Genomic DNA, 57,671 nt, shown 5'->3' with positions numbered 1-57,671 from the left:
CTGCTAAACCAACACTTCCATAATAGGTCCAAGCTGTACAATAAACTGCTAAGGACAATGCATATACATACGGATTATTAACCCAAACACTTTTTGAGTTTTTCTCTGCCCAATATGCTACATAAAATATGACAGCTAAGTAAACTACTATTATTGTTATTACTAAAAAACTACTCATAAAAACGTTTTAAAATAATATAGGAAACAACAATAGACAGGATCCAAACAACAAAAATGTAAAAATACATTAAAGGAAACCCCATAATAGTATAACTACTTTCGAATAATAAAATAAATGGAATATTAAACAAACAAAGTAGTAAAAATGATAAGGTTATTAATTTTTGTTGATGGCGTTTTTTCATTTACAAAGTAATTGAACTAAATATGATAAAAACAGCACTAACTAAATTAGTGCTGCTTTTTTATTTACTAACTATTAACTAATGATCACTAGCTTCTCCTGCTCCTGAAGGAATTCTAATATCCTCTACAATATCTTGAACCTCTTGTGGCGGCGCCGGAGTAAATCTTGAAACAATAACTGAAATTACAAAGTTTACAACCATTGCAACTGTTCCAAATCCTTCTGGTGAAATTCCAAACCACCATTCGCTTGCTGGTGGTTTTGGACCTAACCAACCTAGCTTGTATTTGGCCATATAGAAAAACATTAAAGCCAAACCTACAATCATACCAGAAATAGCACCTTCTTTGTTCATTCGCTTATCAAAAATACCCATTACAATTGCTGGGAAAAATGATGCTGCTGCTAAACCAAATGCTAAAGCTACTACGGCGGCGACAAATCCGGGCGGATTAATTCCAAAATAACCTGCAATACAAACTGCTACAAAGGCACTAAAACGTGCGGCTATTAACTCTCCTTTTTCTGAAATATCTGGCTTAATAATTTTTTTGAATAAATCGTGCGATATGGACGAGGCAATTACAAGTAATAAACCAGCAGCAGTTGATAATGCGGCAGCTAAACCACCAGCTCCAACCAATGCAATTACCCAGTTTGGTAGTTGTGCAATTTCAGGATTTGCCAATACCATAATATCACGGTCAATTGTTAATTCATTGGTAGATTTATCTGCTACATATTGAACTACTCCATCTCCATTTTTATCATCAAATTTTAATAATCCTGTTTTTTCCCAATTACCAAACCATTCTGGCAATTCTTTATATTCAGCATTACTTACAGTTTCAATCAGTTTTGTTCTTGCAAATACAGCTACTGCAGGAACAGTTGTGTATAAAATTGCAATAAATAATAATGCCCAACCTGCAGAAACACGAGCATCTTTTACTTTAGGCACTGTAAAGAAACGTACAATTACGTGAGGTAAACCAGCGGTTCCAACCATTAATGCAACAGTAATTGCAAAAACATCAATCATACTTTTACTTCCTGATGTATATTCGTGAAACCCTAGTTCACGCTGCAAACCATCTAATTTATCGAGTAAATAAATTCCATCTTCACCTGCACCACCAAACCCTAATTGAGGAATTGGATTACCTGTCATTTGAAAAGAAATAAATATTGCTGGCACCATAAAGGCAAAAATCAATACACAATATTGAGCAACTTGTGTATATGTAATTCCTTTCATACCTCCTAATACAGCATAAAACAATACAATAGCCATACCAATGTATACTCCAGTATTAATATCTACTTCTAAATATCTAGAAAATACAATTCCAACTCCACGCATCTGCCCGGCTACATATGTAAACGAAACAATTAATGCCGCAATAACTGCTACAATACGTGCCGTATTTGAATAATACCTATCTCCAATAAAATCTGGTACTGTAAATTTTCCAAACTTTCTTAAATAAGGAGCTAATAGTAATGCTAAAAGCACATATCCTCCTGTCCATCCCATTAAATAAACAGATCCGTCGTATCCTGTAAAAGATACAATACCTGCTAGCGAGATAAATGATGCTGCCGACATCCAATCTGCAGCTGTAGCCATACCGTTCATAATTGGAGGTACTCCTCCACCGGCTACATAAAATTCTTTAGATGATCCTGCTCTTGCCCATATTGCAATTCCAATATAAAGTGCAAATGTTATTCCGACAAGTATCCAAGTCCAAGTTAATATTCCCATAATGTTTTTAAATTTTTAGTTAGTTAATTATTCGTCTACTCCATATTTTTTATCTAGTTTGTTCATTAATTTCACATAAACAAAAATTAGAACAACAAATACATACATAGATCCTTGCTGAGCAAACCAGAATCCAAGCTTAAAACCTCCCATTTTAATGGAGTTTAATTGATCAACTAATAAAATTCCAAACACATAGGAAACAAGAAACCAAATGGCTAGCAAAATTGCTAAGTACCCAAGGTTTTCTTTCCAGTATGCTTTCATACTTTCTTTTGACATAATTGGTTAAGTTTTTTAGTTATTATAGGTAAATCATTGCTTGAAGCGTAACAGTTCCTGTAGTGTTACTTCCAAACTTTTGATTTTTGTATTCTAAGGTTAATTTTGAATTGTGTCCACTCATAAACATATTAGTTCCTAAGCCAAACACATTACGGTTGTCATCTACAGCATCATAACTATTACTACCGTAAGAAACATAAGGTTGAAATCTTGTTTTTTTAGTATCTCCTGCAATTACATATCCAACATGTGTATACAACATGCTTCCCGTTCCGTAAGCGCTATACAAATAATTTTTACCGTAATCGTTAGATTGGTAGGTTGCATAAGCAGTAATTGCACTTCCATCCTCACCAAGTGGCGCATCATAAAAAGCATCAACAGCAATTATAGATACATCTTCTGCAACTAAATCTCCTGATGTGTTTGCTGAAACAGAACCACTAGGGTGGCTAAAGAAACCAGCACCAATATTAAACACTTTTTTTGTACCTAAATAAGTTCCAACTTTGTATGGTAATGTATTAGATTCTTGATCTAAAAAGTTATACTCAAAGTAACCTGCAAATGAGTGTCCAGCATCTTTAGAACCTAAAACTCGTTTACCTCCATAAACAGCAGCACCACCTAATTCAGGATCTCTTAAATCTAGTCCGTTTGTAGAAGCATCATTAATAGCAACTTGGTATTTAAACTTATTAAATTTACCTTTCATAAATACACCAATATGACGGCCAAATTGATCCGACAATCCTAATGTAGACCAAGATTGACGATTATTGTCAAGTGTCATTAAATTTAAAGTACTTTGATTGTTTAAACGAGAAATACCATTCCAATAGTGAAGCCCACCACCAACTGTATGGTTATCATTTAAATTCCATTGCCCCCAAATACTATGCAAAAATAAGTGATTACTATCGCTTTTCCCTACCGGACTAAGGTTCGAAGCATTTAAACTGTTTAAACCAAAATGGGTTACCAATAAGAATTTTTTGTTAATTTGAGATAATAGTAAAACACGAGCTCTTCTTACATTAAAACTTGTGCTGCTTTCTGTATCCGGAACATCATCATTATAAGTTGCTTGAAATTGTCCCCAAGATATTACTCTTAAGTATTTACTCCCGTCTTCATTAAATTTCACCTTAAAGCCACCATTATAATCAGGAGAACCTTGTGAAAAACAGATTTGAAATGATAGTAAAAATACACTGAATAGTAGTAAATTTATTTTTTTCATAAATTAAGTATTGTTAGTTAATTAAAGTAATTGCTAAACATTTGATTTTTAGCGATTACAATATGAAAATAAAATAAACAGTACTAAAATTTACTATACATAAGTGTAAAACAGTATACTTACTCTTTAAATCGCTCCCATTTTATAAGCATATATTTATCTCCTAACTCTGTTACAATAACCCCTGCTCCCTCCAAGTTATTCACTTCTGAAAAATACTTTGCTAACTCTACTGCGTTTAAAATTTTATATGTTGAATGATACTCAAAACTATACGGACGCTTAATATTGTATTTCTTCACCCAATTCATAATACTTACGTGAGATATTCCTAATATTCGTTCAATTTCTCGATAACTTAAACCTTCAAGATATAACTGCAAAGCTTTATTTACGTAGTAGGCATCTATTTGCTTTCCCATCTTATTTACCGTAAAATAGTAATTACATTTCTTACACTTATATCGCTGTCTTTTTTTCACCACACCACTCTTAACATACTGATTAGAACCACAGTTAGGACAAAACTCAATCATAATATATATTATTTTAGCATAAATATACCTATTTAGCAGTTTATATCAAATTTTATAGAAACTTAAATTCAAATCTCCTCTAAAATAACAAACAACTAAAATCTGCCGTTTTCAACTTTTTCAACAAAAAAAGATCTATCAATCTCTTAACAATTTCTTAATATTTAAGGCTTTATTCGTGAATTTAATTATTTTCATTGATTGTTTTAGTTTATTATCATAATTATAACGTTTTCGTACTTCTAAAGCAAACCACAAAGTTTTTTACCTATTTTTGTAACTATTCTATAATAATTAATTTTCCATATGATAAAACAAGGATTATACTTGCCGGAATTTGAGCATGCAAACTGTGGAGCTGGTTTCATTTGCAACTTAAAAGGACAGAAAACGAACCAAATTATACACGATGCTTTAGAGATTTTAGTAAAGCTAGAACATCGTGGTGGTGTTAGTTCTGACGGTAAAACTGGTGATGGAGCTGGACTTTTAATTGATATTCCTCATGAATATTTTTTAAGAGTTTGTGATTTCGATTTACCAGCTCAAAGAGACTACGCAGTTGGTATGGTGTTTTTTCCAAAACACGAAAACCAATACAGATTCTGTAAACAAGAATTTGAAAAAGAAATTAAAAACCAAGGTTTAAAAATATTAGGTTGGAGAACCGTTCCTGTTGATTCTACTCAACTAGGTGAAATTGCTTTAAACTCAGAACCTAATATTGAACAAGTTTTTATTAGCAAAGGCAGAATTAAAAAAGAAATAAACTTTAAAGCAAAATTATATGCAGCCCGTAAAATTACGGAACATACAATTGCTAATTCTAGAATGTCTGAAGCTTCTTATTTCTATGTTTCTAGTTTATCTAATACTACGTTAATATATAAAGGTATTATTATGCCTGAAGATATTGGTCCTTATTATACCGATCTTCAACAACCAGATTTAGTTACAAGACTTGCTTTGGTTCATCAACGTTTTTCAACCAACACAATGCCTTCTTGGGAACTTGCTCAGCCTTTTAGGTTTATGTGTCAGAATGGAGAAATTAACACTTTGCGTGGTAACGTTAGTAGAATGCGTGTACGTGAAGAAATTATGAAAAGTGATTTATTTGGTGACGACATCGATAAATTATTTCCAATAATATTACCAGGCAAATCAGATTCAGCCTCTATGGATATGGTTGTTGAATTATTAACTTTAAGTGGTAGATCTTTACCAGAAGTTATGATGATGTTAATTCCTGAAGCTTGGGAAAAACACAAAACTATGTCTCCAGAACGTAAAGCGTTTTACGAATACAATGCTTGTTTAATGGAAGCTTGGGATGGACCAGCATCTGTACCTTTTACAGATGGTGATTACATTGGAGCATTATTAGACCGTAACGGACTTAGACCTTCAAGATATACCGTAACAAAAAGTGGAAAATTAATTATGTCTTCTGAAATTGGTGTTGTTGATATTGCACCTGAAGATGTTGAAAAACACGGTAGATTAGAACCAGGAAAAATGTTCTTGGTAGATATGAATGAAGGTAGAATTATTAATGACGAAGAAATTAAAAATAAAATTGTTTCAGAAAGACCATATAAAGAATGGTTAGACGAAACACGCGTTCATTTAAAAGATGTAAAAAACACGAACAAACCTTGTCCAATTGAAACCTTAGACATAAAAACACGTTCTCGTTTATACAACTATACTATAGAAGATATTCAAGAGGTTATTACACCTATGGCCCAAAATGGAAAAGAAGCCTTAGGATCAATGGGTATTGACACTCCTTTAGCTGTATTGTCTGACAGACCTCAGCTAATTTCAAACTACTTTAAACAATTATTTGCCCAAGTAACAAACCCACCTTTAGATGGTATTCGAGAAGAAATTGTTACAGATATTAGTCTTGCCTTAGGAAAAGATCGTAACATATTTAGTATTTCTCAAAGACAATGTAAAAAACTAAGAATTCAAAATCCTGTTATTTCTAATAACGATTTAGAAAAAATTAGAAACATTAAAATTGGTAGAGACTTTAAGTCTATTACCATTCAAATGCTTTACAAAAAGGAAAGAGGTGTTAATGGTTTAGAAGATGCTTTAGAAAATATTATTAAACAAGTTTCAAAAGCAGTTGACAACAGAAACAACATAATAATTTTATCTGACAGAGGTGCCAACGAAGAAATGGCTCCAATACCAGCTTTATTAGCTTGTTCTTACGTTAATCACGAAATGAACAGACAACGTAAGCGTTCTTATTTCGATATAATTATAGAATCTGCAGAACCTCGTGAACCGCATCAATTCGCAACTTTATTTGGTTACGGAGCAAGTGCAATTAACCCTTATATGGTAAATGAAATTATTCGCCTACAAGTACAAGAAGGGTTTATTACAGGAATGGACGAGCAAAAAGCAGTTGACAACTTTAACAAAGCAATTGGAACTGGTTTATTAAAAATTATGAATAAGATTGGAATCTCTACACTTCACTCGTATAGAGGCTCTCAAATTTTTGAAATAGTAGGTTTCAACTCTAAATTTGTTGAAAAATATTTCCCTTACACTGCTTCTAGAATTGAAGGTGTTGGTTTATATGAAATAGAAAAAGAAATTTCAGCCCGTTATAATTATGCTTACCCAAAAACTTTAATCAAAAATAGATTAGGTTTAAATATTGGTGGACATTACCGTTGGAGACGTGGTGGAGAAAAACACATGTTTAACCCAACTACAGTAGCTAAACTACAACAAGCTGTTAGACTAAGCGATCAAGATAGTTATAATGTGTATGCTAAAACTATTAATGAACAAAATGAACGTTTAATGACAATTAGAGGTTTATTTGAGTTTAACAATTACGATCCAATTCCTATTGAAGAGGTTGAACCTTGGACCGAGATTGTAAAACGTTTCAAAACAGGTGCAATGTCTTACGGATCTATTTCTAGAGAAGCACATGAAAACTTAGCCATTGCTATGAACCGAATTGGAGGTAAATCTAATTCAGGTGAAGGTGGTGAAGATAGAAGACGTTTTCAAAAAGACATTAATGGAGATAGCAGAAACTCTGCAATTAAACAAGTAGCTTCTGGTCGTTTTGGAGTAACTTCACATTACTTAACAAATGCTGAAGAAATTCAAATTAAAATGGCACAAGGTGCTAAGCCTGGTGAAGGAGGACAACTACCTGGTGAAAAAGTATTACCGTGGATTGCTGAAGCAAGAAACTCAACTCCTTTTGTAGGATTGATTTCTCCACCTCCACATCACGACATCTACTCTATTGAAGATTTAGCACAACTAATTTTCGATTTAAAAAATGCTAATAGAGAAGCTAGAATTAATGTAAAATTAGTTTCTGAAGTTGGTGTTGGTACAATTGCAGCAGGTGTTTCTAAAGCAAAAGCAGATGTTGTATTAATTTCAGGTTATGATGGTGGTACAGGAGCATCTCCTTTAACATCCTTAAAGCACGCAGGTTTACCTTGGGAACTTGGTTTAGCTGAAGCACAACAAACTTTAGTAATGAACGATTTACGTTCTAGAATTGTTGTTGAATGTGATGGTCAATTAAAAACAGGACGTGATGTAGCAATTGCTGCTTTATTAGGAGCTGAAGAATTTGGTTTTGCAACCGCGCCATTAGTAGCTTCAGGATGTATTATGATGCGTAAATGTCATTTAAATACGTGCCCTGTAGGTATTGCAACACAAGATAAAGATTTACGTAAAAACTTTAAAGGTACGCCAGAACACGTAATTAACTTCTTCTATTATGTTGCTGAAGAATTAAGAGCAATTATGGCACAATTAGGGTTTAGAACTATGGATGAAATGGTTGGACAAACTCAAAAAATTGATTCAAACAAAGCCATTAAACATTACAAAGCAAAAGGTTTAGATTTATCTTCGATTTTACATAGACCAAAAGGCTACAGTAAAATGAGCTTACGTAACAACGAAAAACAAGATCATAATTTAGATAATGTAATTGATTTCCAAATTCTAAAAGATTCTCATAAAGCAATTTATAGAAAAGAACAAATGAATTTGAACTACCCTATTTGTAATATGGATCGTTCAACTGGAGCAATTATTAGTAATGAAATTTCAAAAATTTACGGTCACTTAGGTTTACCTGAAGATACTTTAAATATAAATTTCACTGGATCTGCAGGACAAAGTTTTGGAGCTTTTGGCGCACCAGGAATTACTTTTACAATAAGCGGTAACACAAACGATTATTTAGGAAAAGGATTATCTGGAGCTAAATTAATTATTAAAAAACCTTCAGAAGCAGATTTTGTTGCCGAAGAAAATATAATAGTTGGTAATGTTTGTTTATTTGGAGCAGTAAAAGGAGAAGCATTTATTAATGGGATAGCTGGTGAACGTTTTGCCGTAAGAAATTCAGGAGCAACTGCCGTTGTTGAAGGTGTTGGAGATCATTGTTGTGAGTATATGACAGGTGGCAAAGTAGTTGTTTTAGGTAGCACAGGAAGAAATTTTGCCGCTGGTATGAGTGGTGGAATTGCTTATGTATATGATCCAGAGCATAAATTTAAAAACGGATTATGTAACACCGAAACAATTGAATTTGAAGCCATAGAAACTGAAGAAGCTGCAGAGTTAAAAGCTTTAATTGAAAGACATGTATTATACACAGAAAGCAACAGAGGTAAAGAATTAATTAAAGATTGGACAAACAGTTTAAGCAACTTTGTAAAAGTAATGCCAATTGAATATAAACGTGCACTAAAACGTTTAGAGACAGAAGAAGAAATGTTTGAAGAATTAACAGCATAATAATTATGGGAAAAGTAACAGGATTTAAAGAATTCGAAAGAAAAGACGAAACATATAAGCCAGTTAAAGAACGTGTTACTCATTATAACGAGTTTACACAACCATTAAACAAGGCTGATATTACAGAACAAGGATCGAGATGTATGGATTGTGGAATTCCATTTTGCCATAGTGGTTGTCCACTTGGTAATCTAATTCCAGATTTTAATCATATGGTTCACCAAGGCGAATGGAAAAAAGCTTCTTGGATATTACACTCAACAAATAATTTTCCTGAGTTTACAGGTCGTTTATGCCCTGCTCCTTGTGAGCAAGCTTGTGTACTAGGTATAATTGATGAGCCAATTTCAATAGAAAATATTGAAAAAAACATTGTTGAAAGAGCCTTTAAAGAAGGTTGGATTGTACCACAAACACCAAATAAAAGAACAGGTAAAAAAATAGCAGTTGTAGGTTCTGGACCTGCAGGTTTAGCTGCTGCACAACAATTAAACAGAGCTGGACATACTGTAACAGTTTTTGAAAGAGATGATGAATTAGGAGGATTATTACGTTATGGTATTCCTAATTTTAAATTAGAAAAGAATATTATTGATCGTAGAATTGCCATTCTTGAAAAAGAAGGTATTAAATTTAAAACCAATGTAAATGTTGGTGTAAATTATTCGGTTGATAAATTGAAAAAATTCGATTCTATTGTTTTATGCGGTGGCGCAACTCAAAAAAGAGGTTTACCTATTGATGGTGCAGATAGTGCTGGCGTTGTACAAGCAATGGATTTTTTAACACAACAAACAAAAGTTGTTTTAGGTAAAGAAGTAAAAGATCAAGTTTTAGCTACAGATAAAAATGTAATTGTTATTGGTGGTGGAGATACAGGTTCTGATTGTGTTGGTACTTCTAACAGACATGGAGCTAAATCTGTAACTAATTTTGAAATTATGCCAAAACCTCCAGGACAAAGAAGCCCATCAACTCCTTGGCCATACTGGCCTTTACAGTTAAAAACATCTACTTCTCACAAAGAAGGTTGTGATAGAAACTGGTTAATTAACACAAAAGAGTTTATTACAAACGAAAAAGGTGAATTAACTGCATTAAAAACTGTAAATGTAGAATGGAAAATGGTTCCTGGTCAAAGACCTGAATTAATAGAAGTTGAAGGTACTGAGAAAACTTGGCCTTGTGACTTAGCTTTATTAGCTTTAGGTTTTACTGGACCAGAAGCTACTTTAAGTGAAAAATTAGGAATTGAAACCGACAACAGAAGCAACTACAAAGCAACTACTAAAGATTACCAAACAAACATACCACACATATTTACTGCTGGAGATATGCGTAGAGGACAAAGTTTAATTGTTTGGGCAATTTCTGAAGGAAGAGAAGCTGCTAGAAAAGTAGATGAATTCTTAATGGGCTACAGTAATTTACCAACTAAAGGTAATGGAGACTTACCGCCAATGTAGAATTTACTTAAAATACATAAAAACACCTTTCATTTACTTGGAAGGTGTTTTTTTTTGAATAAAACTTTCATCTTCAAAAATTGTAACTGATTTTAATCATTCTTTATTTGAAACAAGAAAACTATCTTAGCTTTTAAAATTCAATCAAACTTAATTAAAATGAAAAAAATATTATTAATACTAGCTATTACAATTGTTTCGTTTGCATGTAAAACCGAACAAAAAAAAGAAATTGAAAATACAACAACTAAAGAAGTTGTAGAAACTCCAACTATTGCATTAGGTGAATTTGACTCTAAAGCAGGAGATTATATAAATAAAGAAATTAAAGTTAACGGTATTGTAGATCACGTATGCAAACACGGTGGTAAAAAAATATTATTAGTTACTGATAATGGAGATGCTCATGTTTTTTCAGAAGAAAGATTTGACGAAGCTTTAAAAGGTAGTGAAATTACTGTTACAGGCGTTGTTTTAGAAGATAGAATTGACGAAGCTTATTTATTAAAATTGGAAGAAGACAATATTAAAAGTCATTCAGAAGGAAAATCTAACGAAGAGCAATTCAAAAATAAAAAGAACCACATTGCTGAATACAGAGCTAAAATGAAAAAAGATAGTGTAGATCATATTTCAAATTACTCAATCCAATACATTTCTCATAAAGAAATTAAATAAATAGTTTTTTCTCAATATGAAAATGAAAACGCTAAGAAAATGGAGCCGTATTCTACATAGAGATATTGGTTATTTTTTTATTGGAACTACATTAATTTATGCTATTTCTGGTATTGCATTAAATCACATGAGTGATTGGAACCCTAATTACTCTGTTAGTTTAAAAGAGTTTAATACTTCTATAAATTTAAACAACAACAGTAATACCAAAGAAAACGTACTATTGTTATTAGATAATATTGATAGCAGAAAAAATTACAAGAAACACTATTTTCCAAATGAAAATAAAATAAAAATATTTTTAAAAGGAGGTTCTTCTGTTGTTGTAAATATTAATAGCGGAAATGGAGTTACAGAATATTTAAAAAAACGCCCTTTATTTTTTGAAGTGAATTATCTACATTACAATCCAAATAATATTTGGAAATGGTTTTCAGATGCTTTTGCAGCAGCTTTAATTCTGTTTGCAATTACCTCATTTTTTATGGTAAAAGGTAAAAAAGGAATAACAGGTAGAGGCGGAATTTATACAGCATTAGGCTTTTTAATTCCAATACTTTTTTTAATACTATTTATGTAAAACAAAAAAGGCTTCAAATAATTTGAAGCCTTTTTTGTATATTTTTTATCTATTAATTCTTTAAATCTTTATACATTATATAGGTATCTACCAAGCCAAGTTTTGAATGCCTAAATCCTTTTGGTGTAATTCCAATTATTTCAAAACCATACTTTTTCCATAACTCAACTGCGCCAACATTTGTGCTTACAACAATGTTAAATTGAATGGCTTCAAAATTATCTTTTTTAGCTACTTCTAAAGAATGTTCACACAGTTTTCTACCAATTCCTTTGCCTTGAGCATTTGGACTAACCATATAACTACAATTAGCAATATGATTTCCTAAATCTATTTGATTGGGTTTAATAATATAAGTTCCTAGTATTTCTCCATCAGCTTCAATTACAAATGTTTTCATGTAATAAGCAAACCAATGCCTTTTAAAATCTTCTTTAGTTGTATTCGGATAAAAAACATACGTATCCCCAATTTTAATAACTTCAGAAAAAATTTTCCAAACATCATCAAAATCCAAATCAGTAGCTAACCTAATATTCAAATCTTAAGTTTTATTTATTCAGAATTGTAAAATCTGCCAACACCATTGCAGCTAAAGCTTCAACAATAGGCACAGCTCTTGGCACTACACAAGGATCGTGACGACCTTTCCCCATCATTTCAACAATATTACCATCCTTATCAATAGTTTGTTGTGGTTGCATTATTGTAGCTACAGGCTTAAATGCTACACGAAAATAAATATCCATTCCGTTACTTATTCCACCCTGAATTCCACCAGATAAATTAGATTTAGTAGAACCATCTTCATTAAAAATATCATTATGATCGCTACCTTTCATTTTAGCACCACAAAACCCACTTCCATATTCAAATCCTTTTACAGCATTAATCGAAAGCATTGCTTTACCCAACTGCGCGTGTAATTTATCAAAAATTGGTTCACCCAAACCTACAGGTACATTTTGAATAACACAAGTTACTGTACCTCCAATTGTATCTCCTTCTTTTCTAACGTTATCAATTTTAGCAATCATTTCTTCAGCAATAATAGGATCCGGACAACGAACAATATTATCTTCTGTTTTCGAAAAATCCAAATCTTGATATGGTTTCTCTAAAAATAAATCTCCTACTGAAGATGTGTAAGCATTAATTTTTATTGAAGGTATTGCTTGTTTTGCAACTGCACCACCAACAACCCAATTTGCAGTTTCACGAGCTGATGTTCTTCCTCCTCCTCTATAATCTCTATTACCATACTTTTTATCGTACGTGTAATCTGCGTGAGATGGACGATAAGAATCTTTAATATGTGAATAATCATTTGAACGTTGATGAACGTTTTCAATAATAAATCCTATTGAAGTTCCTGTAGTTTTACCTTCAAAAATACCAGATAAAAAGCGAACTGCATCTGGCTCTTTACGCTGTGTTACAATTTTAGATTGTCCAGGCTTTCTTCTATCCATTTCTTGCTGAATAGCAGCTAAATCTATTTCAATCCCTGCAGGACAACCATCAATAACACCACCAATAGCTTCACCATGTGATTCTCCAAACGTTGTTAAGGTAAATATTTTTCCAAATGTATTTGACATATCAAAAATTTAAGCGACAAATTTAAAAAAAGAATTTAACAGAAGGTTTATTTATTCCTTGAAATAAATTTAAAAAAACCAAAGTTTTATTGCCATAATTACAACCATAACTATCAAAAACTTACGAATAAGGCCATCACCCTTCTTTACAGACCATCTACTGGCAAACCAACCTCCGCCAGCATTCCCAATTGCTAAGGTTAAACCCATTTGCCAATTTATTTTATCATTATAAGCAAAAACAGCCACAGCAGCAATGGTATAAATTAAAGCCACAGTTACTTTTATAGCATTACTTTTTACTAAAGAGAAATTATTTACTGATGATAAGACTAATAACATTATAAAACCTACACCAGCTTGTATAAACCCTCCATAAACACCTACAAAGAAAAACAAAAATATACTTAACCATAAATGTTTACCCTTTGTACGCTCTATAGTGGACGAAATATTAATTTTAGAGCTAAAAACCATATACAATACAACTACAACCATAATAATGGCTAAAATCTTATTAAACGTCTCTCCTTTTATATCTACTGCTATTTGAGCCCCAACTATAGAGCCTAACAACGCAGATATACCTACATAAATACTAAATGGAAATGTAATAACACCTTTACTCTTAAAACCGGCTGTAGTAAATATATTTTGAAATAAAATGGCAATTCTATTAGTTCCATTTGCTACACTAGGTGGTAATCCCATAAAAATAAGGATAGGTAAAGTTAATAAAGAACCACCTCCTGCAAGTGTATTTATGGATCCTGCCACAAAACCGACCAAAACTAAAACAATTATTTCTACTATTGAATTCATCTAACTATTTGAAAAACAAATGTACTAGAAATTTAATTCAATTTTTTATAAAAAAAGTTCAAAAAAAGTTTGAGCAAAACAAAAAAGCGTTCTATATTTGCAACCGCTAAGGAGAATTGGCAGAGTGGTCGAATGCGGCAGTCTTGAAAACTGTTGAGGGTCACACCTCCGGGGGTTCGAATCCCTCATTCTCCGCAAAAAACCTCATAATCTTTTGATTATGAGGTTTTTACTTTTTTAGAAATGTTTTTTTAATTGTATTCACAGCTTCTTATTTTTTTAGGTTAAAAACCACAAAAAAACCTAACAAACTGATTTATTTAACATTAGATCATTATTCAACTAACTTTTAACCATACTTAACTTTAACCTGAACCAACTTCTACTTATTATAAAACTAAAAATTTATAAATTATTATATATAAAATAAGAAAAGCTCACTTAACGTAAAGTGAGCTTTTCTTTATATTTAAAATTTAATTTATTTACTATTTTAAAAAATCTTTTAAAATTTCTTTAAGAACCTCAATGTTCTTTTCTTCATCTCTTACAATATTACCATCATCATTATATTCAAATGAATAATAATGAACTTCTATAAGGTTTATATTTTTACGCAACAACACATCTCTTCTTCGTTGATCGTATAATTTTCTTTGCTTATCTCTAGAAACTCCACTAATAGTTCTATGTTTTGATTCTTCAACAGCTTCAACCGGCTTACCTCTATACTCTATTACAAGATTTAAACTATGATAGTAAGCATCTAAAGGGAGTTTAGTTCTAGTTATTTTATCTTTATGAAAATCGCCTAACAAAAATGGAAATGTATGCTGACGAGAAGCTTTCTCATTAAAAATAGCATCACATAAATTTAAAATATAATATTCGTCACTATTTTCTCTTTTTTTAACACCTAGGCTTCTTTTCGAATTTTCACTTAAAATTTCCTGAGATTTATACGCTGCTCCTTTTCGTACTATATACCAATAAACATTTTTTTCTTTTCGTTCTGCATGAATAAATGGTATTTTATCTAACGAGTTATCTTTATCTAAAGCTCTTAACACTTTTCTTAAAGGCAACCCCTTTTTATAATCTTTTACAAAAACACCCGCTTCAACTAAAGCTGGCATAATATCTTTTGCTGCAATCCAATCTTCTTTATGAGTTTTAAAGTATTCTTCAATTACTTTATTTATTTGTTTTATAGTATCCATAATTAATATGCTTATATTGAAATATATTATTTAAAAGAATTTGTATTCATTTTAAATTCAAACAGCAAAAATACATCAATTTTAATTGAAAAAGTGGTAGAAATTTAGAGTTGATACAAGACATTGTTATTAATATAACAATTACAACACGTTTGCGCACACGAACTTTTACTGTTTGTAATCGAAAAAAACAACTACTTAGTTTAACTTACATATATATTATTTAAATTTTTTTTAAAAAAATTCAATAAAAAAAAGACTTCGTCCCACTTTGCTAACATATTTCATATTTAACAAAGCAAATTCTAATAAAACCCGTAACCCCAACAAATACAAGGACTTTAACTTGTTTAGCACATATGTAATATCTATAAAAACATATGTTATCCTTTAAATGTTAAATAAATTTAACATTTGTATCATCTAAACTTAAAACAAAATAATATGAAATTCAATTTACTTGTTAATTGGAAACTCAAGACTAGTTTTTTAACCATTGCGTTATTAATTGGTCTTAGTTCATTACAAGCGCAAACAGTTACCGTAAAGGGTAATGTTACCGGAGACGGAATGCCTTTACCAGGTGTTGGTATCTTAGTTAAAGGAACCGCCAAAGGGGCTTCTACTGATTTTGATGGTAATTATGAAGTTAAAGCTAAATCTACCGATGTATTAGTATTCAGTTATATTGGTTTTGCTGCGCAAGAAATTAAAATTGGTGGTAGAACCACTATTAATGTTGTACTTAAATCTGATGTTGCTGCTTTAGAAGAAGTAGTTGTTGTTGGTTATGGTACTCAAAGAAAAAAAGAAGTTACCGGAGCTGTTGTAAAGGTAAAATCTGAAGATTTACAAAAAACAACAACTTCTGATATTGGTACAGCCTTACAAGGACAAATAGCCGGTGTAAACGTTGCCTCTAGTTCAGGTGCTCCTGGAGAAGAAGCAAACATTTTAATTCGTGGTTTTAGTTCTCTTATGGATGGGCAAAGTGGTCCGTTATATGTTGTTGATGGTATTCCTTTTGATTCTGATCCTCAATTAAGTATTAGCGAAATTGAAAGTATTGACGTACTAAAAGATGCGGCATCTGCTTCTATTTATGGTACTCGTGGTGCTGGTGGTGTAATTTTAATTACAACTAAGCAAGGTAAAGTTGGTCAAATGAAAATTTCTGTTGAATCTGAATATGGTATTCAACGAATTACTTCAGACTTTGATCAAATGAGTAAAGAAGAATATACTTACCTTCATATGCTAAGAGGAGCTATAAATACTGACAAACCTCAAGGTGGTGTAGAATCTGACATTACTAGAAATGCTAGTTATTTTACTAACAACACTAATATTGGTGATGTTTTATTAAATGACAACGCTCCTATTCAAAATCACCGTATTAATATAACTGGTGGTAAAGAAGGTTTAACATATAACTTTAATGCTAACTACTTTCAACAAGAAGGATCTTTTTACAACTCAGATTATAAAAGATTTAATGTACGTGCAAATACAATGTTTGTAAAAGGTAAATGGAAAATAAAAACTGCATTAACTTTTAAAAGAGATGACCAGTTAAAACCTTGGACTGGTATGATGAATAGAATTTATGAATATCAAGCATTTAAGCCTGCAATTAACTTAGATGATAATGTTCTTGAAAACATTTCTGAAATTAGTACAGATGATCCAACTAATGACTGGAAGTTAAACGAAGCAAGAAGTCTTGCAAATTCTTTAAGAACAATTAAAACAACTGATGAAAGAGCTGGAAATAGCCATGCTGGTAATATATCTCTTGATTTTGATGTTAACGATGATCTAAGACTTACTGGTAGATTTGGTATACAATATGATGATAAAAAATGGGTGAAGAAAATACCTAGATATGATATTTATAATACGGAAGGTGATTTAATTACAAATCCTGCAAATATTACATCACAAACTATTACAGATATAACTTCTCAAAAATTTACATCTGAGGTATTTGCAAACTATAACAAAACATTTGGATTGCATACTATAAATGCTTTAGTAATGACATCTTTTGAAGAATCTAAACAAGAACGCTACAGCTTAGAAGTTAGAAACAACTTAAACCCAGCAATTACTGTTTTAGATAATTACGAATTACTATGGGATATCGAATCAGGAGGTTATGATTTCACAAAAACGTTAATAGGTAACTTAGCTAGAATTCAATACAATTATGATGGTAAGTACTTATTAAGTGCAAGTGCACGTTACGATGGTTCTTCTCAGTTTGGAAAAGATAACCGATGGGGATTATTCCCTTCAGTTTCTGTTGGATGGAATGTTTCTGATGAAACTTTCTGGGAGCCTGTAAAAGATGTAATAAATTCATTAAAAATTAGAGCTAGTTACGGTACTACAGGTAATGATAGATTTAACCCATACAGTAACCAATCTGTAGTAGAACCAGGTGTTGACTACGTATTTGGTAGCAATAGTGCTTCTGACGACCTTAACAATGCAGGGTCTGAAACTGGAGCCTTAGGTACCATTCAACAAGAATTTGCAAATGCAGACTTAAAATGGGAAACTAATATTGAGCAAAATATTGGGTTTGATTTAGGATTGTTCAAAAATAAATTAACTTTTTCTGCCGATTTTTATAAAAATGAAAAGGAAGATTTATTATACCAAATTGTAAACCCTCCATCAACAGGTGTTTCTGGTTCTTACCGTAGCACAGTATTTAATGTTGGAAATATGGAAAACAAGGGTATGGAATTAGGTTTCAACTACAGACATAAAGTTAATAAAGACTTTAGATGGTCTATTGCAGGTACCTTTACTAAAAATGAAAATGAGGTTACTAAAACAGCTGAAAACAACCCAATTATCTATTTAGATAACGGATACCTTTCTACAAAAGGTTCTAAAGAAATTGTAACTGTTATTACTGAAGGTTATGAGGCTGCTGCATATTTTTTAAGAGAAACTGCAGGTGTTATTAAAACTGAAGAACAGTTAATTGCATACCAAAATATTGACCCAAGTGCAAAAATGGGTGAATTAATGTATGTAGATCAGTTAACTGAAGATACTGATGGTGATGGTATTGCTGATGCTGGAAATGGAGCTATAGATGATGGTGATAGAATTTATCAAGGTAGCGGTTCTCCAGATTTTGAAACTGGTATTAATATTTCAGCAAATTACAAAGACTTCGATTTTTCTATGCAATGGTATGGATCTTTTGGAGCTGAAATTATGAATGGTAGTAAAGCATATGCATACCAAGCTGGTGTACATAAAGACTTATTCTATTCTTGGACAGAACACAACCAAAATTCAGACATACCTTGGTATGATGGAAATGGAACAAGATCTTATAGAGGTGCATCAGATTATTTCTTAGAAAATGGAGATTTTGTTAGGTTAAGAAACGTATCTTTAGGATACACATTACCTAAAACTTCTAGCGAAAAATTAGGCCTAAGTAAATTAAGAATTTACATTCAAGCTCAAAATTTATTAACTATTACAGATTATACTGGATTTGACCCTGAAGTAGGTGGTAACGGATTAAGTACTCGTGGTATTGACCAAGGAAGATATCCAATATCTTCTCAAGTTAAAGCAGGTATACAACTTCAATTTTAATTTAAACTAACTGAAGATGAAAAATATACATAAAAAAACAACAAAATATAAATTAATGACACATAAGACATTTTTGAAAGGATTACTTCCTCTAATAGTGCTTGCTTTATCATTTCAAGCTTGTGTAGATGAGTTAGACCAAGTAAATCCAAATGCTTTAACACTTGATACATTTTGGCAAAATGCAGGTGATTTAAACGGAGGATTAAATGCTACCTATGCTTCTTTAAGAGATGAAAATATTTTAGGAATTAAATGGGAGTACAATCGTACTGATATTGCTGTTCCTTCAGTATTTAGAAATAAATCTACTGGAACTGCCATTTATGACCAAACATTTGATTTAACAACCAATGAAGTTCAAAACAAGTGGAATGCTTGTTTTAAAGGTATTTTTAGAGCAAATCAAGTTATTGATGCTTACTACAGATTAGAAGATACTTTTAACGGTGCTGATGCTGAACAATCTGGTATTTATATTCTTGCTCAAGCAAGAGCGCTAAGAGGTTATTTCTACTATGTTTTACACAATTCATTTAATAAAGGTTCTTTACCTATATTTGAAACTGTTCCTGTTGAAATAGCAGATTTTCAAAAAAGCTTTTCAACTTCTGAAGATGTAAAAGCATTTTATTTAGCTGATTTAGAATATGGTAAAGAAAATTTACCTGGTACCTATAACGCTTGGCAAAGTGAAGCTGGAAATGGAAACTTAGGTAGAATTACTGGTGGTTTCTGTGAAGGACTTATTGCTAAAACTTATATTAATGAGAATGATTTTGTTAATGCTGAAATTTACCTTAAAAATGTAATTGATAATTATGGTTATGAACTTGCAGATGATTTAGCTAAATGTTTTACTGGTATTGCTGAATTTAATAATGAATCTATTTTTGAAATTAACTATTCTTATGATGCTAACCCTTTAGGGCTAGACGAACAAAAATTATCTCAACAAATTTCACATCAATTAAATGATGGTAATCAAGTTCAATTTTCTTCTTGGTTAACTCTTAAATATAGAGCTGAAAAACCAGACCCTTTAAACCCTATTAACTTAGTTAATAGAAATATTTATGATACTTCTGGAAATTTAGACAGTATTCAAGAAAATGTTGTTAGAATGTACAGTTTACGTATGAATAACTCAATGACATCTGTAGATGATAGAGATGGTAGAATGTATGGTGTTGAAAATGCTGAATATGGTACAGAAAAATCTGCTGCTACTCACGGAAGACAAACTCCTAATTTTATCAAAAAGTTTACAGGTTGGAATACTGAAAATGGAGGTTTAGGTGAAGACGAAAGTGCTGACAAAGACAACAGATCAGATATTAACATACCAATTATGCGTTTAGGAGAAATTTACCTTTTATATGCAGAATGTATGATTGAAAAAGGTGATTTATCTGAAGCTTTAAGATATATAAACCGTATTAGAAAACGTTCTGGTCTTATTTTATTAGGAAAGTCTACAGAAACTAGTGCCGAATTTGTTGGTAGTACAACAACATATATGGATGATATTGATATGGATCCATCTAATGGTGAACAATCTGTAACTTTAGAAAACTTAGAAAACCACTTAAGGTTTACAGAAAAACCTTTAGAATTATCTTTAGAAGGTGATAGAGCTTATGACCTAAGACGTTGGGGTGTTTGGAAACAACAACTAGAAAACTTATCTACTTTCGAATACGATTCTTGGCACTTTAGAAATAACCGTATGGGTAAAAACCCAACAAGATGGAGATGTTTTATTATGCCTACAGGTGTTTTACCTACATATGATGATCCTAATCTTCCAGATTACGCATTTAGACAAGTTAAATCAACTCCTGAAGCGCATTTTATTAATGGAAACAGAAGAGCTAAAGAACCACATTTAAGAGATGCTTTAACAGGTTCTAAAAACTTTATTGAAGATATACATGCATACCTTCCTGTTCCTCAAGATGAGTTAAACTCTAACTTAAACTGGAATCAATAAATTTAAAGTTTAAGAGTATTTACTCTTAATGTTTAAACTAAAATATATAATTATGAAGAAACTAAAATATATAATTAAAACAATTTTTTCATTATCATTACTAGCCTTAATAATGGTTGGTTGTGATGATGATGATTATGACACGCCTCCATCATTTTCAGATTTATCTTTCACATTTACTACTGGTGCGTCTACTGATAAAGTATCTGAAGTTAATAGATACTATTCTTTTATGGATCTTTCTGCAGGTGCTCAAGAAAGATATTGGACTATACCATCGGAAAATGCATTCTTTTTAGAAGGTCCAGTACCTAATAACTTAGATAATCACGATGAGTATATTGTTAATCCTGGAACTTATATTTCAACAGATCAAACAATTCATGTTTTATGGAAAAAAGGAGATTCACTTAGTAAAGTAAAATACTATGGTACCTTTTTAGATTCAACATCATTTATTTTTCCAAATGACTATGTGGATGGAGATACAGTAAATGACACTATTAGAACAGTAAAAGTTGGTGACAAGTGGGTTGCAGACTATACATTTATAATTGACGTTTATGATACTGTAGTTGCTGTGCCACAAGTTAGATATATGGATGAGACTATTTTAGATCATAAAAATGTTGATGCTGTTACTTTAACTTTTGGAGATAAATTAATTTTTGAAGATTTAAGTGGTTTACAACCAGATAATATTGGTCGACCAGAAACAACTAAATGGCGCGTGCATACTACAGAAGTTGATTCAACAAATCAAAAAAACATCTATAATAAAACTTTAACAAGAGTAGAATTATTAGATAGAGTTATTGATACTATTACTTTTGATGAAATTGGAGACTACCAAGTAGAATTAAAAGCTACAAGAGAAAGAACTGAAAGATTAAAACTAAGTACAGATATTTATGATATACCTACTGTGTTTACGGTTTTACCTTTAGATGTTCCTTTAACTCAAGTTGGAGACATAATAGAATCTAATGCAGATGAAATTATGGTAAGTTTAAGTCATAAAATTCAAACTTACACTGAAAATGTTTCAGGTAATTTTGTTGTTGAAATTGATGGTGTTGCAAGTGCAATAGAATCCGTTAATAGAAACTCTAATGGAACAAAATTAATAATTACGTTAGAAACTCCATTAGTACCTGCCGATGCTTCAAAAACAATAACTGTTTCTTATGATGGTACAAACGCAGCTCTTTGGTCTTTTGACGAACGTTTATTAGAAGCTTTCGATAATATACCTGTAGAAGTATATGTACCAACACCTGTTGAACAACAAGGTGATGCTATAGAGTTAGAAGACCAAACAATTAAAATTGGTTTTGATACAGAATTAGACTCAAATTCATTTACAGACCCAATTACTGGTTTTGAAGTACTAGTAAACGGAACTCCTTTTGCTGTTGCATCTGTAAGTTTAGATGCTACTGACCCTAAAATGTTAAACATTACAATGGCTGAGCAAATTTATAGAACGGATGTTATAACTATTTCTAACGATGGTACAGGTTCTATTTATGGTTTAGGAGATGGAGCAATAACACCTTACACAAATGTACCTGTAACAATGTTTGAAGGAAACATGATTGTAGATAGTTCTTTTGAAGGTACTTTTGGAGATGTTTGGGTTGAAGGTGCTAGTGGTTCAGGAGCAGTAGTTGAGTTTAGTACTGAACAAGCTTATGATGGTTCACAAAGTGCTAAGTTAGAAGATTCTAAACCAAGGTTAGAAACTTCTAATGGGGTTTTAAATTACGAAGCTGGTGTTACATATCTAATTACTTATAGAAGGTATATAACTTCTGGATCAGATATAAGCAGTACTGCCGCAGATAAAATCTGGTACGATCTAAGTAAAAGTGTTGCACCAAAATGGGGAGCAAGTCCAGCTGTAGATACTTGGGAGTTAGTTAAAGTTGAAGTTACACCAACTGCAGATTCAATGGGTAAAAATTTAAGATTACAACCTATTCCTACATCAGGTGTTGATTTTGTAGTTTATTATGATGACTTCAGAATTTTCAAAAATGATGCAAGACCATAATTAATTTTATAAAACTTTAAAAGCCTACTTAAATTATTAAGTAGGCTTTTTTTTTAAACATATGTTATAAGCTAAAACACATATAAACAACACAGTAATTCTTAAACTTGGTAATTTTGATATATCTAATAAAAACTTAAACATTATGATTAAAAAATTACTTAAAAAAAAATTCTTAACCTTGTTTTTTACAAGTTTAACAACAATTATTTATTCGCAAGCACCAACTGTTACTTTTGAAAATTTCTCTAATGAAATTATAGCTTCATCCTCAACTATTCCTTCATCTGATGCCCTTGTTATTTCAATCGACAATATCCCCGACGATAACACAACAATAACGGCTAATATTAGAGTATTTAATACAGGCTCGACTTCTAATGCTAACAAATTATTGCAAACCTCTTTTAACATTGATGCAACAAATTCTACTCAAGGCTCTTTTTATACCTTTGTAGAAGCTGCAGGTACAAATGCAAGTACTATTAAAAGAACATATACATTTTCAGCTTTGGTTGAAAATACTGGAGGCAGCGGTACTGGAGGCTCTTATGTTATAGGTAATGAATATGATATTTTAGTAAGACTAGTAAATACTACTTCTGGAAATGTAGATACAAACAGTAACTCAATTATACCTGCTGAAACTATGACAGCGGTTGCTGATCCTGTTCTAACTGAAATTACTGAAATAAATTTTGATGAAGGTTACACAATAACCAACGAAACTAATGCTACTCATTCAATAACAACAAATCAATTAACTATTACAACAACAGCAGAAAAAGGTTCCGGAGTACATATTGATTTAGGAGGTACTTACAAATATATAGATGCAACAGCTAACGCTTATGTTACAATATTTTATAAAAATGCATCTACAAATGAACAATTTGGATTTTATACAAGTAGTAATGGTTTTTATAACAAACTTACTGGACTTACAAGTACTACAATTACACAATCAGGAAGTATAGATTTATCTCAAGGAGGTAGTAATGCGTGGACAGGAAATATAACTAACATGTCCTTACGCCCTCGAATCAATAACAATAACACTGCTGCTGGAAATTTTACTATAGACAAAATTGTTTTCCATCCTAGCGCAACATTAGGAATTAAAAATTACGGGGCTAAAAAAATAGCTGTGTACCCAAACCCAACTTCTGAATTTATTTCAATAGAAAATAGAGATAAAGACATTAAAACAGTGCATATTTATGATGTTACAGGTAAAGAAGTAAAAACTTTTAACAATCCAGTTAATATGAATGTTTCAAATCTATCAAAAGGTCTATACTTTTTAAAAACTGATACCGGAAGATTATCTAAATTTATAAAGGAATAATATTATTTCCACTAAATAAATAATTAAAGGGCTTGTAAATATTTGCAAGCTCTTTTTTATTAAATATGTATTTGTTTTATACTATACTAAGTATTAATAACATATTTTTTTCCTAAAATAAATCATATGTTCTAATAATTCAGTTTAAGAATAGCGATATTTATACTTTCAAAATTTCAATAAAATTAAAATGATAAATAGAATTTTTATTCTTTGCTTTTTATTAGCAATTGGAACTTCCTGTTCAGAAAAGGCAAAACCAGAAACACCAAAACAACCAAACATTATTTATATAATGTCTGATGATCATACCACACAAGGATTTGGTATTTACGGAAGTAGGTTAGCAAGTTTAAACCCTACTCCTACTTTAGACAAAATAGCTAACGAAGGTATTATTTTTGACAACTGTTTTGTAAATAACTCTATTTGTACACCTAGTAGAGCTGCAATTTTATCTGGACAACACAGTCAAGCCAATGGAGTATTAGATTTAGAAGGTGAATTACCTATGGATCACCAATACTTACCTATTGAAATGAAAAAATTAGGATACCAAACAGCTATGATTGGTAAATGGCATTTAAAACTAGAACCTAATTTTGATTATTACAATGTATTTACTAAACACGGTCAACAAGGTTCATATTTCGACCCTTATATGACACAAACAGGAATGCATTTTACTGAAGAAAAAGACCCTGCATATGAAGGAAAACAATACAAAGGACATAGTTCGGATATTGTAACAGATTTATCTATTGAATGGTTAGACAAGAAAAGAGACAAATCAAAACCTTTTGCTTTATTCTACCAATTTAAAGCTCCACACGATGATTTTGAATACGCTCCAAGATATAAAGATTATTTAGAAGACACATTTATTCCTGAGCCAGAAAGTTTGTACGACAATAAAAATAACGGTTCAATTGCTACAAGAGGTAAAAATGGAGAGTTATTATCTGTAATAGGCTCATCTGTTTCAAAAAGAAATACTATTAGACATAAAGGTATGAGAACTTGGAACAAAAGATCTGTTCGTAATTCTGATCCTGACTTTGACCCAACAACAAAAATAAATGATAAAATGACTGATGATGAATATACTTCAGCTACTTATCAAGAGTATTTAAAACGTTATTTACGTTGTGTAAAAGGTGTAGATGATAATGTTGCCAGAATGGTTGAATACTTAAAAGCTAACAACTTATACGATAATACAATTATAGTTTACACCGGAGATCAAGGATTTATGTTAGGTGAGCATGATTATGTAGATAAACGTTGGATGTATGAAGAAGCTTTAAGAATGCCTTTCTTTGTTCGTTACCCTGAAAAAATTAAAGCTGGACAAAGAACAGATGCCATTATTAATAATACTGACTTCGCTCCTACTTTAATTGAAATGGCAGGTGGAACACCTCCAAAAGAAATGCAAGGTCATAGTTTTAAACATATTCTAGAAACTGGACAAGAACCTGAAGGTTGGCAACAATCTACATATTACCGTTATTGGATGCATATGGCACACGCACATGCAAATCCGGCTCATTTTGGAATTAGAACAAAAGAATACAAACTAATTTTCTTCTACGGAAAATATTGGGTAGATACAGATAAACCTGGTGCTGAATGGAATAAAAAAAGTTGGGGTAATAGATTTACTTTACACACGCCAGCTGCTTGGGAGTTTTACGATTTAACTAAAGATCCTAAGGAAATGAACAATGCCTATAAAGATCCTGCTTATAAGGATATAATTGCAAACTTAAAAGAACAATTAGTAGCCAAACGTAAAGAACTTAATGAAGAAGATGGAGAGAAATTTCCACACATTCAAAAAGTAATTGATGAACATTGGAATGACTAATTTTCATTTAAAATAAAACTCAAAACGCCACACATATAAAAAAGTGTGGCGTTTTTTAATAAAACAAACCAAAATATAATGCGCTTTTTATCTTATTTATTCGTAATCTGTTTAGTTATATCTTCTTGTAATTCTCAAACAGAAAATAAACCTCCAAGGCAAGAAATTGATTTTAATTTTGATTGGAAATTTTTCAAAACAAAAATTCCTTTAGACATAAATAATCTAGAAGTTCAAAATGAATGGGAAGATGTAAAAATTCCTCATGATTGGGCTATTGAAACTCCATACAACCAAGGATATAAAGTAACAGACTCTACTCCTAGTTTAAGTTATATTGGTTGGTACAAAAAAGAGTTTAAACTACCAAAAAACCTTAAAGGAAAAAATATTAGAATAGATTTTGATGGTGTTTATAACAATGCGGAAGTTTATTTAAATGGAAATAAAATTACTGAAAGACCTTATGGGTTTAGTCCATTTAGTGCTGAAATTACAAATGAAATTAATTTAGGCAAGACAAATACATTAGTTGTAAAAGTAGATAGAACGGCTTTTTTAGATGGTAGATGGTATAATGGAGCTGGAATTTATAGAAAGGTAAAATTAGTAATTACAGAACCAATTCATATTAAAAAATGGGGAATTGGTATTACAACTCCAAAAATTTCAAAAGAAAGCGCTACAATTAATATTGATACAGAAATTATAAACCCGCTTCAAAAAGAAAATCTTTCTATTAAATATGAAATTAAAAATGCAGAAAACAATATAGTAAAAGAGCATATTGTTGAAGCTAAAAACACTACAACTTCAATAAATATTGAAAACCCAAAACTTTGGAATACAGAAAAACCAAACCTATATGTTTTAACAACTACTATTATTGATAAAAATGGAAAAGTTTGGGATGTTAAAGATGAAACTTTTGGTATTAGAAGTTTAAAATACACTGCAAGTGATGGTTTTTTCTTAAACGGAGAAAAAACATATTTTAAAGGTGTTTGTTTACATCATGATGCTGGTGGAATCGGAGTTGCTGTTCCAGATGATGTATGGCGTAGAAGATTAAACATTTTAAAAGAAGGTGGTGTAAATGCTATTAGAACTGCACACAATACTCCTTCAGAAAGCTTTTTAAAATTATGCGATGAACTTGGTTTTTTAGTTCAGGATGAAACATTTGATGAAATGGATTATCCAAAAGACAAACGTAAAAACTACAATTCGAAAGGTAAAGATCCATTAACTGAAGGCTATACCAATCATTTTCAAAAATGGGGAGAACAAGATTTAAAAGATATGTTGTTGCGTGACAGAAATCACCCTTCAATTGTAATGTGGAGTATTGGTAACGAAGTTGAATGGACATACCCTCGCTACGGAAAATCGAGCGGTTATTGGAATTCAAACAAAAAATATTATTATGATGAGCCTCCAATTACAATAGCACAAATGAAGGAGAACATGAAAAACAATCCTCCAAAAGAATTTGAATTAGCTAAAACAGCTCAAAAACTATCTAAATGGGTTAAAGAAATTGACACTACGCGTCCAGTTACAGCAAACCTAGTTATTCCAACGGTTAGCCATTTTTCTGGATATACAGATGCGTTGGATATTGTTGGGTATAGCTACCGAGCTTCCGTTTATGATTATGGACATAGAAATTATCCTGAAAAAATGATTTTAGGTACAGAAAACTGGGCAAATTGGGTAGAATGGAAATCTGTTTTAGACAATTCACATGTTCCTGGAATATTTTTATGGACAGGTATTTTTTATATGGGTGAAACTAGCGATATTAATGAAAGAGGTAGTGATAGCGGATTAATCGATTTTGCGGGATTCCCTACTCCACGTTGGCATATGTTTAAAACACTTTGGAATAATGCTCCCGAAATTTATGCAACTACTATAAAACTAGAAGACTCAGAATACATAAATAAAAATGGCAAAGCTGTTGAAAAATCTAAAGATCTTTGGAAAAAAAGACGCTGGGGATTTCAACCATTTAAAACACATTGGAATTATAATAAAGGTGAAAACATTGTTGTTGAAGTTTACACAAACTCTCCTACTGCAGAATTGTTTATTAATGAAAAATCGTTTGGTGTTAAAAAGTTAGCTTCAAACAATGACCATATTATTAAATGGATTGTTCCTTATACTAAAGGAACATTAAAAGTTGTTGGTGCAGATAAAAATTTAATATACGAAATTAAAACAGCTACAACTCCTTCTAAATTAAAAATTAAAACCGACAAAACGGAGCTTAAAGCCAATAGTTACGATGTAGCACATATCGAAGTTCAATTAACAGATAAAAATGGAATTCCTGTTCAACATATAAATCAAAATATTACTTTTAAAATTGAAGGTCCTGCAAAATTATTAACGGTAGACAATGGCAGCAATGCACAAAGAAGTAAGTTTAATTTAGATACTTGTATTACTGATGAAGGAAAACTATTGTTAATTATACAAAGTACAAAGCAACCTGGAGATGTAAACATAAAAATTACATCTAAAAACTGTAAAACTGAAATATTAAAGATCAAAACACATTAATTTAAATAAATAACTCAATATTATCCCTATTTATAATGAATTAAACATTTAATATATCTAAAAAATCATATGTATTAATGTAATTGACCTATTAGAACGAATTTAGCAACTATAAAAATCAACTAGAACCGTTTTAATTATGAAGTTAAACAAATTTTATTTATTAGCTTTTTTTGCTCTGTCAATATTAGTTGCTTGTGGAGAAAAAAAAGCTGATAAAAAAGTAGCTGAAGTACAACAACCTACGTACGAAGCAAATTGGGAATCAATAAAAAAGCATTATAAAGATCCTGCTTGGTTTAATAAAACCAAATTTGGAATTTTTATTCACTGGGGAGCTTATTCAGTTCCTGCATTTGGATCGGAATGGTATCCAAGAAAAATGTATATGGATACAGCTACATTTACAGCGCAATTAAAATTACAAAAAAAAGGACCTAACGAAGTTTATACACATCACAAGAAAAACTGGGGAGATCAAAAGAATTTTGGGTATAAAGATTTTATTCCAATGTTTAAAGCTGAAAAATTTGATGCTAACGAATGGATTGACCTATTTAAAAAATCTGGGGCTAAATATGTAATTCCTGTGGCTGACCACCACGATGGCTTTGCTATGTATAAATCTAATACTACTAGATGGAATGCTTATGATATGGGACCGAAACGTGATGTTTTAGGTGAATTATTTAAAGCTGGTAGAAAAAAAGGTATGATTATGGGAACATCGTCTCACTTTGCATTCAACTGGTCTTTCTACAATAAAAAAGATCATTTCGATACTACAGATCCTCAATATGCAGATTTATACTCTTCAAAAGGAAAAGATGTAACTGAACCTGTTTCTGAAGAATTCAAAAAAAGATGGTGGGAAAGAACTAAAGATGTAATTGACAACTATCAACCAGATATTTTATGGTTCGATTTTTATTTAGATATTCCAGATTATGCAGATATGAGACCTAAATTGGCTGCATACTATTATAATAAAGGTATAGAGTGGAATAAAGAAGTTGTACTACAAGATAAAAACTTTTCTCACGAAGCTTTTCCAGAAGGAACAGTAGTTTATGACTTAGAAAGAGGAAAACTACCAGGTATTAGAAAATTACCTTGGCAAACAGATACATCTATTGGTAAAAACTCTTGGAGTTATGTTACTAATTGGAAATCTAAAACGGCAAATCAAATTGTTGATGATTTAGTAGATATAGTTTCAAAAAATGGATGTTTATTACTAAATGTTGGACCTAAAGCAGACGGAACAATACCTGAAGAGCAAGAAAAAATATTATTGCAAATTGGAGATTGGCTAGCTGTAAATGGTGAAGCTATTTACGACACTAAATATTGGAAAACTTTTGGTGAAGGTCCAACTGAAGTAAAAAAAGGACACCACTCTGAAGGAAACAATAAAGACTTATCTTCTAAGGATATTAGATTTACTTCAAAAGGAAATAAACTATATGCAATTACATTAGCTTGGCCAGAAAATGGGGTTGTAAATATTACCTCTTTAGCTAAAAATTCAGAGCTAGGAAAAGATTTAAACATAAAAGATTTGAAAGTTTTGGGTAGTACTGAAACCATAAAATGGGAACAAACAAACGATGGTTTAAAAGTTACAATGCCAACCAAAAAACCATGTGAATACGCGTTTACAATAGCGTTAACTATGTAGAAAAATAAATTTTGATTGATTGAAAAGGGTGAGTTTACAGTTTTGTAGCTCACCTTTTTTTGTTTGTAACCTCCTATTTTATTGGGATTAAAGGTACTTTTTACATTTAATAATACAATCGATTGTAAAAAAATAAATTTTTGTTAAAAAAATCAAAAATATTTACTAATTTTCAATGTCCTTAAATAACAAATAACGTTCATTGACAACATACCATTATTAAAATTCGAAAATAACTATTCAAGTTAATTTAATTATTAACTCATAAAAATGCTCTTTAATAGTTGCCCAAAATAATTTATCAAATAAAAAGCTCAAGATAATTTTGATGAATTAAGAGGTAATTTTTATATACAATATATCTACAATTTAATATTATTTTGTAGATGATTTAAACGTAAAAGAACACAAATTATTAACCAAACTCAATTTAATTATGAAGAAAAAATTTTCAAAATTTTTAAGAAATGTTTCTTTTTTAGGAATATTTCTATCTTTAATGAGCGTTCAGCAGTTCTACGCTCAAAAAACTGTTACCGGTAAGGTTACAGATGAAACAAATCAGGGGATTCCTGGAGTGAATATACTTAAACAAGGTACTTCCTCAGGAGCTTCAACTGATTTTGATGGAAATTACAGTATCAAAGTAAATGATACTGATGTTTTAGTATTCTCTTTTGTAGGATACAAAACTAAAAGTGTTAAAGTTGGTGCTAACACTAAAATAAATGTAAAACTAGAACCAGATGTAGCTTCTCTTGACGAGGTTGTTGTAATTGGTTATGGTACAGCTAAAAAAAGTGATTTAACAGGATCTGTTGGAGTTATATCTTCAAAAGATTTATTGAAAGCTCCAATTACAAAAATTGGTGCAGGTTTACAAGGTAAAATTACAGGGGTAAACATTCAACAAACTACAGGTGCTCCAGGTCAAGGAATGAAAATACGTATTCGTGGTGGTAGTTCTATTAACTACTCTAACAACCCGTTATATGTAATTGATGGTTTTATTGGTGCTGACATTTCAACTATTAACCCTAACGACATTGCTACAATTAACTTTTTAAAAGATGCTTCTGCAACTGCAATTTATGGTTCTAGAGGGGCAAACGGTGTAGTTTTAATTACTACCAATGCTCCAAAATCTGGAAAATTAAAAGTTTCTTTTGAAACTAACTTTGGTTTTAGTAACGTTGTTAATAAATATGATTTGTTAAGCCCTCATGAGCAAGCTGAGTTAATGAATGAACAAAGAGCTTCTTTAGGAGAAAGTCCTTATTTTACTCAAACTCAAATTGATGGTTTTAGACAAAATGGAGGTACAGATTGGCAAGATTTAGTAACTCAAAATGGTTACAAGTACAACCATACTTTAAATGTTTCTGGAGGTAATGATAACCTTAAATATTTCTTTTCTGCTAACCATTTAGATGAAGAAGGAACTATTAAAAACACATTTTACAAAAGAACTTCTTTACGTTCTAACATAGCAGGTAATATTAGTGACCGTATTAGCTTTAAATTCAATACTTATGGAGTTCATACTGACTCTCAAGGTAATGGTGTTGGTACTGCTGGTACTGGTAATGTAATGGGTAACGCTGTTATTTATCCTCAAATGTGGGAATCTCGTGATGCAAACGGTGACTTTATTGATGGAAACACTAATGATAGTTATAATGGGGCTTTTCTTGTAGGTAGATTACCTAACCCAGAAATGGATGTACGTCAAAACCAAGAATCTTTAAGTGACCGTGTATTATCTAACATTGATATAAATGTTGAATTAACAGATAAACTTACAATGGTTTTAGGTGGTTCAGGAAGTTTAACTAACAATTATTCTGGTCAAAGAACTTTAGCTGATTTTATTGACATTACAAGAAGTAATATTACTGCACAACAAAGATATGTTAGAAATAACAGTTGGTTAGTAAACGGTAGACTTACTTATGAAAATGAATTTGGAGATCATAACCTTAAAGCATCTGCTATTTATGAATTTAGCAAGGCTACAGGTCGTAATTTAACAGCTGCTGTAGGAGAACTAAGTACTCTTGCAAACGAATGGTATTACCTAGGAAACGGTCAAGCTACTTCTACAACATCAAATTTTAACTTAGGAAAAATACGTTCTTATATGGCACGTGTAAACTATAGTTATAAAGACAAGTATTTATTAACTGCTTCAATGCGTGCAGATGGTTCATCAAGATTTCAACCAGATTACCGATGGGGTTACTTCCCTTCTGCTGCACTTGCATGGAAAATATCTGAGGAAGACTTCATAAAAAATACTGACTGGATTAGTAATTTAAAACTTAGAGTTGGTTACGGTGCAACAGGTAATACAGCAATAGGATATGGAGATACGCAACCTACATTTGCAGGAGACCCTACAGCAAGAAACTTTGGTTGGTATCCATTAGATAATGGAGTACCTGTACAAGGTGTTGTTCCTAATCAAACTTTAACAAGTGTAGATACAGAATGGGAAACTACAACTTCTTACAATGCAGGTTTAGACTTTGGTATTTTAGATAGTAAATTAACAGGTTCTATTGATGTTTATTCTAAAAAAACAACAGGTGTTATTATTCAACAATCTGTTGCTAGATACACTGGTTTAACAGGTATCCAAGACAATTTTGCTGATATTGATAATAACGGTATTGAAATTGGATTAAACTGGAACATTAAAAGTACAGATGATTTAAACTGGACTGCTTACGGAAACTTCTCTAGAAACAAAAACATTGTTCAAGATTTAGGTGGTGATGTAGATCAAATTTTTGTAGAGTCTGAAGAAGCAATCGGAATTTGGAGTTTAGTAGGTGGTAACAAAAAGTTTGTTGTTCAAAAAGGTGAATCTTTAGGTGCTCTTTATGGATTAAAAGCAATTGGTATATGGCAAGAAAATGAAGCTGCTGAAGCTGCTGCATTTAACTCTGGACCAGGAGAGGTTAGATATGAAGATCTTGATGGTGATGGTGCAATTTCTGCTGCAGATAGACAAATTGTTGGACAAACAGCTCCAGATTTTACTTATGGATTTGGTAGTAGTTTATCTTATAAAAACTGGGATTTCTCTGTACAATGTATTGGTACTGTAGGTAACGATATTTATAACTGGACAGATAATAGATTAAATTATGGTATATTAGATACTGATTACAGAAATAGATGGTCTCCAACAAATACTAGTTCTACGCAACAAGTAATGCCATATGGAACTGACTATTCTTTAACATATGTAGTAAGCCAATATATCGAAAAAGGTTCTTTCTTTAAAGTAAGTAATTTAACTGTTGGTTATAATATGCCACAATCAATTTTAGATGCTTTAAAAATTAGTAACCTTAGACTATACGCTAGTATGGACAATGTACTAACTATTACAGACTATTCAGGTTTAGATCCAGAAGGTTCAAGTACTCCTGCTAATAGTGATTCTCAAGCAGGTGTTGATGCGTTTTCGTATCCTTTAACTAGAACAGTATCTGCAGGTCTTAAATTAACATTTTAATAAAAAACTAATTAAAAATGAAAAAATTTATATCAATAAGTAAATTTCTTTTTATAGGTATGCTAGCTATAATGGTTAGCAACTGTGAAGATTTAGATGAAGGATCTGAAGGATTACAATCTTCAGGTACTTTTTACGCTGATGCTAACACTTTAGATGCCGGAGTTATAGGTATTTACGGTACATTGCGTAGAAACAATTGGGGATTAGATAACTACTCACATTATTGTGGTGCAGATGATTTAACTTCAAGATTAGGAAGTAACAAATGGGTTGTATTAGAATCTGATCAGTTTGCAAGAACAGCAGGTAACTCTTGGTCTACAAACGACTGGAATGGAAATTACAGCACTATATATGCAGCTAATTCATTTATACAAAATGCACATCCAGAAGGTGTTGATGAAGCTGTAATAAACGCTGCACAAGCAAACGCTTACTTTATAAGAGGTTTATGCTATTTTAGATTAGCAACTACTTTTGGAGATATTCCTATGCCACTTAGTCCAAGTCCAGATTTTGAAATGACTTTGACTCCAAAAAGAGAGGTACTAGAACAAGTAATTTCAGATTTTGAATTCGCTATACAATGGAGTGACAACGCAAGAGATACTGATCCTACAGTTAGCAATGGACGAGTAACTAAAACTGCTGCTAAAGCATTTTTAGCTAAAACTTATATGCAATTAACTGGATATCCATACAATGAAACTGACAAATGGGCTAACGTTAAATCTTTAACAAATGAAATTATTGGTGCTGGTGTTTATTCATTAATGGATGACTTTGCAAAAAACTTCCAAGATCCACATCAAGTGAATAAAGAAGTAATTCATGCACACGTTATGTCTAGAGAGTCTTGGCCAATTATTACTCAAAATAGAGTTTATGGGTTTAGATGGGCAAACTGGATGGATGCATATATGGAGTGGACTTATTACAATAATTTCCCTGATGGATACAGAAAAGAGTTTTCTACTAGTGTAGATCCTGAAACAAATCAATTTTTTGTTGAATTTGGAAACCCTATTGTAACTAAGTATACGTATGCTACAGGTGCACCTAATTCAACAGATCCTGTTGGAGAAGTAAAAGAGCATACTTGGCAAACATCTAACGATAGAATTGCAATGCGTTATGCAGAAGTTCTATTAATGTATGCAGAAGCTTGTGCTAATACTGGTGAATCTGCTGAAGCAATAGACAAATTGAATATGGTTAAACGTAGAGCATATGCTAAAGGATCTACTAAGCAAGCTGAAGTTGAAGCTTTAGCTGTAGAATTTTGGAAAACTCCAGATCCTATGGTAGATTATACTTCTACTGAATTAAATACTACAGAAAAATTAGTAGACGCAATTGTAAAAGAGCGTGCATACGAATTTTTAGGTGAAGTTGGTGGAAACAGATGGTTAGATTTAGTTAGATTAGATATGGTTGCAGAAGTAAATGCAAACCGTGACCCTAACGATGTACCACTTATTGGAAACCCAGCAGATAAAGAAACTTGGTGGACTCCAATACCTTCTGGTGACGTAGTATTAAATCCAAACCTAGGTAACTAGTAAATGATTTAAATAACATATAAACTTTTAATAGTTTATTATACAAAAAGGCTGATTTCAATTTCGAAATCAGCCTTTTTATTTTAACAAAAAATTGATTTAGGTAATAATTATGACAATTGTTATTAATTTTATATTTTAAATTTTAAATTTACTGAACATACTTAATTAAACACAATGAGTCAAATAATAACATTTGGAGAAGTATTAATGCGTTTATCTCCTGAAGGAAATAAAAAGTTTATTCAAGCTAGCTTATTAGAATTCTATTTTGGAGGAACCGAAGTAAATGTGGGCATATCAATTGCTAATTTTGGTGGTGAAGTAAAGCACATATCTTGCATATCCGAAGATTTTGTTGGTGATACAGCTATATCCTATCTTAGAAAATTTGGCGTAGATACTTCGGCCATTGTACGTTCAAAAAGACCTTTAGGTGTGTATTTTTTAGAAGTTGGAGCCGTTATGCGTCCAAGTTCTATTTCTTATAACAGGTCTCATTCTTCTTTTTCTGAAATTAAACCTTCAATGGTCGATTGGAATATCTCTTTAGATGGTGCTAAATGGTTCCATTGGACTGGTATTACTCCTGCCCTATGCCAAGGTGGTTACGAAACACTAAAAGAAGGATTAATTTTGGCTCGTAAAAAAGGTATGGAAGTATCAGCCGATCCAACTTATAGAAGTGGTTTGTGGCAATATGGAGGTAATCCTAAAGAAATTTTAGCTGATTTATTAAATTACTCAACTATTTTTATTGGTGGTGTTAATGAAATTAATGAAGTATTAGGTACTAATTTTACATATTCTGAAGAAGATTTTATTGAAGCCAGTAAACTATTAATGAAAGAATTCCCATCAATAACCAAAGTTTTCGATAAAATTAGAACTGCAGTTAATGCTTCTTGGCATAAAATTAGATCGAGAATGTGGAACGGAGTTGAATTTAGAGAAACTGAAGATTTGGATATTACACATATTGTAGATAGAATTGGAACTGGAGATGCTTACGCTGCGGGATTAATTTATGGCTTACAGCATTTTGACGATTATAAATCTATGCAGTTTGCGGCTGCCGCAAGCGCCCTAAAACACACTTATGAAGGTGATGTAAACTTTTCTAATGTAAACGAGGTAATGAACATACTTGAAGGAAATACTTCTGGTAGATTTAACAGATAATACCAATGACAAAATACTTTATTTTAGTTGCTACAATGTGCTTTACTCTTGTTGGAAATGCACAAAACAAAACGATTCCTCTTTGGAAAAAAAACATTCCAGACCAAAAAAAATCTTCAGAAAAAGAAATAATTGAAGAAACCAATATTATAAGAATTTCAAATGTTCAAAAACCAACAATTGATATTTACTTGGCTTCTAAAAAATTAAACACTAAAAAATCAGTATTAATCTGTCCTGGTGGCGGTTATGGAATTTTAGCTTGGAATCATGAAGGTACAAATTTTGCCAAATGGTTTGCTTCAAAAGGAATTAATGCATTTGTTTTAAAATATAGATTACCAGGTTCAAAATCGCTTACAAAACCTCATTTAGCACCATTACAAGATGCTCAAAGAGCAATTAGAATTATTAGAAAAAACGCTAAAAAATGGAAACTAGATGAGAATCAAATAGGTGTTATGGGATTTTCGGCTGGAGGACATTTAGCTTCAACTCTTGGTACTCATTACAATTTTGAAGCCTATAAAAAGCAAGATAAAATTGATAAACTAAGTGCTAAACCCAATTTTATGGGTTTAATATATCCTGTAATTTCAATGCAAGATGGTGTAACTCATAAAGGTTCAAAAAAGAATTTATTAGGAAAAACTCCATCCAAAAAAATGGTTGATTTGTTCTCAAATGAATTACAAATTACCGAAGAAACCTCACCAACATTCTTAGTGCATTCAACAAACGACAAAGCCGTTCCTGTAAAAAACACCATGTTATTTTTTGAAGCACTTCTGCAAAAAAATATTAAAACCGAAATGCATATTTATCCGCTTGGTGGGCACGGATATGCCTTTGCAAAAGATATGAAGCAGTTAGAGCAATGGCCTGAGTTATTCTACAATTGGCTTATGAATCTGGAATAAACACATTCGTTCTACATTCAGAAACATTTGTACATTCACTTACTTGCTAGTTGATATATTTTTGTAGTGTTCTAAAAAATGAACTTTTCAAAACTCAAAAAAACCAAGTAAAATGAATCGATTGTCCAACGTATCAACAAGTATTAGCTTATTAATAATTTCTTTCTTCTTAACTATTTCTTGTTCAAAAAAAGAGAATGAAATTCAAACTGCCAATATTAATTTTAATAAAAATTGGCAATTTACAAAGGGTGAAATTTCTGAATCTATTCAACCAAATTTTGATGATTCTAAATGGGAAACTATCAATGTTCCTCACGACTGGAGTATAAAAGGTCCTTTTTCAAAAGAGAATCCTTCATTTTCACGTGGTGGTTGGTTACCTACAGGAAAATGTACGTATAGAAAAACATTTACAGTACCTGCAAACGAAAAAGAAAACAAAGTTTTTGTTTATTTCGATGGTGCTTATAGAAATTCTATAGTTTATATAAACGGGCAAAAAGTTGGGTACAGACCTTTAGGTTATATTGGCTTTGAATATGATTTAACTGAACACATTAACTTTGATAAAGAAAATGTATTAACAGTAACTTTAGATAATTCAGAACAACCTGGTTCTCGTTGGTATACAGGAACAGGAATTTATAGAGATGTTACTTTAAAAATTAGAAATAAAACCTACATACCTAATTGGAGTTTATATGTTACAACTCCTAAAATTTCAAAAGAAAGCGCTACAATAAATGCGGCCTTCAATATTAAAACAGAATTTGATAAAGCCAGTAAAATAATTGCGAAAACAATTGTTTTAAAAGATGATTCTGAAATTGCTTCAAAAGAAAATACTGTTGAAATTTCAGCAACTAAGATTGAAAATTTAAATGTTTCAATTGATATACCAAATCCAAAATTATGGGCGCCAGAAACTCCAGAATTGTATACTGTAAAAGTTCAATTATTTAATAATGGTGAGTTAATTGGTGAAGAATCAACTAGAACAGGTATTAGAGAATTAGGTTATAGCAAAGACACTGGATTTTCAATAAACGGAGTTCAAACAAAATTAAAAGGTGTTTGTTTACATCACGCAGGTGGTCCAATTGGAGCTGCTATTTACAAAAGAACAATTCAACGTCAGCTAGAAATTTTACGCGAAATGGGTTGTAATGCCGTTCGTACTTCACATAATCCTTTTTCTACTGAATTTTTAGAAACTTGCGATGAAATGGGATTCTTAGTTATGAACGAAGTTTTTGATGAATGGGAAATAGTTAAAAACCCAACTACAGTACAAGAAGGAAAAAAAATTCGTATTCCGGTTAAATATTATGCCGATAAATTTAAAGAATGGGCTGATACTGATTTAACTGATTTTGTATTAAGAGATAGAAACCATCCATCGGTTGTAATGTGGAGTATTGGAAACGAAATTGACCAAATGAAAACCGATGAAGGAATTCCAATTGCAAATAGATTAATTGATATTATTCATAAACTTGATGACAGACCAGTAACAAACGGATTAATTGGTTACGGTTGGGATGCTTGGCCTAGTGAAGGAGCGGCACAAACTAGCGATATTAGAGGTTATAACTATATTAAAGAAAATGGCTTAGATCGAGAAGATAAAATTGCACCTAATTCAATGGGAGTGGTTACTGAATGTGCTTCAGCGCAATCATTCTACCCACGTAGCATTTATTTATATGGAAAAGAAAAAGAAGCTTGGTGGAATAAACTTGGTTATACTAGTACAGAAGCATATGAATGGGTTGAAAAACGCGAGTTAATTGGATATAGAGGTGTTCAAGCTTGGAAAGACATTAAAAATAGAGACGACATAATGGGACAATTTATTTGGACAGGTTGGGATTATTTAGGTGAAGTTATTCCTTTTGGATGGCCAGCACGATCATCGTCCTTTGCTCCTATTGATTTATGTGGTTTTCCAAAAGATGGATATTATTTTTATCAATCTCAATGGTCTAATAAACCAATGGTTCATATTTTCCCACATTGGAATTTAGAAGGTATGGAAGGAAAAGAAGTTACTGTTTTTGCTTACACAAATGGTGATGAAGTAGAATTATTTCAAGATGGAAAATCTTTAGGGAAACAAAAAAATAACCTAAATGATGTTGAATATCAAGAATGGAAAGTAATTTACAAACCAGGTTCTTTAAAAGCTGTTTCCTATAAAAATGGAAAAGAAATTGCAACTAAACAAGTAAACACAGCTGGTAAAGCTGCAAAAATTGAATTATTTGTTAGAAGAACGAACTTAAAAGCAGATGGTGAAGATTTAAGTTATGTTGAATGTACAATACTTGACAAAGATGGAAATGTAGTGCCAAAAGCAGATAATTTAATCAATTTTGAAGTTATTGGTGAAGCTAATTTAATAGCTGTTGGAAATGGAGATAATATGAATTTAGATTCTTTTCAAGCATCAAACAGAAAAGCATTTAATGGGAAAGCACTAGCTGTAATTCAAACTACTGAAAACGCTGGAAATATTGAATTTAAAGCTTCTGCTAAAGGTTTAGAAACTGCAACAATATCTCTAAAATCTAAACGATAAAATATAAGAGTTTTTGCGTCCTTAATTAAATTAATCAATACTTCTATTAAATAATCTAATTGTTATTATTAGTTATGTTTAATATAGGCAAATTGCATTATTTAAATTTAATAAGTTTTCAATAACTTAAAAAAATTACAAATGACTAAAAAGCTACTTTACATATTTTTAATAATTTCAATTTATCACTTTTCAACTTTTGCCCAAGACATTGTAGATATTAACTTAAATGTTAAACATTCAGTTGGTGGAGTTTCTGAATTAGATAGGTCGAAATATTTAATGCTACACGCAGGTGTAGATGACAACGAATGGCCAAATGAAGAGTTTAAAAGAGAATTTTTAGAAGACTTTGACACTTACCTAGGTAGAAACAATGGGTCCTTACCTTGGAATTTAACAATTTGTGAAGAAGATCCTAGTAAACCAGGTTGGCCGAGTGTAAGTTATTTACAAACTAAAGGAGCACAAGAAGTTAACAAATACAAAAACAATACAAGTGAACACAAATACGAAAACAGAATAAGTCGCTATATGATGGGTGGTCAGGAAGGAATGTACCCAAATGGCTCGCATGAAATTGGTCCAAACGGCGCTAAATGGACAATGATAAAAGACGACTACAAACCTATAGCTGAGTTTTATGCTAATTATTTCAAATACTTTTTTGGTACAGGCGGTATAAATGGGCAACCATTACCTACTTATATCGAGGTTATGAACGAGCCTTTTGTAAAAGCAAACAGCTTAGGTACAACAAGAACTAATTTATCTCAAATGCATAAAGTTGTTGCACAACGCATAAAAGAATTAAATCCAAATGCAAAAGTTGGTGGTTATAGTGCAGCACATCCTGCATATGAGGCTTCAAATTTTCAACACTGGGAAAAAAACTGGAAAACTTTTATTGATATTGCTGGAGAAGAAATGGACTTTTTCTCATTGCATTTATATGATAATGTACAAAAAAATGATGAAGGCCAATATAGAGCAGGTAGTAATGTAGAAGCTATTTTAGACATGGTTGAGCATTATGAATATTTAAAATTAGGAGAAGTTAAACCTTTTTGTATCTCAGAATATGGATGCTTAAACACCGAAGGAGAGTTATATACTAAAGAAAGAGATTGGCACAACTTACGTTCTTTTTCAACTATGATGATGCAACTTTTAGAAAGACCAGATGTTATTGATCAAGCATTACCGTTTATAATTTTAAAAGCAAATTGGTGGAAACCTTCAGGTAGTCAAGATCCTAATGCAAAATATGCGCATAGATTGTTTCGTCAAAAAAAAGAATTAGAAGGTGAAACTGGAGACGAATGGGTTTATACTGAAATTGTAAAATTTTATCAGCTTTGGAAAAATGTAAACGGAACAAGAGTTGACACAAAATCTAGTAATTTAGATACTCAAATAGACACGTATGTTAATGGTAATAAAGCTTATGTTATAATTAACAATATGCATCACGAAGCTAGAACTGTAGATTTAAGTTTAAAAGGCTTTGGAAGTGCAAAAATTCAAAATATTGTAAAAAAACATTTACATGCTGAAAATAGCGGAATACCCGCCTTAGATGAAGAAACATTTACTTCAAACATTACTAAAGTTAACATTGGTCGTGAAGCTACTATAATATTAGAATTCACTTTTGATAAAGAAATTACTATTTCAGATACTTCTAATGAAACTAAATATTTTGCTGATACTTATTATAAGCCAATTACAGCCAATCAGGCAATAAATTTCAATATTAACAATGTTGCCTTAGACACAAAAGGTGAAGCAATTTTACGTTTAGGAATTGGTAGAGACCACGGAAAATCTTTAAAACCAACCTTAAAAATTAATGGAACTACTGTTGAAGTACCTACTAATTGGAGAGGTAACGATCAAAGTGGTCGTGATCGCTTTTTTGGGGTTCTAGAAATTCCTGTTCCATATAACATACTACAAGCAAACAATACTGTTTCTGTTACTTTTAGCGATACAAATGGACATATTAGTAGCTTAACATTGCAAGTTTTTAACTTTAGTAAAGAAATTATTAGGAGCGAAGAAAAAATAGCTTCAAATAACTTTACCATTAAAACTACAAGCGAAACTTGTGATAATAAAAACAATGGAAAAATAGAAATCACCGCTTTAGAATCTTTTGATTATGTAGCAATTATTACTGAAACTAGTTCTACAAAAAACTTTACAGAAACTACTTCTTTTGAAAACCTTGCCGTTGGAACTTATGAACTTTGTATTACAATTCCAAGTAAACCAACTTACAAACAATGTTTCTCAATAAACATTAAAGAAGTTGAAACTTTAGGAGTTTCTTCAAAAGTAAATAGCTCGGCAAAAACTGCTACTTACAACTTAAAAGGTGGTACAAACTACACTATATTATTAAACAACAAAACGTATAAAACATCGAATTCTACTATTGAATTACCTTTAATTAATGGTTTAAATTCTGTTGAAATTAAAGCCGATAAAGAATGTCAAGGTGTTTACAAAAACAGTTTATTTATAGGTAGTGAAATAATAGCATATCCTAATCCGTTTAAAAACAACTTTACAATAGATTTAGGTATTGACACTAGTAAAACTGCAAGTATAGCTGTATACTCTAGTATTGGAAATTTAGTGTATTCTAAAAAATATACGGTAAACAACGGTAAAATAAATTTAGATTTAAACTCTTTAAATTCTAACGTTTATATGCTAGAAGTAAAAACTGAAAAATCTTCAAAAAAAATAAAAATAATTAAACAATAAAATGAAAAAAACATCACTATTAATCTTGTTTTTAGCAGCAATTCAATTTTGTTTTGCTCAAAACCCATTAGTAACACATATGTTTACAGCCGATCCTACGGCACGTGTTTTTGATGGTAAATTATATGTCTATCCATCAAGTGATACGTATCCTCCAGCTGGAAGAGAAAAAGAATTCCCACGTTTTTGTATGCCTGGTTATCACGCTTTTTCTTTAGAAAACGGATCAACTTGGAAAGATCACGGATGGATTTTAAAAGAGAATGATGTGCCTTGGGGAGACAAGGACACTTATGCAATGTGGGCTCCAGATTGTATTAAAAAAGGTGATACTTATTACTACTATTACCCAGCAAAACCAAAAGATGGCACTTCTTTTAGAAGAATTGGTGTAGGAACATCAAAAAATCCAACAGGACCTTTTAAGTGGGAAAAAAGTTATATAAAAGGTATAAGTGGAATTGACCCAGGCTTATTTGTTGATGATAACGACAAAGGTTACTTATATTTTGGTGGTGGAAAAGAGTTGTTTGTAGCTCCACTAAAAGATAATATGAAAGAAATTAGTGCAGAACCTATAAAAGTTGAAGGTTTACCTGCTGGTTACAAAGAAGGTTCTTTCGCCTTTAAAAAAGATGGTATTTACTACTTTACATTTGCACACGTTTTTCCAGATGAAGGTTATACTATTGGCTATGCAACAGCTAAAAATCCTCTAGGGCCTTTTACGTATCAAGGAAAAATTATGGACAATATTGGTAACGGAACCAACCATCATTCCATAGTAAAATATAATGATCAGTGGATCTTATTCTACCACTGGTGGGATATTAGTGGTTATAATAAATTACGTTCTATGCGTGCCGATTACATCACTTTCAAAAAAGATGGAACCATAAAAAAAGTAACTCCAACAATAAGAGGTATTGGAATACCAAAAATTGGAGATACTATTCAAATTGATAGATACAATGAAATTTCAAAAGCAAACATTGCTTTTGTAGGTGGAGAAAACGAACCAAACGGTTGGATGGTTTGTGATACTAAAATGATGGGATTTGTAAAATTCAATAAAGTTGATTTTGGAAATGGTGAGGCAACAAAAATTGAAGCTCGTGTAGCTAGTGGACAACGTACTGGAAGTTTTGAAATTCGTTTAGGAAACCCAAAAGGAAAACTTATTGCAACTTTCCCAATTGAATATACTGGAGGTTGGAGCTCTTGGAAAACTATTGAAGCTGATATTACTGAAAAAGTAACAGGAATTAAAAATATTGTAGTTGTTTTTAAATCTGATTGGGGTTCTGAAAAAGCTGTAAATTTGAATTGGTTAAAATTAAAATAATTTAAAAATGAAAAATATATTTAAAATATTATTACTGCTAGTAATTCCATTTATAGGGTTTTCTCAAAACAAACCGAATGTAATTGTAATTTTAGCTGATGATATAGGTACTGGAGATATTTCGCATTATAGAAAAATGCATTCGGATAATATTATTGTTGAAACTCCAACTATTGACAAGTTAGCAAAAGAAGGAACTATTTTTACAGACGCGCATTCACCTGCTGCTTTGTGTGCTCCTACTCGATATGCTATAATGACTGGAAACCACTGTTATAGAAGCTACGCTCCTTCTGGAGTTTGGGGTTGTTTTGAACGCTCGCCTATTGAACCAAACCAATTAACATTAGGTAAATTAATGAAACAAGCTGGTTATAAAACATCGTTTTTTGGTAAATGGGGCTATGGAATGGATTTCAAAAGAAAAAGTACTAACAAACTTTATAGAAACCCAAGAGTTGAACATGAAACTGATGTAGATATTACAAAAGTTATTGATAGAGGTCCTGTTCAAAATGGATTTGACTATAGTTATATGTATCCTGCCGGAATTCAGGCGGAACCATATGCTGCTTATGAAAATGGTGTTATGGACCCAATAAAAGAGGATTCAGAAATAATGCTAATTACTCAAAAATATGCTGACAAGCTTGGATTTAAACTTGATAAAAAAGAAGGTTTAGGAGATAGTAACTGGAATCCTTTTAATGCCGGAACTTTACTAATTAATAAAGCTGTTAATTTTATTGAAGAAAGTAGTAAAACCAAAGAACCTTTCTTTATGTATTATTGTTCTCAAGCTGTACATAAACCGCATACACCTTCAAAAAAATTGAATGGCACCAAAATAGCTGGCACAACTCCTTCTAGTCATTTAGATATGGTGAAGGAATTGGATGTACAACTAGAAATGATGGTTAAAACATTAAAAAAAGAAGGTGTTTATAACAATACATTAATCATTTTTACTTCAGATAATGGTGGTTTGTTAATTAAAAAAACAATGCAAGCTAAACATAAATCAAGTGATATTTATAGAGGTGGAAAAAATCAAATGTATGAAGGTGGAACAAGAGTGCCTTTTATTGCTTGGTGGCCTGGAAAGGTTAAAGCAAATACAGTTTCAGAAGAACCAATTATTGGAATTGATATTATGGCAACTTTAGCTAGTTTAACCAATCAAAAAATTGAAGGTAATAATGCAATGGATTCTTCAAACCTATTGCCTATTTTGTTAGGTGAAAAGAAAATTCAACCTCATCCATTTTTAATAACACAAAGTGGTACTGGTAAACAAGGTATGATAACAGAAGATGGTTGGAAACTAATTATTCAGTTTGATAAAAAGGATAAAACATTTAAAAAGAGAACTCCTTTTGCTTTATTTAATTTGAATGATAATATTTCAGAAAACGAAAGTAAAAACCTTATTAACAATCCAAAATACCAAACTAAGGTAAAAGAGCTTTTTGAAAAATATAACAAAACAAGAGATAGCAAAGTTAAAACCGGTAAAAGTTAACTGCACTTTGTTAACCTATAAAAAAAGCCTCTCAAATTTTGAGAGGCTTTTTTTATTACTCATATATCTACTATCTAACAATAACCTTACCTTCTAAGGTTGATGTTTTTTGACCTTTTTGACTTATAATTACTCTCGTATTGGCAACTTCGCCAATTTCAGCAAACTTTTTAGCATGCATTTGTATAATTGTTTTTTCAAAAGGTTTTAAAACTGTTATTACACCTTTTGCAAGACTTTGCCATTTCCCTTCTTTTTTATATTGAATTTCTACAGGAGTTTTAATAGAATTTACTTGACCAAAATTTTGAACTTCAAGGCTAACTTTTAAATTACGACCGTTTAACTCTAAAACGGGATATTTACTAGACAATGCTTGCTCTAAATAATTTATCTCAGGCAATTGTGCAAAGCCAAATAACAACTTTCCTTTTCTGGTTTTACCCAATAATTTTCCGGCAAAATTATCTTCAGTTAAGCCATTACCTTTTCCTTCAAAAGTTAAAATTAAATCATTCCCAGCTTTTTCTTTTTTAATAACTTTACTTCCACCTCCAAAATTAACTGTTTCTGAAGCTCCAAAACGTAACGATTTAAAATTTATATGCTTATGTGGATTAAAACCTTTTTCTGCTTGTACTTTTAAACGAATTTCTTGCGTATTTGCGGTTAATTTTTCAGTATTCAAAACAGTAATTAACTTTCCAATGGTTAAAGGAATTCCAATGTTTTTTGAACTGTGGTTATCACTTCCCCTATCTTGTTTTTTTATAGTGTCTGCAACTGCAAAATTAGCTTGTATTGCACGACCATATTTATCTTGAAACATTTTAATACGTTCAAACTTATACCAATCTTCTAATGTTTTATCTTCATACTTAACAATGCCTGGTAAATACGCCTCACCCGCATCTAATTTCCAATGAATTCCATCTTTTGAACGTAAATAATAAGCTATTCTACCCAGCCAATCGTTCACAATCATATGGTATTGAATGTTGGTTCTCCAAATTACTGGATCTTCATATCTACCATCATATGGTGGATAATTACTTTTATCGGTAACCATATAAAATGGCGGTAAGCCGCTTTCACTAAAAAACACTTCTCCTCCACGGCTTACCATTAAATACGATCCATCTTCACGTTGGGCAAATGTGTTGTTTGTAAGATGATCTAGAATTGGCTTTTCTCGTTGGTCATATTCAAATTTTGAATACTCCCAAGGCCCATTTAAACTTTTTGACAAATAATAACCTCCATTTACAGAAATTACATAACGGCCATCTTTAATTTTATAAATCTCCGGATTATGTCCTTTCCCAATGGTTTCTACATATTTAAAAGGTCCTAATAGATTATTACCTATTACGTGAGCTACTTCAGATTGTGGCCAAGCCATATGTCCTTTTTCTGAATCTTCTCTCCAACGACAAATATACTGATGGTATTTTCCTTCTTCATCTTGAATTATATTTCCTCCCCAATAAGACCAATCTTTTTCTTCAATTCCATTATCTACATATCTAGGAACTACTTGTTTAGCGCCCCAAGTATCTGATTTTTTTTCTCCAATAACTGGAATTGGTAAAAAACGATCTATAAATCTACTTCCTTCAACTAAACCATTCCATTCTTTTGGTCTAGCTCTTTTAACATCTTGAGCGTAAGTTTCACTTACAAAAAGGCAAATAACTAGTATGATTACCCTTGAAAATTGCTGTTTTTTTATCATTATAATATATATATGTTAAACGTTTTTTTTTAATATTTATTTAGAATGAAGATTATGTTTTCTACTACTAACATAAACTTTTAAGACATTTGAATTATTTCAAATAACCTCTATCTAATTCCTTTTTCAACATTAATTCCATTTCTGAAATAACTTTAGGATATTGATTATACAAATTTGTTCTTTGTTCTGGATCTTTATCTAAATCAAATAACAAACCTTTAGTTTTAAAATCTTTATATCCTCTTAATTTTTTATAATAATCTGGCATTTTAGAAACATTTCCTGTAGATTGATTAATGTATAACCATTTGCCATTTCTAACTGCAAATCCTTTTCTATTCGTATTATGAATTGTTGAAGTTCGTAAATGTTCTCCTTCTGATTTACCAGTAAGAATTGACAAGAAACTCTGACTGTCCATTGCGGCTTTTTCAGAAGTTTTTATGTTAGTAATATCTAATATAGTTGCCATAATATCAACTTGAGATATTAATTTATCTGAAACCGTTCCTGGCTTTATATTATTTGGCCATTTTACAATAAAAGGTATATGATGTCCGCCTTCCCAAATATCTCTCTTTAATCCTCTAAAATCTCCCATACTATAATGATCAAATTTTTGGGCTCTTTCAAAAGCAAATTGTTCAGGACCATTATCTGAACTAAAAATAACAATGGTATTTTCATCTAAACCTTTATCTTTTAAAGCTTTTAGTACTTGCCCTGCAACCCAATCTGTTTGAAACATAAAATCACCATAAGCACCAGCCTCTGATTTACCATCAAATTCATCATTTGGAATAATAGGTGCGTGAGGAGAAGGCAACGCTAAGTAAAGAAAAAATGGCTCATCTTCCTTTTGATTATGAATCCAAGAAACTGTTTTTTTAGTTAGTGTAGGCAATACCGTATACGGATCCCAACCTGCAACTTTTGGTCCTGGACGAGAATCCCAGTCAATTTCTTTAGCTTCTCGTTCAAACTGATTAAATTCAAAAAAATCATTTGGAGCTTCAACAAACTTATCATTTTCAACCCAAGCATATGGTGGAAAATTAATTGTTCCATCTCCAAAATAATAATCAAAACCTCTATCTAAAGGTCCACCAGTTAAAGGCGCTTCCCAATCAATATCTTCAACCAAATATGTTTTGTGAGTTCTGCCCCAATAGGTTCTTTCTCCAGAAGGTTTTTTATTTATGAAATTCCAATTCCAACCTAAATGCCATTTACCAATTGCAGCTGTTTTATATCCAACTTGCTTTAATGTTTGTGGCAATGTAATATCAGAATCTTTAAACATTGGTGGCCCAAAAGAAGTTACAATATTATGAGTTCTTCGCCAATGATATTGACCTGTTAACAAAGCAAACCTACTTGGAGAACAAATTCCAGAAGAGCTATGTGCATCTGTAAAACGAATACCTTCGGAAGCTAATTGATCTAAATTAGGAGTAGGAATTTTTGAATTTGGATTTTGACAATTTAAATCTCCGTAACCCATATCATCAGCATAAATAATAACAATATTGGGTTGTTGTTTTTTATCTTTTACAATACTCTTTTGTCCACAACTAAATAAACAAAATAGGATTACTAAACTAAAAATTTTCATCTTCATTTTTTTCTATTATTTTATATTTTATTACTTATTTTGAAAGCTGATTCTCAACTTTTTTCCACCAAGTTTCATAATGCTCACTCATTTCTTTAACAATATCTTGATTTTTATTTACAATATTTTTAGATTGATAAGGGTCAGATTCTAAATCGAATAACTCCCACTGACCTGGCTCGGTCATTCGATGATGCTCTTTGTTTGATGTGTAAAGCATTGGACGACCATCTTCACGCTCCCAAATCATTCTACAAGTTTTACAATTTGAATCGCGGCACGGTTCTATACGCACCAGCGTATATTGCTTCCATCTTACACAAGCATTCGCATATTTATGAGCGCTCCATGTAGCTGGATCTTTCCATCTACCAACATGATGAACTTGCATTCTATCATCATTCAGTTTATTAGTTTTTCCTTCTAGTAATTTTTTAAGACTATTTCCTTCTAATTGTTTTTTTGTTTTATTTGGAATTTTAAGGTTACAAAATTCTGCCAATGTTGGCAAAATATCTACGTGACCAGCCATTTCTGAAGTTTCTTTAGGATTAAAATTTTTGCCAAGTTTCCAAAAAGAAAATGTACGAATTCCACCTGACCAAACAGTTGCTTTTACACCTCGCCTACCATCATTAAAAGTATCTACACCAAATGTTCCTCCGTTATCTCCCAAAACAACTATAAGTGTATTTTCTTCTAAACCTGCTGTCTTCACTTTATCCATTAACCTACCCAAATTTTCATCTACATTAGTAATCATTCCATTAAACTCTGGTTTATACCTAACAGCATCCATCTGATTTGTGTATTTATTATATGGTTCGGTATACTTATCTGGAACCACGCAAGGTGAATGCGGTGTATATGTAGCCAAATAACAGAAAAAAGGTTGCTCTTTATTGTCTTCAATAAAATTCATCGCTTCATCAAAAATGATGTCTGTACGATAACCTTCTGTTTTAATTTCAACTTGACTCTTTAACAATTTAGGATTGTAATGAGTATTTTGCATATCGCCTGGCACCACTAAGGTTTGATTAAATCCTCTTGCCCAAGGTCCATATTCCTCTGATTGTCCTAAATGCCATTTTCCAAAAAGTCCTGTTTCATAACCTTTTGTTTTAAATAAATTGGCAATAGTGGTACTTTCAAGACTCATATTACGCATTGGTTTAATGGTATGCGTTACAGAAGAAAGAAATTCATGTTTTCCTGTTAATAAAGCACACCTACTTGGCGCACAAGTTGGACTCACAGCAAAATTAGAAAAGCTTATACTCTGGTTGTGAAACAAATCAAAATTTGGTGTTTTTACAATTGGATTACCGTAAACAGACAAGTCTCCATAACCCATATCATCAATTAACACTACAATTACATTTAGAGGCTTTTTATCTGCTGAAGTATTTGTACAAGCTGCTACCAATACAGAACTGCTTAACACTACCAAACATAAAAATAAACCTAGTGTTTTTCTCATATTGTTTTTATTAATAATCATTTCCTTTTTTGCTGTTATTTACAGACTCTAACCACTTATCTAATTCTTTATGCATTTGTTTGGCTAATTCTGGTTTTTCTTTAATAATATTTTTCACTTCTGAAACATCATTTAGTAAATCGTATAGTTCATATGTTTTACCATTATTTTTTGTAATTAACTTATATTGATGATTTACCCAAGATAGTTGCTTTTTGTACCGAAAGCCCATTGGTTTTTTCCTTTTCATTTTTGGCTTTTTTATACAAGACATTAAATTAATACCATCTAAAGGTCTGTTATCTGGATATTTAATATCTAATACACTCAAAACCGTTGGTAAATAATCGCTAGTAAATGCCGGAAAATCAATACGTTTATTTCCTTTTAATTTTGCTGGCCAAACTACAAAAGCAGGTGTTCTTAAACCTCCTTCGTGTAAACTTCTTTTTCTTCCTTTTAAATGACCTGCGCTTCCTGGAGTTCCATTTTCAGGGCCATTATCGCTACAAAACCAAATCATAGTATTATCTGCAATACCTTTTTCCTCTAAATCTTTCCATAATCTTCCAATTTGATCATCTAAAGCAGTAATACAACCGTAATACAGTTTTTGTTTATTAGATATACCATAATATTTATTTTTATAGTACTCACTTGCAACTACCGGTAAATGTGGTGTATGTGGCCAAACAGTTGTAAAAAATGGCTTATTAGCTTTTACAGATTTTTCAATAAAAGGCAGCAATCTATCCATTATTACTTTGGTGTCGTCTCCTTCTAAATTTTCAGTAGCTTTTTCTTCATCCCCAATCCAATAAGCCGTATTGTAATCTTTAGATTGAGTTCCTTTTTTAATTGCTGACCAACCGTATTTTAACGATTCTCCTTCAGCATAAACAGCTGGAGAAATCATAGGGTCATAAGTAGGAACTTTTGATTCTGTACAGAAATACTCATCGTAACCATGCATGCTAGGTACACTATAATGTTTAAAGTGTTTTTCTTTACCTCCTCTATTTGCATCCAACTCTTTTTTAGTATGAATTCCTAAATGCCATTTTCCAAAATGTGCTGTAGCATAACCTTCTTTTTTCACCAATTCAGCAATAGTAATTTCTTGAGTTTTCATATGTCCTGAATTTGCATCAGGAATTTCAATTCTATACGGATTTCTCCCAGTTATAACACTAGCTCTTGTAGGAGAACAAACTGCTGAAGCTGAATAAAAACGATCGAAAATAACTCCTTTTGAAGCTAACAAATCTAAATTTGGAGTTTTAATTGTTTTATTTCCATTAAATCCAGCATCAAACCAGCCTTGATCATCTGTCATTATTAAAATTATATTTGGACGTTCTTGAGCTTCTAATCTGTTAGCAAATACTATTACAACAGTAAGTAATAATATTTTTCTGAATATATTTTTGATATTATTTTTCATTTACTTCTTGTTTTTATTCTTCTTTCTTAATGCTATTTCGTGAGTTTGTTTGTAATCTTCGCGTGTTTTATTCATAGTATTGGCATAATTGGCTGTTTTAGCTCTAAGTTCAACCAATAACTTACTGCCTTCATATTGTTCAATTAGATTATTCATTTCTTTAGGATCATCCTTTAAATTAAATAATTGCTCAAAATCGGGTTTCTTATTATTAAAATCTAGGTGAGTTTCATTATACCCCCAAAAACCTCCACGATACATTCTAATATATTTCCAATCTCCCATTCTAATTCCTTCACAAAATGGATTATCTCTTCCTGTAAAAAAGCTTTCTAAAAACAATTCTTTTCGCCAATTCTTATTGTTCCCATTGATTAAAGGGGTTAAGCTTGTTCCTTGCATTTCTTTTGGAGATTCAATACCTGCATACTCCAAAATTGTTGAAGTTAAATCTAGACTAGAAACCAACTCTTCAATATTTTGTCCTTTTTTATTCTCAGGCAAACGAGGATCGTAAATAAAACAAGGGATTTTTGAAGCTAAATCGTATAACAAAGCCTTACCTCCCATACCGTATTCTCCCATTAATAAACCGTGATCACTCGCAAAAATGATAATTGTATTATCTGCTATTCCTTTTTCTTCCAAAGATTTTACCATATCACCAATAACTTTATCCATGCCGGAAATTTGTTGATAATATCTAATGTAATGCTCATTACAAGAAATGGTGTTATAATCATAAATATAGGTTTGCGTAGCTCTACCTTTATTTTGATCAATTATTCGTTTTGGAATGTATTTATAGGGATCTGTTGCTGTTTCTTTTGGAATTTCAATTTTACCATCTCTATATAAAGTATCGTAAAATTCTAATCCTTTTAATTTTTCGTAATTATTTGCAGGTTCTAAACATATTTCTGCTTGCCTATTTTCTGGATGCATAGACATTATTTGACTTCCGTGAGGTACTGAAAAACTAACCGACAAACAAAATGGTTTATTACTAGGTGTTTTTTGTAAAAAGTCTTCAATGCTTTCACCCATTATTGGTGTAATAATATCTTCTTTTGAATCGAAATATTCTGAACAGTTTTCTAAACCTTTTGGCCAAAATTTAGACCAGCCATCGTGTGCTCTCCAATAATCAAACTTTTTTGAAGCATTACCTTTAAATGTGTAATATTCTATTCCAAATTTTCCAATAAATCCAGTATAATACCCATTGTTGCGTAATAATTCAGGATAACTATTTTCCCATTGACTCTCCGTTAACGAATAACTAGATGTAAAACCAATACCATTTACACGTTCATATGTACCAGTAAATAAAGCTGCTCTACTTGAAGCACAAACTGGCTCGGCAATGTATGTGTTTGAAAATCGAATTCCCTCATTAATTAATTGATCTACATTAGGCGATTTTACTATTGGATGCCCCATAGCTCCAAATGTATTATCTCGTTGATCATCAGAAAGTAAAAATATGATATTTGGCTTTTTATTTTGACTTTGAATTAAAGTACAAAAAAGAATACTAAATAACATCAAAAACATTTTTAAAAATTGCCTTCTATTTTTCATTTCACATTTATATTAAATATTCAACTAACTCCAACAAATATCGTCTTAAAAGTTGATGATTTTCTTATTTTAACCATAGAATAAACATAGCAATGCGTATATTTAACCATATATACAACAAAGCATTACCATTTATTATTTACATTTACACATCAGAGTATCAGCACTATATATTTTATAAAATATTTCAATGAGTTTAATTTCAAAAAAAACAATCTTACAACTTGCTTTATTATCCGTAGTTTTATTTATTTCGATAAGCTCTATTTATTCTCAACAACAAAAAGATAGTTTGCTTATAAAATATACTGGAGAAATTTCAGAAGCAACACAAAAAAAAGATACTCTAAAAATAATTGAATCAAAATTAAATCTTGTCCATCATTTTTCAGGAAAAGGTTTATACAGCAAATGTTACGATGAAATATGGACGCTGCTTCCTTTAGTTAACTCTCCAAAATATTCAGTTCAAAAAACAGAGGTATTATACAAATTAATTACTCTTTATATGGTTTTAGAACAGTATGTAAAAGCTGAAGAAACTTATAAAGAGGCACAACAAATTGCTGCTACCCAAATAACAGATAAACAAACTCAAATAGAATTACTAGCTCAGCTTTATACAAAAGGAGCTTGGATAGCCTTGCAAGCACATAAAAACTTAAAAGAAGCTGAAAAATTAGCTCTTAAAAGCATTTCTTATAGCCAACAAGTAAAGAATAATAAAACAGCTGTCCACTACGGTCAACTTCACCTTTCTCAAATATATTTAAGTATGGGAGAATTAGAAAAAGCTAAATCTTCACTTATTAAAGTTAGCCATTCTTATCCATTACCTTTACAACCAATTCACGGTTTACTGTATGAACGATTAGGTTTGTATTACAAAATGAAGCAAAAGAGTGATTCTGCAATCTATTTTTATGAATTAAGTATTGCTGCTATTGATACTTATAATACACATGCAGATAAAAAACTTCAAACATTAAAAAATCTTTCAGAAATATATGCTCAAAAAGGAAATTCTAAAAAAGCACTCCTAAAACTAACCGAAGCTTTTACTTTAAGTGAACAACTTTTTAGCAGCAACAAATCTCAAAACAAAGAATTATTTGAAATTAAGAATAAATATGAGGCTCAAATTCAACAAAACAAAGAGGAATTAAAATCTCAGCGGCTACAAATTTTAGAAAAGGAAAAAACATTTTGGCGCTTTAAAATTATTCTTATTAGCGCTTTCCTATCTAGTTTGTTTGGCTTTATCTTTTATTCTTTCAAAAGAAAAAGTAAAATTAAAATTGTAAAACAACAACTTGAACTTCAGAAAAAAGAAGAGTTTCTTGAATTAAAAAACAAAGAATTACTAACCTCTGCTACACAATTACTAGAACGCGATTCTCAACAAAAAGAAATAAAAAAACAGTTAGACAAACTTAACGTAAAAGGAGAAAATACAGAAATTGTAAAAGAACTTAAAAGCTCTCTTAAAATTAATACAAGTATTAAATGGAAAGAATTTGAATCGCATTTTACATCTGTAAATGATAATTTTTATACCACCTTAAAAAATAAATTTCCAAAACTTACACCTACAGATTTAAAAATGTGCGCATTTATTAAACTTGGATTTAGTAGTAAAGATATGTCGCAAATAATGGGGCTAAGCGTTGAAGGAATTAATACTTCTAGAAGTAGATTACGTAAAAAAATGCAGCTAGATAGAAAAATAATTCTAGCTGAATTTTTACAAGACTTTAAATAACTACAAGCATTATATTTAAATTATCAAATAAAAAAGGATTACTAATTATAGTAATCCCTTTTTTAATCTAATTGTAATGCTTTTTTTGTTTTTAATCATTCCAATGTTTATTAACAATTTTTTGAATATGCGGATACTCTTTATCCGTTTCATTTAATTCCTCACGTTGTCTTTTCAACTCTTTTTTTAGCTCTTCAATAATTTCTTTAAAAGCAGGATCATTGTATCTGTTATGTATTTCTTTTGGATCATTTTTTAAATCATAAAATTCCCAAGTTACTGGAGTTTGAACATCATGACCTAGTTTATTTTTTATCCAATACTGATTTTTAAAATCTTTTTTAGTTAAATAATGCGAACCATAGTAAAAAATTAATTTATAATCTTTAGTTCTTACTCCAAAATGTGCAGGAACTGCGTGATGAATCATATGCATCCAGTAACGGTAATAAGTTGCTGTTCTCCAATTGGTTTCGCTTTTACCTTTTAAGGTGTTTAAAAAACTTTTACCCTGCATATATTCTGGTGTTTTACCTCCAGCAAGTTCAATCATAGTAGGTGCATAATCTGTATTATTAATTAATAAGTCTGTAGTTTTTCCTTCTTTAATCATTTTAGGATAATGCACAATAAAAGGCATTTGCATAGCTTCTTCATACATCCAACGTTTATCAATTAAATCGTGTGCTCCTAGCATCATACCTTGGTCTCCAGTATAAATAATTACAGTATTTTTCCAAAGACCTTCTTTCTTCAAATATTCAAACAAACGACCTAAATTATCATCAACACCTTTTACACAACGTAAATAATCTTTCAAATACTTTTGATACGCTAAGTGAGTTCCTAATTTAGGCTCGATTTCTTCACCAAAAAAACGTGTTGTATAATCTGATGCTTTTAAAGGATTCCTATGTCTTGGTGAAACTGAAGTTCCTATATAATTAATTAACCTATCGTTTTCGCCTTTTGTACCTGCTGATCCCCAATATGGTTGGTTGTACATACTAGCAGGTTCTGGAATTTCAGTATTTTTTAAATAATCTTCATAACGTGGCGCATATTCAAACATATCATGCGGCGCTTTGTAATGATGCATTAAAAAGAAAGGTTTAGACTTGTCTACATTTTCTAAATAATTTATAGCTAAATCTGTAATAACATCTGATGAATGTCCTTTAGATTTTGAAAGGTTTTTTGGCCATTCTCCTTTTCCTTTTTCTCTAAAAGTAGGATTAAAATATTTTCCCTGACTTGGTAAAACCTTATAATAATCAAAATTTACTGGCTCGTTTTTCAAATGCCATTTACCAATCATAGCTGTAGAATACCCCAATTTTTTCATTTCAATTGGTAAATATTGCTTACGAGTATCTAAGGCCATGTCCAAATCTAAAACACCATTGGTTTGTGGATATTGCCCACTAATAATACTAGCCCTACTTGGCGTACAAATTGAATTGTTGCAAAATGCATTATTAAATAACATTCCTTCGGAAGCTAACTTATCTAAATTCGGTGTTGGATTTAATGTTGCCAATTCACCGCCATAAGCTCCAATTGCCTGTGCAGCGTGATCGTCAGACATTATGTAAATAATATTTGGTTGTTTTTGGGCAAACAACATTGTTGCCATAAAGAAAAAACCTACTTGTAAATAATTTTTAATTGCACACATAATTAATTTAATACTATTTAATTTTAATAGATTAATAAAACCTAACTCATTATTTTAATTTCTTTCAGAGAAAAACACTGATCTTCCGTTTTTTAAAACTTTTCTTTTTCCTTTTAATTCTAAATCCGATTTTAAACGAATATCTGTTGAAGATGCTCCAATTAAAAATTCAAAATTTTCAGGTTCTATAACCCATTCTCCATTTTTATACTGTGTAAACTGTTGTGGAGATACTTTAAATGTTACTGTTTTCTCTTCTCCTGCTTTTAATTCCACTCTTTTAAACCCTTCTAATTGGATTTTGTTTAAGGTTGAAGTTTCACTTTTTGGAGAAACATATAACTGAACAATTTCTGTTCCATCAACTTTACCAATGTTCTTTACTTTAAATGATAATGGAATTCTTTCATCTTTA

Annotated in this window: 36 protein-coding genes, 1 tRNA gene and 1 pseudogene (2 of these 38 cut by a window edge); 21 read left to right on the top strand and 17 right to left on the bottom strand. The window is 31.2% G+C overall.

Going from position 1 to position 57,671, the window contains the following annotated elements; all coding sequences use genetic code 11:
• The 6 genes and pseudogenes from BLU40_RS15440 to BLU40_RS17900 form a co-directional block, all read right to left on the bottom strand.
• Positions 1-178 carry the 5' portion of a sodium:solute symporter family transporter gene (locus BLU40_RS15440; RefSeq protein ID WP_090125699.1) on the bottom strand. It extends 2,477 nt beyond the left edge of the window, so the window shows 178 of its 2,655 coding nt (coding positions 1-178); the start codon lies at positions 176-178; its stop codon lies off the left edge, out of view.
• Between the two features lie 265 nt (positions 179-443).
• Positions 444-2,135 (bottom strand): sodium:solute symporter family protein, encoded by a 1,692-nt coding sequence (locus BLU40_RS15430; protein ID WP_090125693.1) that lies wholly within the window; start codon positions 2,133-2,135, stop codon positions 444-446.
• A gap of 27 nt (positions 2,136-2,162) precedes the next feature.
• Positions 2,163-2,417: a DUF4212 domain-containing protein gene (locus tag BLU40_RS15425; protein WP_090125690.1), complete on the bottom strand. Its 255-nt coding sequence runs from the start codon at positions 2,415-2,417 to the stop codon at positions 2,163-2,165.
• Positions 2,418-2,439: 22 nt separating this feature from the next.
• Positions 2,440-3,663, bottom strand: coding sequence for a hypothetical protein (locus BLU40_RS15420; protein WP_090125687.1), 1,224 nt, complete (start codon positions 3,661-3,663; stop codon positions 2,440-2,442).
• A gap of 119 nt (positions 3,664-3,782) precedes the next feature.
• Positions 3,783-4,085, bottom strand: a complete 303-nt coding sequence (locus BLU40_RS15415) for a helix-turn-helix domain-containing protein (protein ID WP_175454811.1) — start codon at positions 4,083-4,085, stop codon at positions 3,783-3,785.
• Between the two features lie 18 nt (positions 4,086-4,103).
• Positions 4,104-4,199, bottom strand: a pseudogene (locus BLU40_RS17900) (transposase-like zinc-binding domain-containing protein); the annotation flags it as partial.
• Positions 4,200-4,505: 306 nt separating this feature from the next.
• On the opposite strand from BLU40_RS17900, the gene gltB reads away from it, so the two are divergent.
• The 4 genes from gltB (at position 4,506) to BLU40_RS15395 (ending at position 11,741) form a co-directional block, all read left to right on the top strand.
• Complete coding sequence (gene gltB, locus BLU40_RS15410) at positions 4,506-9,017, top strand: glutamate synthase large subunit (RefSeq protein WP_090125682.1); 4,512 nt, start codon at positions 4,506-4,508, stop codon at positions 9,015-9,017.
• Between the two features lie 5 nt (positions 9,018-9,022).
• A complete protein-coding gene (locus BLU40_RS15405; protein ID WP_090125681.1) occupies positions 9,023-10,483 on the top strand; it encodes a glutamate synthase subunit beta in 1,461 nt (486 codons plus the stop codon).
• Between the two features lie 159 nt (positions 10,484-10,642).
• Positions 10,643-11,161, top strand: a complete 519-nt coding sequence (locus BLU40_RS15400) for a hypothetical protein (RefSeq protein WP_090125678.1) — start codon at positions 10,643-10,645, stop codon at positions 11,159-11,161.
• Positions 11,162-11,183: 22 nt separating this feature from the next.
• A complete protein-coding gene (locus BLU40_RS15395; RefSeq protein ID WP_217633406.1) occupies positions 11,184-11,741 on the top strand; it encodes a PepSY-associated TM helix domain-containing protein in 558 nt (185 codons plus the stop codon).
• A 52-nt stretch (positions 11,742-11,793) separates the two neighbouring features.
• Here the strand turns inward: BLU40_RS15395 and BLU40_RS15390 are convergent, their stop codons facing one another.
• The 3 genes from BLU40_RS15390 to BLU40_RS15380 form a co-directional block, all read right to left on the bottom strand.
• Positions 11,794-12,282 (bottom strand): GNAT family N-acetyltransferase, encoded by a 489-nt coding sequence (locus BLU40_RS15390; protein WP_090125672.1) that lies wholly within the window; start codon positions 12,280-12,282, stop codon positions 11,794-11,796.
• Positions 12,283-12,292: 10 nt separating this feature from the next.
• A complete protein-coding gene (gene aroC / locus BLU40_RS15385; protein WP_090125669.1) occupies positions 12,293-13,342 on the bottom strand; it encodes a chorismate synthase in 1,050 nt (349 codons plus the stop codon).
• A 69-nt stretch (positions 13,343-13,411) separates the two neighbouring features.
• A complete protein-coding gene (locus tag BLU40_RS15380) occupies positions 13,412-14,164 on the bottom strand; it encodes a sulfite exporter TauE/SafE family protein (RefSeq protein ID WP_090125666.1) in 753 nt (250 codons plus the stop codon).
• A gap of 110 nt (positions 14,165-14,274) precedes the next feature.
• Here BLU40_RS15380 and BLU40_RS15375 point away from each other — a divergent pair.
• Positions 14,275-14,359: transfer RNA gene (locus BLU40_RS15375), tRNA-Ser, on the top strand.
• A 293-nt stretch (positions 14,360-14,652) separates the two neighbouring features.
• Here BLU40_RS15375 and BLU40_RS15370 read toward each other — a convergent pair.
• Complete coding sequence (locus tag BLU40_RS15370) at positions 14,653-15,384, bottom strand: hypothetical protein (RefSeq protein ID WP_090125664.1); 732 nt, start codon at positions 15,382-15,384, stop codon at positions 14,653-14,655.
• A gap of 444 nt (positions 15,385-15,828) precedes the next feature.
• On the opposite strand from BLU40_RS15370, the gene BLU40_RS15365 reads away from it, so the two are divergent.
• The 15 genes from BLU40_RS15365 to BLU40_RS15295 all read left to right on the top strand — a co-directional run bounded on the left by BLU40_RS15365 (position 15,829) and on the right by BLU40_RS15295 (position 45,952).
• Positions 15,829-19,014, top strand: coding sequence for a SusC/RagA family TonB-linked outer membrane protein (locus BLU40_RS15365; RefSeq protein WP_090125661.1), 3,186 nt, complete (start codon positions 15,829-15,831; stop codon positions 19,012-19,014).
• Positions 19,015-19,030: 16 nt separating this feature from the next.
• Positions 19,031-21,007: a RagB/SusD family nutrient uptake outer membrane protein gene (locus tag BLU40_RS15360; protein WP_090125657.1), complete on the top strand. Its 1,977-nt coding sequence runs from the start codon at positions 19,031-19,033 to the stop codon at positions 21,005-21,007.
• A gap of 52 nt (positions 21,008-21,059) precedes the next feature.
• Positions 21,060-23,063 (top strand): SwmB domain-containing protein, encoded by a 2,004-nt coding sequence (locus BLU40_RS15355; protein ID WP_090125654.1) that lies wholly within the window; start codon positions 21,060-21,062, stop codon positions 23,061-23,063.
• Positions 23,064-23,208: 145 nt separating this feature from the next.
• The gene (locus BLU40_RS15350; RefSeq protein ID WP_090125651.1) at positions 23,209-24,411 is read left to right on the top strand and encodes a T9SS type A sorting domain-containing protein; all 1,203 of its coding nucleotides are present in this window, start codon (positions 23,209-23,211) and stop codon (positions 24,409-24,411) included.
• Between the two features lie 190 nt (positions 24,412-24,601).
• Positions 24,602-26,281, top strand: a complete 1,680-nt coding sequence (locus BLU40_RS15345) for a sulfatase family protein (protein WP_090125648.1) — start codon at positions 24,602-24,604, stop codon at positions 26,279-26,281.
• A gap of 78 nt (positions 26,282-26,359) precedes the next feature.
• On the top strand, positions 26,360-28,852 hold the full coding sequence (locus BLU40_RS15340) for a glycoside hydrolase family 2 TIM barrel-domain containing protein (RefSeq protein ID WP_139170976.1): 2,493 nt from the start codon (positions 26,360-26,362) through the stop codon (positions 28,850-28,852).
• Between the two features lie 139 nt (positions 28,853-28,991).
• Positions 28,992-30,533 carry an alpha-L-fucosidase gene (locus BLU40_RS15335; RefSeq protein WP_090125643.1) on the top strand — a complete coding sequence of 514 codons (1,542 nt, stop codon included), beginning with the start codon at positions 28,992-28,994 and terminating at the stop codon, positions 30,531-30,533.
• 436 nt (positions 30,534-30,969) lie between these two features.
• Positions 30,970-34,059 carry a SusC/RagA family TonB-linked outer membrane protein gene (locus tag BLU40_RS15330; RefSeq protein WP_090125640.1) on the top strand — a complete coding sequence of 1,030 codons (3,090 nt, stop codon included), beginning with the start codon at positions 30,970-30,972 and terminating at the stop codon, positions 34,057-34,059.
• Between the two features lie 17 nt (positions 34,060-34,076).
• Positions 34,077-35,624 (top strand): RagB/SusD family nutrient uptake outer membrane protein, encoded by a 1,548-nt coding sequence (locus BLU40_RS15325; RefSeq protein WP_090125637.1) that lies wholly within the window; start codon positions 34,077-34,079, stop codon positions 35,622-35,624.
• 177 nt (positions 35,625-35,801) lie between these two features.
• The gene (locus tag BLU40_RS15320; RefSeq protein ID WP_090125634.1) at positions 35,802-36,806 is read left to right on the top strand and encodes a sugar kinase; all 1,005 of its coding nucleotides are present in this window, start codon (positions 35,802-35,804) and stop codon (positions 36,804-36,806) included.
• Positions 36,807-36,811: 5 nt separating this feature from the next.
• Entirely contained in the window at positions 36,812-37,726 is a 915-nt protein-coding gene (locus tag BLU40_RS15315) for an alpha/beta hydrolase (protein WP_090125629.1), read from the top strand.
• Positions 37,727-37,838: 112 nt separating this feature from the next.
• Positions 37,839-40,310, top strand: a complete 2,472-nt coding sequence (locus BLU40_RS15310; protein WP_090125627.1) for a glycoside hydrolase family 2 TIM barrel-domain containing protein — start codon at positions 37,839-37,841, stop codon at positions 40,308-40,310.
• 141 nt (positions 40,311-40,451) lie between these two features.
• On the top strand, positions 40,452-43,085 hold the full coding sequence (locus tag BLU40_RS15305) for a T9SS type A sorting domain-containing protein (RefSeq protein ID WP_090125625.1): 2,634 nt from the start codon (positions 40,452-40,454) through the stop codon (positions 43,083-43,085).
• Between the two features lies 1 nt (position 43,086).
• Positions 43,087-44,430 carry a family 43 glycosylhydrolase gene (locus BLU40_RS15300; RefSeq protein ID WP_090125622.1) on the top strand — a complete coding sequence of 448 codons (1,344 nt, stop codon included), beginning with the start codon at positions 43,087-43,089 and terminating at the stop codon, positions 44,428-44,430.
• Between the two features lie 7 nt (positions 44,431-44,437).
• Complete coding sequence (locus BLU40_RS15295) at positions 44,438-45,952, top strand: sulfatase family protein (RefSeq protein WP_090125619.1); 1,515 nt, start codon at positions 44,438-44,440, stop codon at positions 45,950-45,952.
• Positions 45,953-46,022: 70 nt separating this feature from the next.
• Here the strand turns inward: BLU40_RS15295 and BLU40_RS15290 are convergent, their stop codons facing one another.
• The 5 genes from BLU40_RS15290 to BLU40_RS15270 form a co-directional block, all read right to left on the bottom strand.
• The gene (locus tag BLU40_RS15290) at positions 46,023-47,687 is read right to left on the bottom strand and encodes a glycoside hydrolase family protein (RefSeq protein WP_090125616.1); all 1,665 of its coding nucleotides are present in this window, start codon (positions 47,685-47,687) and stop codon (positions 46,023-46,025) included.
• A 94-nt stretch (positions 47,688-47,781) separates the two neighbouring features.
• The gene (locus BLU40_RS15285) at positions 47,782-49,305 is read right to left on the bottom strand and encodes a sulfatase family protein (protein ID WP_245729959.1); all 1,524 of its coding nucleotides are present in this window, start codon (positions 49,303-49,305) and stop codon (positions 47,782-47,784) included.
• Positions 49,306-49,339: 34 nt separating this feature from the next.
• Complete coding sequence (locus tag BLU40_RS15280; protein ID WP_175454810.1) at positions 49,340-50,788, bottom strand: sulfatase-like hydrolase/transferase; 1,449 nt, start codon at positions 50,786-50,788, stop codon at positions 49,340-49,342.
• A gap of 10 nt (positions 50,789-50,798) precedes the next feature.
• Positions 50,799-52,232: a sulfatase family protein gene (locus BLU40_RS15275; protein ID WP_090125607.1), complete on the bottom strand. Its 1,434-nt coding sequence runs from the start codon at positions 52,230-52,232 to the stop codon at positions 50,799-50,801.
• Positions 52,233-53,816, bottom strand: a complete 1,584-nt coding sequence (locus tag BLU40_RS15270; protein WP_090125604.1) for a sulfatase-like hydrolase/transferase — start codon at positions 53,814-53,816, stop codon at positions 52,233-52,235. It lies immediately after the preceding gene.
• Between the two features lie 190 nt (positions 53,817-54,006).
• Here BLU40_RS15270 and BLU40_RS15265 point away from each other — a divergent pair, with 190 nt between their 5' ends.
• Positions 54,007-55,578, top strand: coding sequence for a tetratricopeptide repeat protein (locus tag BLU40_RS15265; protein ID WP_090125601.1), 1,572 nt, complete (start codon positions 54,007-54,009; stop codon positions 55,576-55,578).
• 91 nt (positions 55,579-55,669) lie between these two features.
• On the opposite strand, the gene BLU40_RS15260 is transcribed toward BLU40_RS15265, so the two are convergent.
• Both BLU40_RS15260 and BLU40_RS15255 read right to left on the bottom strand, forming a co-directional pair.
• A complete protein-coding gene (locus BLU40_RS15260; RefSeq protein ID WP_090125598.1) occupies positions 55,670-57,256 on the bottom strand; it encodes a sulfatase family protein in 1,587 nt (528 codons plus the stop codon).
• Positions 57,257-57,310: 54 nt separating this feature from the next.
• Positions 57,311-57,671 carry the 3' portion of a glycoside hydrolase family 3 N-terminal domain-containing protein gene (locus BLU40_RS15255; RefSeq protein WP_175454809.1) on the bottom strand. It continues 1,874 nt past the right edge of the window, so 361 of the gene's 2,235 nt are visible here — the last part of the coding sequence; its start codon lies beyond the right edge, outside the window; it ends in the stop codon at positions 57,311-57,313.

The organism is Lutibacter oricola (assembly GCF_900106565.1).
GTDB classification, from domain to species: Bacteria; Bacteroidota; Bacteroidia; order Flavobacteriales; family Flavobacteriaceae; genus Lutibacter; species Lutibacter oricola.
Note: the sequence above shows the minus strand (reverse complement) of the source record. Positions and strands in the feature narration are given on the sequence as shown.

What these genes read in the sequence shown, in the direction of transcription:
- BLU40_RS15415 (WP_175454811.1), bottom strand. Translation starts at nt 4,085, where the DNA reads ATGGGAAAGCAAATAGATGCCTACTACGTAAATAAAGCTTTGCAGTTA.
- BLU40_RS15365 (WP_090125661.1), top strand. Translation starts at nt 15,829, where the DNA reads ATGAAATTCAATTTACTTGTTAATTGGAAACTCAAGACTAGTTTTTTA.
- BLU40_RS15280 (WP_175454810.1), bottom strand. Translation starts at nt 50,788, where the DNA reads ATGAGAAAAACACTAGGTTTATTTTTATGTTTGGTAGTGTTAAGCAGT.
- BLU40_RS15370 (WP_090125664.1), bottom strand. Translation starts at nt 15,384, where the DNA reads ATGGATACTATAAAACAAATAAATAAAGTAATTGAAGAATACTTTAAA.
- BLU40_RS15320 (WP_090125634.1), top strand. Translation starts at nt 35,802, where the DNA reads ATGAGTCAAATAATAACATTTGGAGAAGTATTAATGCGTTTATCTCCT.
- BLU40_RS15275 (WP_090125607.1), bottom strand. Translation starts at nt 52,232, where the DNA reads ATGAAAAATAATATCAAAAATATATTCAGAAAAATATTATTACTTACT.
- BLU40_RS15260 (WP_090125598.1), bottom strand. Translation starts at nt 57,256, where the DNA reads ATGTGTGCAATTAAAAATTATTTACAAGTAGGTTTTTTCTTTATGGCA.
- BLU40_RS15335 (WP_090125643.1), top strand. Translation starts at nt 28,992, where the DNA reads ATGAAGTTAAACAAATTTTATTTATTAGCTTTTTTTGCTCTGTCAATA.
- gltB (WP_090125682.1), top strand. Translation starts at nt 4,506, where the DNA reads ATGATAAAACAAGGATTATACTTGCCGGAATTTGAGCATGCAAACTGT.
- BLU40_RS15330 (WP_090125640.1), top strand. Translation starts at nt 30,970, where the DNA reads ATGAAGAAAAAATTTTCAAAATTTTTAAGAAATGTTTCTTTTTTAGGA.
- BLU40_RS15405 (WP_090125681.1), top strand. Translation starts at nt 9,023, where the DNA reads ATGGGAAAAGTAACAGGATTTAAAGAATTCGAAAGAAAAGACGAAACA.
- BLU40_RS15430 (WP_090125693.1), bottom strand. Translation starts at nt 2,135, where the DNA reads ATGGGAATATTAACTTGGACTTGGATACTTGTCGGAATAACATTTGCA.
- BLU40_RS15355 (WP_090125654.1), top strand. Translation starts at nt 21,060, where the DNA reads ATGAAGAAACTAAAATATATAATTAAAACAATTTTTTCATTATCATTA.
- BLU40_RS15395 (WP_217633406.1), top strand. Translation starts at nt 11,184, where the DNA reads ATGAAAACGCTAAGAAAATGGAGCCGTATTCTACATAGAGATATTGGT.
- BLU40_RS15305 (WP_090125625.1), top strand. Translation starts at nt 40,452, where the DNA reads ATGACTAAAAAGCTACTTTACATATTTTTAATAATTTCAATTTATCAC.
- BLU40_RS15265 (WP_090125601.1), top strand. Translation starts at nt 54,007, where the DNA reads ATGAGTTTAATTTCAAAAAAAACAATCTTACAACTTGCTTTATTATCC.
- BLU40_RS15425 (WP_090125690.1), bottom strand. Translation starts at nt 2,417, where the DNA reads ATGTCAAAAGAAAGTATGAAAGCATACTGGAAAGAAAACCTTGGGTAC.
- aroC (WP_090125669.1), bottom strand. Translation starts at nt 13,342, where the DNA reads ATGTCAAATACATTTGGAAAAATATTTACCTTAACAACGTTTGGAGAA.
- BLU40_RS15420 (WP_090125687.1), bottom strand. Translation starts at nt 3,663, where the DNA reads ATGAAAAAAATAAATTTACTACTATTCAGTGTATTTTTACTATCATTT.
- BLU40_RS15325 (WP_090125637.1), top strand. Translation starts at nt 34,077, where the DNA reads ATGAAAAAATTTATATCAATAAGTAAATTTCTTTTTATAGGTATGCTA.
- BLU40_RS15315 (WP_090125629.1), top strand. Translation starts at nt 36,812, where the DNA reads ATGACAAAATACTTTATTTTAGTTGCTACAATGTGCTTTACTCTTGTT.
- BLU40_RS15360 (WP_090125657.1), top strand. Translation starts at nt 19,031, where the DNA reads ATGAAAAATATACATAAAAAAACAACAAAATATAAATTAATGACACAT.
- BLU40_RS15295 (WP_090125619.1), top strand. Translation starts at nt 44,438, where the DNA reads ATGAAAAATATATTTAAAATATTATTACTGCTAGTAATTCCATTTATA.
- BLU40_RS15340 (WP_139170976.1), top strand. Translation starts at nt 26,360, where the DNA reads ATGCGCTTTTTATCTTATTTATTCGTAATCTGTTTAGTTATATCTTCT.
- BLU40_RS15380 (WP_090125666.1), bottom strand. Translation starts at nt 14,164, where the DNA reads ATGAATTCAATAGTAGAAATAATTGTTTTAGTTTTGGTCGGTTTTGTG.
- BLU40_RS15300 (WP_090125622.1), top strand. Translation starts at nt 43,087, where the DNA reads ATGAAAAAAACATCACTATTAATCTTGTTTTTAGCAGCAATTCAATTT.
- BLU40_RS15400 (WP_090125678.1), top strand. Translation starts at nt 10,643, where the DNA reads ATGAAAAAAATATTATTAATACTAGCTATTACAATTGTTTCGTTTGCA.
- BLU40_RS15285 (WP_245729959.1), bottom strand. Translation starts at nt 49,305, where the DNA reads ATGAAAATTTTTAGTTTAGTAATCCTATTTTGTTTATTTAGTTGTGGA.
- BLU40_RS15310 (WP_090125627.1), top strand. Translation starts at nt 37,839, where the DNA reads ATGAATCGATTGTCCAACGTATCAACAAGTATTAGCTTATTAATAATT.
- BLU40_RS15350 (WP_090125651.1), top strand. Translation starts at nt 23,209, where the DNA reads ATGATTAAAAAATTACTTAAAAAAAAATTCTTAACCTTGTTTTTTACA.
- BLU40_RS15290 (WP_090125616.1), bottom strand. Translation starts at nt 47,687, where the DNA reads ATGATAAAAAAACAGCAATTTTCAAGGGTAATCATACTAGTTATTTGC.
- BLU40_RS15270 (WP_090125604.1), bottom strand. Translation starts at nt 53,816, where the DNA reads ATGAAAAATAGAAGGCAATTTTTAAAAATGTTTTTGATGTTATTTAGT.
- BLU40_RS15345 (WP_090125648.1), top strand. Translation starts at nt 24,602, where the DNA reads ATGATAAATAGAATTTTTATTCTTTGCTTTTTATTAGCAATTGGAACT.